The sequence below is a fragment of the Tropicimonas isoalkanivorans genome, assembly GCF_900112335.1.
Taxonomy (GTDB): Bacteria; Pseudomonadota; Alphaproteobacteria; order Rhodobacterales; family Rhodobacteraceae; genus Tropicimonas; species Tropicimonas isoalkanivorans.
On record NZ_FOLG01000011.1, the window covers coordinates 1 to 54,915 of the forward strand.

Below are 54,915 nucleotides of genomic sequence, written 5' to 3' on the forward strand. Positions count from 1 at the left end.
AGTCAGTGACTACATCGGTGCACGGGCGCTTGTCAGCAGCCTGCCAAAGGTAGATTGGCTGCTCGGTGACCGTGGATATGACGCCGATTGGTTCAGAGAAGCGTTGAAAGACAAAGGGATACGCGCATGCATTCCCGGCCGAAAGCAGCGCAAGAAAACCGTCAAGTACGACAAGCGCCGCTACAAACGTCGCAACCGGATCGAGATCATGTTTGGGAGGTTGAAAGACTGGCGGCGGGTGGCAACCCGATACGACAGATGCCCGAAGGTCTTCCTGTCAGCCATCGCCCTGGCCGCTCTCGTCATTTACTGGCTATGAGTCCTGACCCTAAAATTCGCTGAGAAAGACTCGGACGAAAAGCACAGCATTAACTTTGATAGAGTCATTCAAAAGACCGAAACCCACCTTCATTCCTGCGAAAGCAATTTATCTTGGCTAAAAGAAAAATTTCCCGACATTTTGGCAGCGAAGGGTCTCCGGAACTCTGGGGTTAAAATAGAGTTTGATCGCTGGAATTCTCAGGCGGAGGAGCGCCTCAAATTAGCGAGAAGCGAGATTGGGCACGCTAAATTTCCAGACTTCCAGAATGACAACTCGAAAAGGTTCGCAATCGCATACTCAGCATTGTCGAATGCAATAAATTTGGATTTTGATGTAATGAACAAGGTTGAGGATGCTTTGCGCTTAAAAGATCGCTAGCTAGCCTAGGGTGGGTGTTCATACGTACACCTCTCACAACTTCCTGCGGGTCTCACGGAGGGCCGCGCCCGACCCTGGGTGGGCGCTTCTGAACGCCGGATCTACGTGCTTTATGGCGCAACCAACTCCAACGCCCGTACACCTTGCACCGTCGCAATGCGCCCTCCCGGGGGGAGGGTCGGGCGCGGCCCGGGCTGGTCGCCCGGGCCAACCTGTGACCGGCGTCCTGCCAAAAACGTCGAAGCCGGTCCGCGCGTTCGGGGCCGGGAACGGGTCCACAGGGCTTCTTGGCCCCACACCCCTGTGAGCGCGCCACACCCCGCCCGATCTGCGTGCCTAATGGCGCACCCAACTCCAACTCCCGTACACCCTGCACCGTCGCAATGCGCCCTCCCGGGGGGAATGAGGCGGGACCGTCGCGCCAGTGGCGCGGCGCAAGCCCGACGATTGAGCCGCCCCGGAAACGGTCCGGTGGACCGTTTCAGGCGAGAACGGGCGGAGCCCAGGGCGCGGCCCGGCGCTGGTCGCCTCGAGCCACCCTGTGACCGGCGTGCCGCCCCAATCCAACGGGCGGCAGGTTCGGTTGCCGGGCGCCCGTCGCGCCCAGCGCCGGAGCCTCAGAGCTTCGTCATCTCGTAGATCGTCAGGCTCTCGATCTTGTCATCCGTCGCCGCCTGGTGCGCGGCGAGGTGGTCTGTTTTCATGTGGTCGAGCCACAACTCCCGCGATTCCCAGTTTTCGAAGAACAGCAGGTGTGCGGGGTCCTCGTTGTCCTGATGCAGGTCGTATTGCAGGCACCCCGGCTCCGGGAGGACCTGCGGAATCAGGTTGCGGTAGGAGGCGAGCACCGGCTCGACCTCGTCGGGCTTGATCCGGATATCGGCGATGATGGTCAGTACGGTCATGTCTTTGTTGCCCTTTCGAAAGGTGGTGGGTCAGGCTAGCACCCCACCTTTGGCAATGGCATGGGGCGCACCCGCGCAGCCGGCGCCAATCGCCTGCCCGCCCGCCGCCGGCCACGTGGTCGAGGTCCTAACAAATCGTGAATGCGCGCCGCCAAGTCATTGATTTTCCTTGGTCTGTGCCCTGTCCCACGCCTGGGACACCACCGCCCGCCACGTCCGCCTTTGTTCAGCGGCCGAGATGGGATAGGCTCGCAGGATGCGCCCCGCCATGGCCCTCCTCGCCTGCCTCGCCACCCCGGCCCCCGCCGAGGAGCTGTCCGTCGAGCTGGTCCTGCTGGCCGACGCCTCCGGCTCCATCAGCCCCGAAGAAATCCGTTTCCAGCGGCAGGGCTACGCGGAGGCCCTGACCCACCCGCAGGTCCTCTCCGCCATCCAGACCTCCGCCTACGGCCGGATCGCCGTCACCTACGTCGAGTGGGCCTCCGCCGGGGAAGAAGACGTGGTGGTGCCCTGGACGGTGATCCACGACGCCGCGAGCGCCGCCGCCTTCGCCGACGCCCTCCCCCGCCCGCCTCGCCGCGCCTTCGGCCGCAACGCCATCGGCTCGGCACTCCTCGTCGGCAAGGACCTGATCGAGGGCAACGACCACGACGGCTGGCGGAAGGTGATCGACTTTTCCGGAGACAGCCCGAACAATTTCAACGGCCCCTCCATCGAAGACGCCCGCGCCGAGGTGGTGGCCGCGGGCATCACGATCAACGGCCTGCCGATCCTCTGCCGCTTCTGCGACACCCCCGCCCGCTACCCCGACCTCGCCGCGATCTACGCGGAGCGGATCATCGGCGGGCTCGGCGCCTTCGTCGTGACGGCCGAGGACGAGACCGACCTTGCGGACGCAATCCGCCGGAAGCTCGTTCTGGAAATATCAGGAGAGATGCCCGCCCGACGTATGGCCGGACGGTAGCTCAGGTCAGAACTGGAGGATCAGTTCCCGCGTGACACCGATACGGAACCGGACCTGGTCCTCGCTGCCCATGTCGGTGATGGGCGAGTCCGCCGCGTCGTTCAGCAGACGGTCGGCCCGGACGGAGGCCTCGACCCCCCAGAGGTCATTGAGGCGGTACCGGGCGGAAGCCTCGAAACCCGCCCCGAGAAGCCCGCCATCCGCGTCATAGGCGGGCAAACCGCTGGCCGCCGCTTCGTTGCCGCTGACCCCGAAATAGGTGTCCGCGAACCCACTGTCGCCGTACGTGACGCGCGGGCCAAGGCGGAGTTCCCAACGATCCGACGGATACGCGATCGCGTCCATCCCGAGTTCGCCGGCAAAGTCCTGAGTGCCGATCACGCCGTAGCGAACGTCCCCAAACGCCTCGAAGTTCCGCTCGCGGTAGATGACGCCGAGGCCCAGTTCCAGCGTGGGGTCGATGTCGTCCAGGCCGTCGAGTTCGTCGAACTCGCTCGAGTCTCGCTCCCCTATGAAGCGCAAAGAGCCGCGCAGGCCGATTGCCGAGGGACGCGCCGATCCGTCGAGGCTGCCGTACTCCCCGAAGCCGCGAAGTTTGGCGTAATCGAACTTGATGGCGAAATCCGGTCCATAGACGTACTCGTCCGACCCGAAGTAGGCGGGGCGAACCTGCGCGCCGGCGCGGATTTCGTACCGAAGCACCACGTTCTTGTTGGGATCGATCTGCGACAGCGGCAACGGCGCAGCCGTCTTCGCGGACGGGCTGGGCTCAACCGGAGTTTCCTGAGCGGAAAGCGGGCCAGCGGCGACAAGCAGCGCAACAAAGGCAAGGCTGCGGATGAACATGGACGGTCGCTCCCCCGAATCGCAACGGTCGGTGTTTCTGTTATCTGTGAAACTATATTGCAGGCGCGTCATATCAAGGGGGGCGGAGACCTGCTCGCGCGAGTGTCATGCAATTGTCACGGCGAATGGACCCCACGCTTAACGCTGCAGGTTGGAAAGAAAATTCGCGAGTTCGAGGACCGGGCGGCTGGCGGAGACCGGCCCCACTGGTGTGTCCGCTTGCACGATGGGAGCACCGTCGAAGAAGGCGCCGTAGAAGGGCATGGGACTGCCGTGCGCCACCAGGCTTTCACGACCGTCGATCCTGTGAAGGACTCGCTCCATGGGAAACGTCCCACCGTTCAGCGCAGCAAGCTTGGTCAGATCGGGTGGGGCGATGTCCAGCACGGCCGCGGTCGGCCCATCACCTCGCACGTTTCCGCCGTGGCAGGTGGCGCAGTAACGGGCGTAAAGGGCGGGTCCGGGAGAGGAATCGGCCGCTTGCGATGGAACGGGGGCAAGGGCAAGAAGCACGTTCGCCAGGAGAGGCACGAAGCGGTTCACCGTCATGGCTCCTGCACCGAGGCAAGCCAGTCGACAATAGCGAGGATCGGCGCGGTCGTCGTGACGGGGCTGCCGCCGGGGCCGTCGATGACCACGGACGGGCCGGTCAGGAGCCCGCCGAACATCGGCATCGGCCCGCCGTGTGCGGCAAGGCCCTCCCGTCCGTCGATCAGCCGCACGACGCGCGCCCTGTCGAAATCCCCGTCGTTGCGCCGGGCAAAGCTCGTGAGATCCGGCACGGGGACTGAGAGCATCGCCGCATGCGGCCCATTCCCCTTCGCGTTGGCGCCGTGGCAGGACGCACAGGCCTCGGCGAATACCGCCTGCCCCGCATCTTCGCTTCCGGCCAGTCCGGTGGCCGGTTGCAAAGCAGCGCAAAGTACCACGCCCGCCACGGCAAAAGGATGCATGTCAACCTCCTCATAACGGCCCGATCCTCCGCCCTCGTCCGTATACTGTCGTTGATCTGCGTCAGACCGCAACCACCCCGCCCGCCTCCAGCCGAACGATCCGGTCCATCCGGGCGGCGAGGTCCATGTTGTGCGTGGCCACGAGGGCGGCCATGCCGGTTTCCCGGACGAGCCTCATGAGGGCGGCGAAGACGGTGTCCGACGTGGCTGGGTCGAGATTGCCCGTAGGCTCATCCGCCAGAAGAAGCCGCGGTGCATTGGCCAGCGCTCGGCAAAAGGCCACGCGCTGTTGCTCACCACCCGAGAGTTGAGCCGGCCGGTGACCGGCACGCGCGGAAAGACCCACCGAGTCAAGGAGTGTCACGGCGCGCGCACGCGCATCCTTTGCGGAAACCGCGTTCGCCAGTTGCGGCAGGACGATGTTTTCGGCGGCTGAAAACTCGGGAAGCAGGTGGTGGAACTGGTAGACGAAGCCCACCTCGCGTCGACGCGCTCGGGTGCGGGCCGCGTCTCCCCGGCCAGTCATCTCCTGTCCGCCGAGAAGGACCTGCCCGGAATCCGCGGTGTCGAGCAGCCCTGCGATGTGAAGCAGCGTCGATTTTCCCGCGCCGGACGGAGCGACGAGCGCCACGATCTCGCCCGCCGAGACGGTGAGGTCGACGCCATCCAGCACGGTGACGGCACCGGGGGTGCCGGGGTTGTACGTCTTTGCGATCCCCCGCAGTTCCAGTGTTGCATCACTCATAGCGCAATGCCTCCACCGGGTTCATGCGCGCGGCGCGGCGGGCTGGGAAGATGGTGACGATGAACGACAGCCCTAGCGACAGGAGGATCGCCGAAACCACGTCTCCCAGCTCGAGCTTCGCCGGCAAGGCATAGATGCCGCGGATTGCCGGATCCCAGACGCCACCGCCGGCGACGTAATTCACGAAGGAAAAGATCGGGTCGATGTAGATCGCAAAGAGGCAGCCGAGGATCACGCCTGCAATCGTGCCGACGGTCCCCACCGATGCCCCGCAGATGAAGAAGACCCGCATCACGGACCCTTCGGTCAGCCCCATCGTGCGCAGGATGCCGATGTCGCGGCCCTTGTTCTTCACCAGCATGATGAGGCCCGAGATGATGTTCATCGCCGCAATCAGCACGAGGATAGACAGGATCACGAACATAACGTTGTCCTCGACCTCCAGCGCGCGAAGAAATGACCCGGAGGCGTCCCGCCACGTCCAGAGCAGGGTTCGCTCGCCTCCGGCCCTCAGAAGGTCGGTCGACATGTCGTCAACCTTGTCGGGGTCGGCGACCATGACTTCGAGTTCGTCGGCCACGCCCTCGCGGTCGAAATAGCTCTGCGCCTCGGCGAAGGGCATGTAGACGCGGGTCCGGTCGATGTCATACCGGCCGGCCTGGAAGATGTAGACGACCTCGTAGGCGTTCACCCGGGGCGAGGTGCCGAAGGCGGTCTTCACGCCATTAGGCGAGATCAGCTTGATCCTGTCCCCCACGGCCGCGCCAAGTTGCTGCGCGACGCCCCAACCGATGGCGATGCCCTCGTCGAACCGGGAAAGGTCCCCCGTCTTTTGCTCGGGATTGGCGATCCGCGGCACCGCGGCCAGATCCTCGGCGGAAATGCCGAAGACCTCGATGCCCGCGTTGCGGTCGCCGTAGCTCGCCATCACCTGCCCCTTGATCAGCGGGGCAGCACGGGTCACGCCCGGCACCGTGCGGAGGCGTTCGGCCATCTCGGTATAGTCGTCGATGACCCGGGCGACCTGCCCCGTCTCCGTCACCACGACGGACCGGTAAACGGTGACGTGGGCATTCGCGCCCAAAATCGTGTCCACGAACTCCGCCCGGAAGCCCGACCGAACTGCCAGCGTGGCGATCAGGGCGAACACGGCCAGCGTTATGCCGACGAGGCTGATCCAGGTCATGACGGAAACGCCACCCTCGGCACGTCGGGCCCGAAGGTAGCGCCAGGCGATCATCCACTCGTAGGCGGCAAAGGGCGGTGGGCTCTGGGCCAAGGCATGCTCCCGGGTCTGCGGGCTTTCAATGGCGGCGTTCGGCAGGGGCGTCAACTGTGGCCGCACCGTCCGGGACGCACGCCCAAAACGGTATGTACCTAGGTGGCCGCGCGGACGGCGGCAAGCACCCTCAGCCCGCGTGGGCGGCTTCGAATTCCTGTGGCGTGTAGTCCGAGTCGAACAGCGACGAGGCCACCACGAAATCCGCGGTCGCCGCATTGCAGGCCACCACGACCTGCCCCAGCGTCGAGATCCGCAGCAACGCCTTGACATCGACGTCGTGCGGCATCGCGGTCAGCGGGTCGCTGAAGAAGACCAGTATGTCCAACTCGCCCTCGGCGATCATGGCCCCGATCTGCTGGTCGCCGCCGAGAGGGCCGCTCTTGAGCCGTTTCACCTCGAGCCCGGTGCCTTCGGCAACTTTTCCACCCGTGGTGCCGGTTCCCCATAGCTCATGGCGAGCCAACACCTCGCGGTTGCGGGCGGCCCAGGCGACCAGCGCCGGCTTCATGGCGTCGTGCGCGACCAGTGCGATGCGCTTGCGCGCCTTCATCCGAGTTTCCACGTGATCTGTCCCACCCTGCTGTTGACGGGCTGCGTTGCGCCCGTTTGCGGATGATCTCATACCTGCGGGCCGAAAGGGCGTCGAGAGGGCGGTTGCGGGAACTCCCATGGGCAGCAGGTCGCCTCCCACTCCAATCCGTCAAGAGAACGTACGATTGTCGCCGTAAATCGCCGGTTTTGCGGGCCTAAAGTCATTTGCGTGGGGACGTCACCGAAAGGCCCCGGGCCATGTCCGCGACGCTCGAATTGATCTGGCGCGTACGAAAGAACCGCTTCGGCGGCCGGTTCGGTGCCTATCACGAGCACCTCGAATTTGCCGAAGACTGGTTGGTCCGCAAGGTCAACGCCGCGCCTGGCGACCTGATGATGCTCGTTGCCGACTGCCATGCCGATGCCACCCGGATCGATATGTACTGGGCTCCCCCGTCGGCACTGGAGGGCGATCGGAACCTGGCAGTGGCCTATGCGCGGCGGCATCTGGTGGATGCCTTCCCCTTTGGCGATGGCCTCACCAGGTGTTCCTCCCTTCCGGGCATAGTCGGGACAGAGTTGCCAAAGGAAAGCACCGTGGCGCTGCATCGGCAAGGGCGCAGCTACCGCTCTCATGCAAGTCCCACATGCCGACAACGGGGATGTTTGCCGGATACCCCTTCGCTACATTGAGGCTGACGCCGGCAATGGCCGGTCTCAAAGGAGAATGATCATGGCACGCACCAGCTTCCTCGGCGATCTGTTGACGAACCTCTACGGTCGTGGCCGCTGGAGCAGCGGCGGGGACAGGCGCTCCATGGAGGCGCTGTGCACCGCGCTGCTGTCGACGGCCGGGGAGGTTGCGGGGCTGAGGTTGGCCTCCGCCATCTTCGACAAGTACCGCGCCATGTCGCCCGAGGAGAAGCTGGGCTTCTTCACCTTCTTGAACGAACGGCTCGACGTCGACTCATCCGAGGTCGCCAAGCTCGCGCAGGCCTATAGCGAGGAGCGGAGTCCGGGGAACTTCGCGGCCCTGGTTCAGTCGGCCGAGCCCCGCCGCCAGGAACTCTTTCGCCGCCTGCACCAAGCGCCCGGCGCCACCACCGAACTGGTGGCCGCCCGGGTCGATCTGCTGGGGATGTTGAAGGATCATCCGGAACTGAAGCGCACCGACATGGACTTCGTCCACTTGCTTCGGAGCTGGTTCAACCGTGGGTTCCTGCGGATCGAGCAGATCGACTGGAACACGTCCGCAACCCTGCTGGAAAAGATCGTCGCCTACGAGGCGGTACACGAGATCCACGACTGGGACGACCTGCGCCGCCGCCTGCACCCGGCGGACCGGCGCTGTTTTGCGTTCTTCCACCCCACGATGCCCTCGGAACCGCTGATCTTCGTGGAGGTGGCGCTGACCAAGGGCGTGCCGGGCTCGATCCAGGCGCTTTTGGAGGAGGACCGGGACATCATGCGGCCGGAGGCCGCCAACACGGCCGTCTTCTACTCGATCTCCAACTGCCAGAAGGGATTGAAGGGGGTTTCCTTCGGCAACTTCCTGATCAAGCAGGTGGTGAGCCAACTGTCGCAGGAGTTCCCGAAGCTCGACACCTTCGTGACGCTCTCGCCCATGCCGGGATTGAAGCGCTGGCTGGAGACGCTCGACGGGGATGCGAAGGCCGCGAACCTGTTGGCAGGCACCGCCACCGAAACGGAGGCCGAAGCGCTCGCAGCGCGGTATCTGCTGGACGCCAAGAGGTCCGACGGATTTCCGCAAGACCCGGTGGCTCGGTTCCACCTTGGCAACGGGGCCATGGTGCATGACGTTCACGCGGGCGCGGATACCAGCCCAAACGGCATGGCGCAGTCCTGCGGGCTGATGGTGAACTACCTTTACGATCGTTCACAGACCGAAAAGCGCCACGAGACCTTCACGGGCGAAAAGACCATTGCGGCAAGCCGCACGGTTCGCTCCAAGGCACGGTCCGAGAAAGGCGCGGGTCAGGATAAGGGCGCGCCCAAGGGCAAGGCCGCGAAGGCCGAAACGGCGCCGACTGCCACGGAGTGAAAACCGGCGCGCGGTGGCGCGCCGGATGCAACTTGGGACGACCTAGGACAGCTCTTTCGCCACCGCCCGCGCGATCACCCGTTCCTCGTCGGTACGGATGACCATGACTTGCACGGCGCCGGTGCCGATCCGCTCCTCACCGTCCCGGTTCGCGGCCGCATCAATGGAGATGCCGAGGAAGTCCAGGCCGTCGCAGACCCGTTCCCGGATCTGCCAGGCATTCTCCCCGATGCCCCCGGTAAAGACGAGGGCGTCGAGCCCGCCATCGGCCACCGCGAGCGCTCCGACTTCGCGCTTCACCCGCGCGACGTAATAGTCCACGGCCTCCGCCGCTTCCGGTGCGTCGGACTCCAGCAAGGTCCGCATGTCGTGCGAAATGCCGGACATGCCCAACAGTCCGCATTTCTTGAACAGCATGTCCGAAATTTCCTGCTTCGACATGCCCTGCTCCATCAGGTACAGGATCACGCCGGGGTCGAGCTGGCCGCAGCGCGTGCCCATGGGCAACCCGTCCACCGCGGAGAAGCCGAGCGTGGAGGCGATGGACTTGCGCCCCTTCACGCAGCACATGGACGATCCGTTGCCAAGGTGGGCGATGACGATCCGGCCGTCCCGGAGATCGGGGAACGCCTCCTCGATGTAGCCCGTGATGTAGTCGTAGCTCAGCCCATGGAAGCCGTATCGCCGCACACCTTGCGCGTAGTATTCGCGCGGCAGGGCGTAGGTATCGTTGACGAAGGGGTGGCCGCGATGGAACCCGGTGTCGAAGCAGCCGACCTGGACCGCCTGCGGAAATGCCTCCATCGCGGCGCGGATCGCGGCGATGTTGTGGGGTTGGTGCAGGGGCGCGAGCGGGGTAAGCAGGGCAAGCCGTTCGAGGATCGTCTCGTCCAGCACCACCGGCTCGGCGAAGTCCGTCCCGCCGTGCACGATCCGGTGGCCGACGCCGGCCACGTCCTGCCCGCCGAGAACGGGCGTCAGGACGTCCAGCACCGCGTTCAGTCCCGCCTTGTGATCGGCGCGCCCGAGGGATTTCACCGTCTTCTGACCATCATGCTTCAGGATCAGCGTGGCGTCCGGGCCGATTCCATCGATCTGACCGACGGCAATCTCCCGCGGCTCGTCCCCGCCGCCGTCGAGATAAACCGAATACTTGATGGAACTGGACCCGGCGTTCAGGGTCAGGATCGCGGCCATTGGCCCACTCCTTCTCTGGCATCGTTCGGGTGAGGCACCGCGAAATGCTGCAGCGCCGCACGCGAGGGCGTGCTTACTGCGGTGCAGCGTCCTCGACAACCGTCGGGGGCGCAAACCCATCATGCGGTTCACTCAGACAGACCGGCGCGGACGAGAGGCGTTTTGAATCCGGCACCCGGCCTAGCGGCCGTTCCAAGCTATGCTCAAGCGCCGGTGGGATGCGTCAGGGCAAGGTTGAGAGACCTGTTTTCGCCAGTAATCGGACGCGACCAGAGGGCCGCGAAGGTATCCCGCAGGTCGGCGCCCCGATGCAGAATGTCGTGTACCGCCCGGCTGACGGGCATCTCGACGCCGATCCGGTTGGCCAGGTCGATCACGGAAATCGCTGCCACATCGCCCTCAACCACGGTGGGGCTGCCGTGGAACACGTCCTCCCGTGCGATCCCGGCGCCAAGCTGCATCCCGAAGTGCATGTTCCGGGAGGTGGCCGACGAGCAGGTGAGGGTCAGGTCGCCAATGCCGGAAAGCCCGGCGATCGTCTCCCGCCTGCCGCCGAGCGCTTCCGCCAGAGACATCATCTCCGCGATGCCCCAGGTGATCAGCGCGGCGCGGGTGTTCTCGGCGTAGCCCGCGCCGGTCATCATGCCGCAGGCGATGGCGATGACGTTCTTGACCGCACCCGCGACTTCGACGCCCACGAGGTCGTCGCTGATATAGGGGCGGAAAGCCTCCGATCCGAGCGACAGTGCCATGCGGGAGGCAGGCGCGGTGTGCGGCGCGCGGCGGTCGGCCTGGGCGAAGGGAAAGGCCAGGGTCACGGCGGTGGGATAGTTCAGCGCCACTTCGCGGGCAAAGGTCGGCCCGGACAACACGCCAATCGGGCGGTCCGGCAGTTCCTCGCTCGCCACCTCGCTCAATAGCTTGCCGGAGCCCGTCTCGATTCCCTTCGCGCAAAGCACCACCGGCACAGATGGCGCGATATGGGGCGCGGCCTGCCGGCAGATGTCCCTCAGCGTGACCGAGGGCGTTACCAGCAGGACAGCCTCGGCATCTTCGAACGCCTCCGCCATGGCAGACGTGGCGCGGATATCGGGCGGCAGATCGACCCCCGGCATGTAACGCAGGTTGCAACCGGTGTTCCGGATCGTCGCAATGTCCGCCTCGTTCCGGCCCCAGAGGCGCACGGAGCGGCCGGCCTTCGCGGCGATCAGAGCCAATGCGGTGCCCCATGCGCCGGCGCCCACCACGGCAATCCTGCGGTAGGACCCGGTCTCGGGCGGCGTTTCGGCGGGCGATGCGGAACGGGGCGGCGTCATTTCGGGACTCCTGCGGCTTGCTGCCTTTAGCGTCGCATTCCGGGGCGGCCGTGCCCCGGTGGCGCCGCCGGGAAGGCCGGGACCATCGCGCATCCCGGGACGATCCGCAAGCGCCCGCGCAGTCACTTTCGGAACGCGCAGCCGATGCTATGGTGCCGCCAGGACAGCGGAGACGCGTGCCAACGTGCCCTCCACCTGCCTCGACACCACACGGACCCAAAGACCGGAGCCACCGCCATGTTCGCCAGCCTGCGCAAGATCTTCAGCTTTCTCGGCGCCATGGGACAGGGCGTGGGGACCCGTCACCTCGGCCTTATTGCCGCCGGGGTCGCCTTCTACGGCCTGCTGGCGATCTTTCCGGCCCTGACCGCGATTGTCACGCTCTGGGGGTTCTTCGCCGACCCGGTGCTGGTGGAGCAGCAGTTCCAGAGTTATTCGAACGCCATACCGGCGGCCGCGTTCGGGATTCTGGAAACGCAGGTCAACGACCTTGCGACCGGCCCGAAAGAGGTGCTGGGCTGGGCCTCCGTCCTGTCCATCGGGACGGCCCTCTGGGCCTCGCGTGCGGGCGTCGGGGCCTTGATCGGAGGGCTCAACGCTGTGCACAGGACCCCCGCCCGCGGCGGGCTGCGCAGCGTGCTGCGCGCACTTCTCCTCACGCTCGTCCTGGTCGGTGTGGCCCTCGTCGCCCTCGCCACCGTCGTCGTGGCACCGGTCGTGGTCTCGTTCCTGCCGCTCGGCCCATTTGCCGGATTCGCAATTAACGCCCTTCGGTGGCTGATCGGCGCCGGGGTCGTCCTGTTCGGGATCGGCCTGCTGTACCGGCTTGGTCCGAACCGCGAGGAAGAGGATCGCAGCGACATCGTCACGACAGGATCCATTGTTGCGGTGGCATGCTGGGCGCTGGCGTCCTGGGGGTTCTCGACCTATCTCGAAAACTTCGGCCGCTACAACGAGGTTTACGGCTCGCTCGGCGCAGTCGTCGCCATGCTGATGTGGTTCTATTTCAGCGCGTTTATCGTCCTGCTCGGGGCGCTGACAAATGCCATCCTGGAACAGATGCGCGAGGACGCCCCGGAGCCGGTCAAGGACACGGCAGACGACAGCGTCCCCGATGACGTGATGCCCCCGGAGACCGAGGCGGAGAAAGGCGACGATCCGGACGAACACGATGGGCAGGACGCGGACCGCGAGCAGGACGCCAAAATCTCCTGAGCGCTCGCGGCTTGCCGCCCACGGAGCCAGCGCGTAAGTCGCGCCGATACATTCACAGGAGCCCGCATCCGGTGCTGACCTATCGCCTCGTCCTCACCTTCGCGGCACCGCTCTTCGCGCTGTTGCTGGCTGTGCGTTGGCTGCGCGGGCCGGAAAGCTGGGCCGACCTGCGGGAGCGGCTTGGCCTCGGTGGCGAGGGCGCGGCGCCGTGTGGGACGGTCCTTTGGTTGCATGGCGCGTCGAACGGCGAGCTGACCTCGGCGCGCGATCTCATCGAGACATTGCTTCAAACGGACCCGTCGCTCGGGCTCGTCGTGACCTCGAACACCCTGACCGGGCGAGACATGGTGCGAAATTGGCACCATGAGCGGGTGGAAGCGCGCATCGCCCCGCTCGACTATCGCGCCTGCCTCACTGCGTTCCTGTGCCGTCACCGTCCGACCGCGCTGGTCGTTCTGGAAGGGGACCTTTGGCCAAACCGCATGGTGCTGGCGGGCGAATGGGGACTTCCGGTTGCGCTGGTGTCGGCCCGCATCTCCGACAAGAGCGCCCAGAAGTGGCGCCGCCGGTCTGGCATCGCGAAGGCCATGTTTTCCGCCGTCCGTTTGTTCTCTGCGCAGGATGCGGCGTCGGAACAGAAGTATCGGGACCTCGGCCTGCCTCCCGAGGTGATCGTTCCACCGCTGACGCTCAAGGCATCCGTCCGGCTCGCGGAGCCTGATCCGACCCTGATGGCGCACTACGGGCAGGTCTTTTCGCGCGGCGAAACGTTGCTCGCGGCCTCAACCCACGACGGCGAAGAGGCGCAGGTCATCGCGGCCTTCCAGCAGGCCATGCGAGAGCGACCCGATCTCAAGATGATCCTGGCTCCCCGCCACCCTGCCCGCGGTGCGGAGGTCGCAGCACTTCTGCGCCAGTCGGGCCTCAGCTTCCGCACTCGATCCGCCGGAGACGCCCCAGATCGAAGCGCGGAGGTCTACCTTGCCGACACACTGGGGGAGATGCCGCTCTGGTACGCACTCGCCGGACAATGCTTCGTCGGTGGATCGCTCGTTCCCAAGGGCGGGCATACGCCCTTCGAGCCGGCGCAATTCGACTGTGCCATCCTGCATGGCCCGGACCTGCGAAACTTCGCCGAGCCCTATGCGGCGCTGGATGCGGCGGGCGGGGCCATTTCCGTGAACGATGCCGAAGAACTCGGAAGGGCGGTGGCCGCGTTGACGGATGGCACCCGCGCAGCGATGACCGTTGCAGCGCGCCACGCGCTCTCCGCGCAAGGCGGCAGTTCCCTTGAACACCTCGTCGAGCAAATCCTCAGGCTAGCTACCCCAGCCCAACGCGACCGGAATGGCCGCCCTCCCGAAATCTGAAGACGGCCGAACGGGATCGTCCGGCACGGAACCGGCGGCCGACCTGAGGGTCAGATCATAGCCAGCGGCGTAGGCCCTTGCGGCGGTGGAAAAATGGCGTCGAGCCGGCTCCGGATTTCGTCGCTTATACGGATCTCCGCCGCCGCTGCGTTCTGTTCCACGTGCTCCACCCGCCCGGCCTTGGGAATGGCGATCACACCGCCCCCGTCGACGACCCAGGCGAGCGCGAGTTGCGCCGGCGTCACGTCGACTTCCTGCGCCAGCGCGGCAAGCTCCGGGTCCCGCAGGAGACGCGCCTGATCTATCGGCGAATAGGCCATGAGAGGACACCCGGCGGCACGGGCTTCCGGCAGCAGGTCCCACTCGACGCCGCGGCAGGAGAGATTGTACAGCACCTGGTTCGTCGCGACCGCATCCCCGCCGGGCACGTCCAACAGCGCGCGCATGTCCTGCGGGTCGAAGTTGGAAACACCCCACTGCCGGATCATTCCCGCCTCCACCAGCCTCTCGAACCCCTTCACCGTCTCGGACAATGGCACCTGGCCCGGCCAGTGCAGCAGGTAGAGTTCAAGTCGATCCGTGCCGAGCCGCCTCAAGGAGCGCTCGCATGCCGCCCGAACCCCATCGAAAGACGCGTTGTGCGGATAGACTTTGGAGACGAGAAAGACGTCATCCCGCCGCCCCCGGATCGCCTCCCCCACCAGATCCTCCGCTGCGCCGTCGCCATACATCTCCGCAGTATCGATGAGTGACATGCCAAGATCGATACCGCGTTGCAGGGAGCGGACTTCCTCTGCGCGGTCAGTTCGGGAGCCACCCATGTACCATGTCCCGAGTCCGAAGACCGGAACATCCGTCCCATCTGAGAACGTCGTCTGTCGCACTGCCCTACCCGATCTATACCGTCCGCCCCGTCGTTTGGCAGCCGACTCGATGCCCTCTCGGCCAACCGCCACCCGTTTGCCCAAGATGGAGCCATCGACGTTTGCGACAAGCCCTCCGAGAGCAAACAGCCGTTCTCAGCGGGGCCCGCGGTGCCAATTCTCCAAAACCAACGCCAAATCCATCATTGAGCCTTGTCTACCATCGAACGGACCTGCTAGACGCGTCGGCGGAGACGTGGCCGAGTGGTCGAAGGCGCTCCCCTGCTAAGGGAGTATACCGGGAACGGTATCGAGGGTTCGAATCCCTTCGTCTCCGCCACTTGCCCTTGAGAAAGCGCTCTCCCCATCCGGCTACGGCCGGATTTTTCCGTTGTTTTCAAGGGTTATGCGGGAGGGCTGAGCACTGGCTCGGGCACCAGGTGGGCCGGAAGCGGTCTCTCCAGGGCGATATTCTCCGGACCTGATGACTGCGCCCGTTTGGTGAATTTCTTATAAGCTCCTGTAAGAACGAAAGAAAATCCAGCGTCCGAAATTGCTTGGATTAGAGTCGCGTTTGCGTCTGCCGCGACCGGGTTCGGAAGTTCTCAGGCCATGGCCCTTTCCAACCTCTGCTTCCGACGCTCCCAATCGGGCATCACTTTGTCGAGTAGCTCGAAGAATGCGGGGCCGTGATGTGGCTCGGCCACATGGCAAAGCTCGTGGGTGATGACATAGTCGATGGCGTCGACCGGCGCCTGCACGAGGCGGCGGTTCAGCAGCAGGCGTCCTGCCGGAGACATGGATCCCCACCTCTGCCGGGTCTGACGCACGATGAGCCCCATCGGCCGGAATGCCTCGGGATCGGGGAAGAGACCGAGACAGAGTTCGATCCGCTCCGGGAACTTGATGTGAGCCCGATCCCGGTACCAGGCATCGACCAGTTCGCGCGTTACTTCCGGCCTGGTCGGCCGATGAGTCTGCACGACGATGAAGCCGCGGATCAGCTTCACGCCTTCCTGCACATGCGGCACGACCTTCAGCCGGTACTGGCGCCCGAGGTAGAGATGCGTCTCTCCGGCGACGAACCTGCGCTCCGGTGTTCTTGGAAGGAACTGGGCGAAGTACCGCTGCTGCCGCGTCACCCATGCCGCGCGCTTCCGCAGCTTAGCTTCTATTGCGTCGAGCGTCGCGTCCTCTGGGGCCGCGATCACCACCGAAGCATCCGGCTCGACAGCGATCTCTAGCGTCTTCCTCGGACGGCGGACGATCTCGTACCGGATCTCCTGCTCGCCGTACTGCAGGCAGTGCAGTTCCCGCGTCATGCCGCGAACCGGGCCCGAGCAAGATCCATGATCTTGAGTTCGAGATCGTCGAGCACCTCCACGGGCAGGTCGACGCCCCTCTCGTCACGCAGAACGTCGAAGAAGTAGTCATCAATGGCATTGCGCAGTTTGTTCTGGGCCACTTCGTTCGACCAGATGTCGACGATCAGGTGGGACTTGATGATGTCGATGATCTCCAGGGCGATGGATGCTGCTTCGTCGCCGGCCACCGGCTCATCGTCCTTGATCTTGAGCTGACCTTCCAGGACGCCGAAGAACGCCTGTGCATCCTCATCGCCCCGGATGCTTTCGGGAACATCCCGGCCCCGATCCTTGCGTGCCACCTTGCTCGCGAGGTCCACGACGCTGTTCAGGTACTCGCGCTCAGAGAGCCGCTTCTCGCGATAGGCGCGAATGGTCTCTTCGAGCAGCTCGGAGAACTGTTTGTAGAACGTCGGGTCCTCATCCATCTTCTCGGTGATTGCCCTCCGGGTGGCGCTGGCGATGCGGTCCGCCCTCGAGGCTTCGGAGACGCCCGTCTCCTCGACGACCGCCTTCAGCGCGTCAGGATCGTTGATGTTCACCACCTCGATGATGGTCTCGGCAGGCATCGCCACGACATGGTCATCGAGCAGCTTCTGGATCTTCGGCTCGAACTCGCGGACATCGACCGTCTCCTGGTAGCGGAGCTGGACCGACCGCTTGAGCTCGGAGAACTGCTTCCAGTCCCGCTTCAGGGCGTCGACCTTGGCCTCGTCGAAGACATCGAACAGCTTGTCCGATGAGAGCGATATGTGCAGGCACCGGCTGAAAGCCTTGAGGCGCGCGTAGAACTCGTGGCGCAGCGCTTCGTCAGCGAGGTGCTGCTCGAACTGCTCCATGTCCTTCTTGTTCCGGACCGGCTTGAAGAGGTCCCAGAGCTGGTCGTGTAGCTGGGGCAGCTTGCGGATCTCCTCCCGGACATCGTGCACCGTCCCTGCGAGGTCCGCGGCCTCGTAACCTTCGAACGCACTATAGGTCGTCAGGGCGCTATCCAGCTCGCCGAGTAGCCCCTCGTAGTCGACGATGAAGCCGAACTGCTTCTCCGTTCCGCCGTCCTCGTAGAGCCGGTTCACCCGCGCAATCGCCTGCAGGAGATTGTGTTCCTTCAGGGACTTGCAGACGTAAAGCACCGTGTTCCGGGGCGCGTCGAAGCCAGTGAGCAGCTTGGAGACGACGATCAGGATCTCCGGATCGCCGGAGCCCTTGAAGGCATCGATGATCTGGCGGTTGTACTCCTCCTCGGTCTTGTAGCGCGTCATCATCTGCGACCAGAAGCGGCGTACGAGGTCCTTGGACTCCTGGTCGACCTCCTCGTTGCCCTCGTTTTCGTCAGGCGGGGAGATGACGATCGCGTTCGAGACGTGGCCGATCTCGTCGAGAACCTCCTTGAAGCGGACCGCCGCCGCCTTCGAAGGAGCAACGAGCTGTGCCTTGAAGCCAGTCCCCTGCCAGTGCTGGCGATAGTGCTCGGAGATGTCGAACGCCTTGGCTCGGATGGCCTGGTCGGTCTTCGACAGCGCGTCCATCCGGGAGAACTTGCGCTTGAGGTCAGCCTTCTGGCTGTCAGTCAGCCCCTCGCTGATCTTCTCGAACCAGCGGTCGATCACGGTTCCCGAGACCTGCTGCTCGACAAGCCGACCCTCGTAGAGCAGCGGCACGACGGCGCCGTCGGCGACCGCCTCGTCGATCGCGTAGCGGTGGATCAGCCGCCCGAAGGTCGACAGCGTGTTCTTCTCCTTCTTCAGCAGGGGCGTTCCGGTGAAGCCGAGGTAGCAGGCCTTGGGCAGAAGGCGCCGCATCTTGGCGGCGAACTGGCTGTGGCCGCCATAGCGACCCGTCTGCGTCCTGTGGCTCTCGTCCACCAGCACGAAGATGTTCGGATCCTCATCCACCAGCTTGCTGTTCCTCAGCGCCGTGTCGAACTTGTTGATGATCGTGGTGACCAGCGGAGCCTTGTTGTGTACGAGCTCCAGAAGGTGAGACCCACTCGTCGCCCGAACCGGCTCCAGGTCACAGGACTTGAAGGTATCCTTGATCTGCTTGTCGAGATCGTCGCGGTCCGTGACAATAATGATCCGTGGGTTTTCGATGCTGCGCTCGAGAGCGAGCGAGCGCCCCAGCATCACCATCGTCAGCGATTTGCCCGAGCCCTGCGTGTGCCAGATCACGCCGCCCTTGCGGGCGCCGCTCACGTCGTGCTGCTTGACGGTCTCGACGGCGCGCCGGATTCCGAAGAACTGCTGGTGGCGCGCAACCTTGCGGACGCCGCCGTCGAACACGGTGAAGCGGCGGATGAGGTCGAGCAGCCGCTCGGGGCGACACAGCGCGTACACCGTCCGGTCCTGAACCGTGACCGCGCGCGCGCCCTCAGCGGCCATCGCGTCGAAATAGGCGCGCGCGCCCGCGAAATCACCGGAGAAGATGGCGTCCTTCTCCGCCGCAGTGAGCACGCGGTTGGCAAAGGGCGCGATGGCCTCGTCGGTGTCTTCCTCGTCCCGCCAAGTCTGCCAGAACTTCCGCGGCGTCCCAACCGTCGCATAGCGCGCCTCGTTCCGATTCATGCCGATCAGCAGCTGGGCGAAGTGGAAGAGCTGCGGGATGTTGTCCTCGTTCTGGTAGCCGATCAGCTGGCTATCCGCCTTTTTGAGGCTCTCGGTCGGCCGCTTGTTCTCGATCACGAGGATCGGGATCCCGTTCACGAACGCGACGATGTCGCAACGCTTGGTCTGGCTTGACCCGGTCCTCTCGACCGAGAACTCGGCCGTGACGTGGAAGACGTTGTTCTCCGGCCGCTCCCAATCGATGTAGCGGAACGAGTAGCTCTTCGAGTCGCCGTCGATGGACTTGGTGATGGTCGTGCCGAGCACGAGCGTGTCGTAGATGTCCTGGTTCGTCCCGCGTAGCCCCTTCAGCCGATCTGGAGTGGGCTTGAGTCGCCGCATCGCCTCGTGCGCATCCTCGAGGTCGAACCCATACTCGCGGCCGCGATGCGTGAAGCGGTTGATGCGCATGAGCTGCTCAGCGAGCACATCGTCCAGCACCACGTTCCGCAGGCGCCCGCTACGCAGGCGAAGCGCCTCCTCCTGCGAGAGTGGGGTGAACCCGAGCGCCACCAAGAGCTGCAGCGCTGGCACCTGGGATTGGTGTTTCTCGGCGGCGTTGAAGGTCATGGGGCGCGCTCCCGGGCCCGGATTAACTTGCGGTTAAGGGGCTCTGTGGCTATATACGGATCAAAGGATTGGGCATTTCCCGGTCGACAAAGGGGTCCTGGAGCTTCCGGGGCCCCTTTGTTTTTCCCGACCTGACAAGCGCTTAGGGGAAGCATTTGAGCCCTCCCAGCTTGGGCCGGGTGATCTCGAACGCGCGGTTCGGTTGGCCGGGGCGCAGCTGCGACAGCGCGATGGGTCGGGCCGTCAGGTCGGCCAGTTGAAGACCGGACGCGTTCGCGGCCTTCGGGATGAACACCGGCTGGAAGTCGAAGCGGCTGAAGTCGTGCCGTCGGTAGCCCCAATGGCTGTCGTTCCCGGCGATACGGCGGAACTCCAGCTCGAGCTCTGCATCCTCCCTGGCGCCCCGGCTCTCGAAGACGACATGCACGGTCTTCCCGTGCTGCTTTTCCGCCGTCAGCATCATGTGCAGCCGCTCCATGCAGAAATGCAGGGCGATCTCGTAGGGGTTCCAGGGGTTGGCGTATTTCGCCCGGTGCTTCTCCTTATGGATGACCGAGGCGAAGATCGTCATCGGCGCGGTCTCGATGAGCGCGTTCAACTCGTCCATGAAGCGTGTCCGCAAGGCACGGTCGGTGCGCAATACGCCGAAGGGGCCGAGGCTCTTGCGGATTTCATGCTCGTGCAGCACGACCGTATCGTGACCCCAGATGCCGAATTTCAGGCCCTGCATCGCGGGAACGATCTCTGCCGTGTAGGCATCCTTGCGCATGACGCAAAACGTCAGGGCGAACATCGGGTATTGCGGGTCGATATTGACCATCCCGTGATCGCCGCTCTCGTCGGCATAGACGATGAAGTCTGAAAAGTCAGGCAACCGGCGCCTCCAGCTTGACCCGCCACTCGCCCGTCAGCAGCTTCTGCATCAGGCCGCGCTTCTGGCGGGTCAGGGCTCCGATTTCAGCGTCGAGGAGGGCGAGCTCCGTGCGACCGGTGGAGAGCGCACCCGCGATCTTGTCTTGGGTCGTTCTGTCCGGCCGCCTCACGGGCGAGGCCAGCCAATCTTCGGGGGACACTCGACGTGCCTTTCGTTGACCACGGGCAAGATGAATTTGGCGCGTGTAGTAAGCCGGGCGCGTCAGGTATTCGATGAGCCAGATCGGATTGACCGCATCGGAACAGTCGAAAGCTGGCAAGTCGAGCGTGGACTCGCAGCCGTCGAGTTCCGGCCCGAGCAGGGCAAAAGCTCCGTTGAGGAAGTCGAGCTTGCTCCAGATCAGTTGCCCAGCGCTGCGCCGGTAGTAGCGGGTATTGGCGCTGCCCCCGCGCACATCGACTTTTTCGACTGCGCCCTTGCCATAGAGACGGACGGAAATCTTGCGCGCTGTTGCACCATCGGTTCCCGGCTCTCGGCTTTCGGTCAGGAAGTCGCCGAACAGCGCGGGATGACCGGTGCGGCTTGCTGCTGCAATGAGCTTGTCGCGTAACCCTTCGAACCGTCGTGCCTTCGCCGCGCGGAGGTTAGTGAGCTTTTCGAGCGCCTCGTCCCAGGTCCGCAGGATCTCGGCGATCTTGCGCTGTTCGGGGAGCGGGGGGAGCGCCACCATGAAGTCCCGGACCGCGTGGATCGAAAACTCGAGGCGCGTCGAGCCCACTACGAGGTTGTCTATACGTCTCTGGGTCTGTGGTGCTTGGATTTGCAGTGAGAGGAACTGCGCGTCGCAGCAAGGCTTTGGGCGAATCCGCGCGATCTCGCGTGCGATGTTCCCTTTGAAGCCGTCAGGTACGACGCCAACTTCGCCGATCGTGCCCTTGACCGACAGCAGGACATCGCCGCCTTGGACGCGGCTGCCCATGTATTGGCCTTCGATCTTTGGCGACGCACGATGGAGTACGACGTCTCCGATGCGCCGAATGTGCTTGATCGGCACGATGGGGACTCCACCCGGCGTGACTGGCCCGATCTGCACGACACCGTAGCGAATTGGCGCGCTGGGCTCGGTGATCTCCTCCAAGCTCACGACGTCCCAGCCCGTCGGGAGGAGGCCGATCTTGGTTTCTTTGTATCCCCCTCGCTCGGGCGAGCATTCTTCTGCCGCCTTAAGCATCGACGCCCAGCTCCTTCAGATACCCGGCCATCTTCGCCCGAACCTCGGCCAGCTCGGCCTCGATCCGCAGGATGTCCGTTTGCACGGCGGCGACGTCGATCTCTTCCTCGGGCTCGAAGGTGTCGACATAGCGGGGGATGTTCAGGTTGTAGCCGTTCTCGGCGATCTCGTCGGGGCTGGCCCGGTGCGAATACCGCTCGACCTCGGCGCGGGCGCTGTAGGTCTCCAGCACCTTCGCCAAATTCGCGTCGTCCATCACGTTCTGGGTCTTGCCCGGTGTGAATTCCTTGCTGGCGTCAATGAACAGCACGTCGCGCCGGTCCGCGTTCGCGCCGCCTTCCTCGCGCGAGCGGTCGAAGATCAGGATGACGACCGGAATACCCGTGGTGGTGAACAGGTTGGCGGGCAGGCCGACGACGGCGTCGAGCAGGTTCTCCTCGATCAGCTGCTGGCGGATGCGCCCCTCGGCGCCGCCCCGGAACAAGACGCCATGCGGCACGATCACCGCAACACGGCCTGACTGGCGCTTGGCGATCTCGATCATGTGGGTGATGAAGGCGTAGTCGCCCTTGGACTTGGGCGGCACGCCACGCCAGAAGCGCTTATACTGGTCGCTGTCGGCATCCTCCGCGCCCCATTTGTCAAGTGAGAACGGCGGATTGGCGAGTACCACGTCGAAGCGCATCAGATGGTCGCCCTCGACCAGCGCCGGGCTGTTGAGCGTGTCGCACCATTCGATGCGGGCGGCGTCCTTTGCGTGCAGGAACATGTTCATCCGGGCCAGCGCCCAGGTTGCTCCGTTCACCTCCTGCCCATAGAGGGCGAAGTTCTCCGACCCGACCTCTTGCGAGGCCTGGATAAGCAGCGAGCCAGAGCCGCAGGCGGGATCGCAGATCGTATTGCCGGGCTGCGGTGCCGCCAGCTTGGCCAGCAGACGCGACACGGCCGTCGGCGTGTAAAACTCGCCCGCCTTCTTTCCGGCGTCCGAGGCGAAGCGCGAGATCAGGTAGATGTAGCACTCGCCGATGATGTCCTCGGTCACCCGCGACGGGCGCAGGTCGAGCGCGGGCTTGGCGAAGTCCTCGAGGAGGTTCTTGAGGCGGCGGTTGCGATCCTTCGGGCGGCCGAGATTGGCCTCGGAGTTGAAGTCGATGTTGCGGAAGACGCCCTCGAGCTTGGCGCGGTTCGCATCCTCGATCTTCTCGAGCGCGATGTTGATCAGCTCGCCGATGTTGGCCTCGTTCCGCTGGGCGTAGAGGTCGTAGAAGCTGGCGCTCTCGGGCAGGATGAACCGTTCGCGTTCGAGGCGGCGGCGAATGCGGGCCTCGTCGTCACCGTACTGCTTGCGGTAGGTCTCGAGGTGGTCGTTCCAGAGGTCCGAAATGTACTTCAGGAACAACATCACGAGGATGTAGTCCTTGTACTGACCGGCATCGACGGCGCCCCGGAAGGTGTCGCAGGCCGCCCAAGCGGTCTGATTGATCTGCTGTTGGGTAATCTGATCGGTCATCAGGCAATTTCCTTCTGATCGGCGGCCTTCGCGGCATCGCCGAGAATGGCGCTTACGAGTTCTTCGCGGCGAGCGGCGAGTTGCCGGAGCAGCTGCCCCTCCTGCCGGGCGAGGGCATCGAGTTCGACGATACGTTTCTGCGTGGAGAGGTCAGGCACGGCGATCTCGAGGTTCTCGAGGACCGCCATCGGGATCATCCTGAGGCTTGTGCCTTGCGCTTCCGCGCCGAGCCTCCGCTGCGCATCGGGCTGGTTGATGGCCCATGCCACGTATTCGGGGAGAACGCGGTCCCTGTCCGGGCGAACGATCACCAACGGGACGATGACCACGACGGGCTCCGGCAGCGGATCGCGAATGGCCGCTGCAGCGTTCGGCTCGCCACGCGAGCGAAAGACGACCTCGCCGCCGCGGACGAAGTATCGGTCGGACAGCTTGCTCAGGTCATACCTCTGGAAGTCAGGGCCTGGCGCTTCGCCGTTCGTTCCAACGTCACGCAGCTGAAGCGCCGGCACGCCGCCCTCCGGCAGCGGATCGAGCCTGCCGCGCGCCGTGTAGCCGGAGTGAATGTCAGAGAGCTCCGCGAGCCGCATGGAAGAATACTCTGTAAGGCAATTTACAGAGATTTAGGCGAGCCCGTCTGCCGAGTCAATCCTGTAAAACGCAGTTTTTTTCCTACAGAGAAAAATGCAATGCTTGATGCTGCCATGTGAGCGGAAACGGCTCAAGCACCTCGGCCAGCCTCACCTCCGGCCCCTGCTTTCCGTCCAAGATGCCCTCGATGATGTCAGGCGCGAGCAGCGTGAGCCGCAGAACGCGAGTCATGTAGGAGGGCGCGATGCCCTCCCGTTCGGCCAGTTCGGCGATCGTGGCGTATTCGCCCGACTCGAGCATCCGCTTCCATCGGAACGCACGGGCCAGCGCCTTGCCGAGAGCGCTGTCCGTCCGCCGCGGCTGCGCGACGCCCTCCGGGAGCCGCATCTCCTTCCGCCCGCCGCGCTTCACGATACGGAACGGAACGTGGAGCGTCACCATCTCGGGGACCGGGGCCCCGCGGGTCATGCCGCTGCTCCGATGCTGCCAGACAGCATCTCGCGCGCGAGCCCTCCGAGGCCGTCCATCCGGAGCCGGACGTTCAATCCGCCTGTGCCGACGTCGACGCGCTCGACCAACAGCGCCGCGATGCGTGCCTGTTCGGCGGGGAAGAGTTCGTCCCACAGCGGATCAAGCTGTTGCAGGGCCGCACGGGCGTCGGCTTCGGAGATATCGTCGACGTGGGCGCGTGCCGCCTTCCACGTCCCCGCCACGATCTCGGGCTGGCGGAACACGGCGCGAAGCTGGTCGATGACCGCAGCCTCGATCTCGCCAGCCGGCACACGGCCGACCGGGCAAGATCCTGCGCCGTGCTTCAGCACGGTCTGGCTGACGTAGTAGCGGTAGAGGCGGTCTCCCTTGCGGGTGTGCGTCGGCGAAAACGCGGCGCCATCGGGACCGAACAGCAGCCCCTTCAGCAGCGCCGGCGTCTCGGCGCGGGTGCGCGCGGCGCGCTTGCGCGGGCTTTCCTGAAGGATGGCGTGGACGCGGTCCCACGTCGCGCGGTCGATGATGGCGTCGTGCTCTCCGGGGTAGCTCTCGCCCTTGTGGACCGCCTCCCCGATGTAGGCGCGGTTGTTCAGCATCCGGTAGAGGTACTTCTTGTCGATCCGGTTGCCCCGCGGCGTGCGGATGCCGCGTTTGGCGACCTCGCGGGCGAGCTCCGTGCCCGAGCCGATCTCGAGGAAGCGGGCGAAGATCCAGCGGACATGCGCGGCGGCTTCTTCGTCGATGACGAGCTTCCGGTTCTCGACCCGGTAGCCGTAGGGTGGGACGCCGCCCATCCACATGCCCTTCTTTCGGCTGGCGGCGACCTTGTCGCGGATTCGTTCGGCCGTCACCTCCCGCTCGAACTGGGCGAAGCTGAGCAGGATGTTCAATGTCAGTCGACCCATGGACGTGGTGGTGTTGAACGACTGCGTGACCGAGACGAAGGTCACGCCGTTTCGGTCGAAGACGTCGACGAGCTTTGCGAAATCCATCAGCGAGCGCGACAATCGATCGATCTTGTAGACCACGACCACGTCGACGAGCCCGTCCTCAACGTCGGCGAGCAGCCGCTTCAGCGAGGGACGGTCAAGCGTTCCCCCTGAGATGCCGCCGTCGTCATACTGATCGCGGACCAGCACCCAACCCTCGGAGCGCTGGCTGGCGATGTAGGATTCGCAAGCCTCACGCTGGGCGTGAAGCGAGTTGAACTCCTGCTCCAGTCCCTCCTCGGAGGACTTGCGGGTGTAGACGGCACAGCGGAGCTTCCGCACAACGGGCTTCGTCATGCGCTCCTCCGATGGTTCTTGAGGCCGAAGAAGGTCCAGCCGTTCCAGCGGGTCCCAGTGATCTGGCGGGCGACGGCGGAGAGCGACTGATACGGCCGCCCCTGCCATTCAAAGCCGCCGGCGGTGACCGTGACCACGTGTTGCACGCCCTGCCACTCGCGAATGAGCCTCGTGCCGACGATGGGCCGGTCGCGGTCGGCGCGGATGCGGCGCAAGGTGATGTTGCCGCCGTCGAGTTGCTCGCCGAGCGCTTCCAGCCGCTTGACCGTCTCGGGCTTCAGCCCGCCGTAGGCCAGCTCCTGGATGCGGTACGCGAGCCGGCTCTCCAGGTAGCGGCGATTGAAGGACGGCGGCTCGGTTTCGAAAAGTTCGCGCCACTGCTTCTTCAGTTCGGGCGTGGGCGTCGTCTTCAGCGCGGCCAGGCGCGCGGGGATCGGATCAGGTTTCGTCATGCGTCTCTCCGCTGAGTTGCGGTTGCATGACCGCTCCGGTCGGGCGGGAAGTGTAGCGAACTATCTCCGGGCTCGCCGGAAAGATCGGTTGACTGTCGCCGCGTCAGGCGAACGAGCCCGAGGCCGAGGATCGCACAGAGTTCAGCGCGGCGCTCGGCGGGGCTCATGTTCTCGGGCGGCAGCGGGTTCGGTCGTTTCATGCGGGCCTCGAGCAGGTCGTCTCCTCCGACCCCTACTCACCGAGTTCGCGACCCGTCCCACTCGCCCGGCAGTTGTTGACCGAGAGGCGTGCGAACGTATGATGAACATCATCCCCCTCTCGAACAATGGATTCGCCATGGCTGGCAACCTGAAGAAATTCATCAACCCGCGTTTCATCAACACGATCGATCTGGCGCTGATGAAGGAACTTCTGGCCCGGCATGAGGCGGAATTGACGGACTTCTCGCTGGACCTGCTGGACCAGGAAGAGGAGGAGGCGCGGACAGCCCTGCACGATCTTCTGACCGGCTCCGAGGACACCTATCCCGAAGGTCTCCGCGCCGATCTGCACCGCATTGCCGAGCTGGGCGACGCCCGCGGCCTCGAGATCATCCAGGCGCAGGCCGAGCGTCAGAGGATCGATCTCTTCCCGGAAATGAGGAGGGGCGACGAGGATGCCCCGAACAAGGCGCATGACCCCAAGCACATCGCGGTCCGGGTCTTCCTGGAGCACCTCGACCTGTTCGACGCGGCCGCCGACCACATGGCCCTGCTGACGGCCGATCGCTTGCACGAGTATGCCGGCCGCGAACGGGGCGTCACCGTGGACCTCACCGAGGAGAAGGTCGAGGCGTTCCGCGCCGCCGTCGCCGCGCTGTTCCGCGATGCGTTCCTCGGCGACTACTGCCGGGTCGGCGATTATGTCGACGACGAGGAGATCAACCTCGTCGTCGGGCACGGCTCACTGGTCTCGACCATGCCGGTGGTTGAGGGCCTGAAGGAGCGGGTAATCAGCGTCCGGCAGATTTCCCACGCGGTGCTGCGATATTCCGAGAGCACCGGCATGCTGCGGCTCGCCCGGATCCGGAAGGCGCATCAGCCGGAGGTTGCCGAGCTCTTCGCGTCGATCATCCTGGAGAGGCCCGGCTTCTTCGACGGCGACGATGCGCAGGACCTCTACACGCTTCGTCCGATCGAACGAGCGGGGTCCGGCTTCGAATTCGACGCCCGCTACGATCCGCTGATCGATCGCATCCTGATCGTCGAGGCGGCGGCCGACCTGATGGTGCCTGGCAAGAATGGCTATCCGCGAGTGGCGCGCACCCTGCGATCGCGGGATCTGACCGGGGACGCGCTCCGGCACTTAACCAACACGCCAGTCTCGTTCGGCGACTCGTGGCGGCTGGGGGAGCTCGTGTTCCGGATCCTGTTCAAGAGCGAGGGCAAGCGCCAGCCGCAGGTGACGGTCAAGCTGCGGCCCCCGGGCGTCGTGCAGTTCCGCCGCACCCAGCATGAGGCGCGGGTGATGACCCTCATCGAACGGAACGGGCTGATGAATGACCGAGATGATTTTGAGGTTATTGACGCGGCTGAGTGAGGCCGGCGACGACGCGATCCTGCCCGGCGAGCTTGCCGCGCCCTTCTTCGGTCCGGCCTTCGATCGGCTGCTGGCGAAACGTGTCCTCGTCGAACAGGCGCCGCTCACGGACTGGGAGGTCTGCGATGCCTGCGAGTGCGGGCTGCCCTGCCGGCCGATCCTGAAAGCAGGCGATGCCTTTCGGGCCGAGTGTCCGCTCGATGATCGACAGGACATCCATCTCACCGCGGACGATCTGCGCGTGTTCCGCATCGGCAGTGAGGCGCTGGCGTCCGTGATCGGCGCGGCAGCGGGGTTCGGCACAGCTCCGAGATCCGTGGCGGAAAAAGTCTGGCGGCTCGGGGATACACCATCAGGGCGGGCCGTGTTCCTCGCCCTGGAAGCTGCAGCCCTTGCCGGTAAGGGCATCGCGGCAACGTTGCGCCAGGCTGCGCGGGGTCCGGAGATCACGATCCTCGCACCGGAGTTGCCAGCCGAGGCTGCGAGGCGCCTCAACGACGCCAGCTTCCATTTGATCGAAACTCTCGCGGTGCTGACGCCTGCCTCGAACGGTCTGGGAATCGCCATCGACGTCGCGGCGCTGGCGCCGGTCCCGCTGGCGCCTGAGCTTCACGTGCGGAGGGCGACGGCCGAGGTTCAATGGGATGGTCGCTCTGCTATCCTGTCGCGTCAGATTTTTCCCGTGTTCGAGCGCCTGCTGGAGAAGGCGCAGTCGCGCGACCAGGTCGCCTCCGGATCCCATGTCGAAGGCACGACGGCGCGCGAGGCCAAGGATCTGATCCGTGAACTGCGCGACGCGTTCAAGGCTGCGGGGTTCACCGATGCCGAGAGCAAGGCCCTGATCATGACCGTCCGAGGAAGGGGCTACCGTCTAGGCGTCGTCGCTGCGGACATCGTTGTTGAAGACTGAACCGGTACCCTTCATCTACTTCAGATAGGCTCTGAGAGCATTGACATCGGAAACATCCGGCATTCTGTGGATCATTCGATGGCAATTTGCGCAAAGGACTGCCAGATCGGATATCTTTAATTGCCGCGTCTCAAAGTTTTCCGCGTATGGTACCTTGTGATGAACTTCAAAAATAGACGCGCGAACGTTGTCGGTGTGCGTTATCTTGCAGCATTCACATCTAAGGCCGTATTTATGAAGCGCCATTGCTCGAGCCTTGGAGCTGCGCTCAACACTATTTGTCCATTTCCTTCGTTTTTTCTCACTGCGGAATGTTTGCTGGATTCCTGCGACCAAACCTTCAAACCAGCCGACCCACGCAGAATCTTCGTTCCCGTAGAGAACTGGAAACTGGCCGGGTGGTCTAGGCTGTAGCTCGTCGTGTCTCTTGCCCGCTGGGATCAGAAATGCATTTTCGGGCTGCACCTTCACTCTACAATAGATCGGCGAACTGCCGGCTTCAAGGTTATCAGGGTGCTTAATCGGATGCGATAAGACTGTCGCATTCCTGTAATATCCGCACAACACACCGCTACTGATAAATATTACTGTGACGTTGGAGGCTTCCGCGTCGCCTCTATTGCCTCCCAGCCTGCTTAAGTCACCTCCACCTTCTTTCGGAAGGTAGCCATAAATGAACCCATCTGATGCGACCGAGAAGTTATGGATTTCATGGGGGACCTTGCCGCTTCGGCCATACCCCATGACTGGATCTGCAGATAGGTTCTCCCCGTCAAAGCGGGAAAAATTTTCTACGCGCGCCAGCAAGTATGTCATTTTCACCGCTCAGTAGAATTTCAAATATTGATTGTGGTTCATTTTTTCAGGGACAGCGGATTTTTCTTTTGTGGTTGGCGATTCTGTCGCCGATACTCAGCATAGCCTCGAAATCGAACAGTAACAAAGGGATGAGACGGGTCGATTGCGCTTGCAGTATCCGAGTGACCAGCAACCACGGCAACAGCCTTGGAGCCGACCAAGGCATGAACAGGCGTAGCTGGTCTTCTGCCCGACTGGCTCTCTAACGCGGCCGGACCCACCAAACCCCCACCTTATTCCCACCCCGTTCCCACCTGCGCGCCGACCGCATCCGGCACCTTGGGCTCATCAGAAACGATGACCGAGGCGCGCAGCGATGCAGATCGAGCTTTCCCCCGACGACATTGAAACCATCATTCGCGAGGCCGATGCGGCGGCACAGCGGCTCCGGCGCAAGCTCACCCTGCCGATCTGCGAACGCGAGGATCTGGGTCAGGATATCCTGGTCGATCTGCTGCGCCGTTTGCCCGCCTACGATCCCTCGCGCGGCAGCGTCGGCGCCTTCGCCAACATCGTCTTGCGCAACCAGTCCTCGCGGATCGCGATGCGTCACCACCGCCAGCGCCGGGCGCAGGGCGGGTCGCTGCTCTCGCTTGAGGTTCCGCTGGCCGGAACCCGTGAGCCGGTCGGCGACACGCTGACCGAGGACGACGGGCTTGCCGCCTGGCACGGCCAGACCTGCTGCGCCGCCGCCGTCACCGAACTTCACCACGCCCTGCAGGCCGCCCTCGCGCGCCTGCCTGCCGAGGATCGCCGGTTCTGCGCGGCGCTGGCGCATCGCCCCATGACCGCGCTCGCGGCCGAGGGTTTCGGCAGCCGGTCCGCGCTCTACCGCCGCCTCTCCGATCTCCGCCACGTCCTCACCGCCCACGGTCTCGGTCCCGCCTGGGACGATCTCGCGGCGGCCTGAGTAGAGGCGAAAGGAGGAGATCATGTTCGTGGGCACCACCCCCTTTATCACGGTCCGCGCCCGCCGACCGCTCACCGAGATCGAGTTCTGCGCCTGGGTGGCGCAGGCCGTGCCGGGCGACCGGCTCGAGTACCATCGCGGCTTTCTGGTTCTCGACATCTTCCCGATGTTCGCGCGGCTCCCGGATCAGCAGCGCGCGGAATTGGCACGGCTCGGGTCGCGCGCCTTCTGGGCCGCCGAACAGGGCCTCGTGCACCTGGTGCAAGAGCGCTTGGGCCCCGACCAGTTCGCCTACATCGCCGTCGCCCGCCCCAAGCCGAAGGCCGCAGCCGTGTCGCTGTCCGCGCTCCTGCTCGCCGAGCAGGGGCAGCCCGACCACGCCACCGGTTCGAGTGGTCGGGCTGCCGCGTGATGATCGCCTTCCAATCCCTCTTTGCCGATCATGGAGACCCTTACATGCCGTTCCCCGCGAACACCCCCACCGTCGACGATCTGCCAGGCCTAGGCCTGCAGGATATCGCCCAGCTGCCCGTCGAACTGCTGGCCATCCTGCAGCGCGATGTCGACGAGCGCATCAAGCGGGACAAGGCCGCGAAGGCCCGCCTCGATGGCGCACTGACGGTCCGTTACGCCACCCGCGCCGCCGAGGAGCGGCAGGCCGCGAACAAGGATACCGGCACGATCCGGTTCGACGACGGCGATTTCACCGTGGTTGCGGACCTGCCGAAACGGGTCGATTGGGATCAGGATCGTCTCGCCGCCATGGTCGAGCGCATCCGCGCCGCCGGGGACGATCCCGCGCAGTATGTCGACATCGCGTTCAAGGTGCCCGAGCGCAAATACGCCGCTTGGCCCGAGGCGATCCGTGCTGGTTTCGAACCCGCGCGCACCGTCCGGCCCGGGACGCTGAAGATCGAGATCGTCCCGCAGGGGGGCGATCAATGAGCCTGCGCATCATTTCGGCCGACGACCGGCTGCGCGAGGCGCAGGGCAAGACAACGATGGCGCTGTTCGGACCGAGCGGCGCGGGCAAGACCACGCTGCTGAAGACCCTGCCGCCCGCAGAGACGCTCTGCATCGATCTGGAGGCGGGCCTCAAGTCCGTCCAGGACTGGCCTGGCGACAGCATCCCGATCCGGCGCTTTTCCGACGCGGTCGACATCGCCTGCCTGATCGGGGGCGCGAACCCGGCCGCCCAACCCGAGGAGCATTTCTCTGAAGCGCACCACGCGCATCTGCGCGCACAGCATCCCGAGCTGGCCGAGAAGATCGATACCAAGCGCATTATCTTCGTCGACAGCATCACTGACCTGACGCGTCAGGCCATGGCATGGGCCAAGACCCGGCCCGAGGCGCTGTCGGAACGGACCGGCAAGCCCGACACGCGCGGCGCCTACGGGCTTCTGGCGCGCGAAGTCATCGGGCTCCTCAAGCACCTCCAGCATGCGCCCGGCCGCACCGTCATCTTCGTCGGCATCCTCGAGAAGGTCGTCGACGACATGAACCGGGTGACCTGGCAGCCGCAGATGGACGGCGGAAAAGTCGCCCGCGAGCTCCCCGGCATCGTCGATCAGGTGCTGACCATGAGCCTGTTCACGCAGGATCCCGGTGCGGACCCCGATGCGCCCCCGACCTGGCGGCACGATCCCGACAAGGGCAACGCGCGCCGCCTCGTCTGCCAATCCGGCAATCCGTTCGGCCTGCCGGCCAAGGACCGCAGCGGCAGGCTCGACCTGACCGAGCCGCCCGATCTCGGCGCGCTCCTCACCAAAATCAACCAACCCCGGAAAGGATGACGACATGACCTTCGACATGAACGACGTGGAGCCGCAGCAGTCCGGCGACCTGATCCCCGACGGCACCTTCGCCAAGCTGGTGATGACGCTGCGCAAGGGCGGCACCGACGGATCGAGCGACGCGGATCGCGGGCTGCTCAAGGCCTCCAACCAGCCCGGCAGCGACGTGCTGATGCTCGACGCCGAGTTCACCGTCGCCGAGGGCCCGCATGCCCGGCGCAAGTTCTGGCAGAACTTCACCGTGCAGGGCGGCAAGCTCGACGAGCAGGGCCAGTCGATCGGCTGGAAGATCTCGAAATCGACCTTCCGCGCCATGATCGACAGCGCGCTCGGGCTGAACCCCGAGGACATGAGCGATGCCGCGAAAGCCAAGCGGGTGCTGCGCGGGCTCGCCGATCTCGACGGGATCAGCTTCGTGGCCAAGATCCAGATCGAGCCGAGCCGCAACCCCGCCTACAAGGACGCCAACAAGCTCGAGCATGTCGTGCTTCCCACCGCGCCCGAATGGCAGAAGGTGATGGCGGGCGAGCCGGTGCCAGCGCAGCCGTCGAACAAGCCCCGGCCCGCCGCAGCACCCGCGCAGCCCGCGACCCCGGCATGGGGCCAGCCGCAGTCGGCCTCCGCGCCGGCGGCGCCTGCTTGGGGCGCGCCGTCGGCTCCCGCCCAGCCCGCCACCCAGACCCCGCCCGCCGCCAAACCCGGCAACGGCCCGGCCTGGCTGAACCCGTGAGCCCGGACGAATGGCAGGCGCATGTCACCACGGAGGCGGCACTGGCGATGGGACGCTGGCTCGAGGCGCGCGGGCATCTCGACCGCCCCATCGCCAGCCTGACCCGGCGCGATCTGGAATGCATGGCTTCGAACGCCATCAGCCGGTTCATCGTGCTGTCCTTCGAGCGCCGGACCGCCGCCCCGGACAAGGAGGAGCGAAGCGCGCTCGACCTCCTGCTCATGGGCTGACCCGGGCCGAACTCGGCCGCCGCGTGCCCTGCGCGCTCTGCGGCCGGGAGGCCCGAGGCTTCGGCTACTGCCATGGCCAGCGCTGGGACCGCCATCCCCATCACCGCTTCTGCTCGATGGCCTGCCTCACGGCGGGCTCGGCCAACGCCCAAAGGAACCACGGCATGATCGACAAGACCGACATGGAAACCCGCGCGATCCGCGAGGCGCGCCGCGAGCTGGCCGAGGCGCTGACGGAGATGGGGCTGATGGCGCCATTCTTCGACCGGCCCGCCGAGGACATCGACCGCCTGATCGAGGCCTGCGTCGACGGATTTCAGGCGTCGATGCAGCGCCAGTCCGACGCCGGCGACGTGCCGTTCTGAGGGGGCGCGGATGCTGGTCGATCTCAACCACCGCTCAGGCTTCGTCTATCGCCGCGCTGCGGACGCGCCCCCGCCGCTCGGCGCCCGGATCAACACGCTGCTCGATGACGCCCTCGTGGCCGAGCGCGCTGGCCAGAGGCCCCGCGACTACCTCGGCGCCAGCCGGATCGGCGAGCCCTGCGCGCGCCGCCTCGTCTACGAGGTGACCCACACGCCGCCCGATCCCGGCAAGGAGCTCGAGGGGCGAAGCCTGCGCATCTTCGCCGCCGGCCATGTCTTCGAGGATCTCGCCATCCGCTGGCTGCGGCTGGCCGGGTTCGACCTGCGGACCCAGACCCGCGAGGGTGGCCAGTTCGGCTTCGAGACCGCGGGCGGCCGGATCCGCGGCCATGTCGACGGCGTCATCGTCGCCGGCCCGGAAGTGGGCCTCGCCTGGCCCGTTCTCTGGGAGCACAAGGCGCTGAAGGCGTCCTCCTGGTCGGACACCGCGAAGAAGGGCGTCCGGCTCTCCAAGCCTGTCTATTTCGGGCAGATGCAGATCTACATGGCCTATTTGGGCCTCGGTTCGGCGCTCTTCACCGCGCTGAACAAGGACAGCTGCGAACTCTACCACGAGCACGTTCCCTTCGATCCGGCGACCGCGCAGGAGCTCTCCGACAAGGCGGTCGCCGTGCTGCGCGCCGCGGATGCGGGCGAGCTGCTGCCGCGGATCGCCACGAGCCCCGATTTCTACCTCTGCCGGTTCTGCCCGTTCTCGGCACGCTGCTGGGGTGAGCCGCGTCCCGGAAACGCTCCGGTGGGGCGTTTCAGCGGCGAACGGCCGGAGGCCAAAGCATGACCGTCACGCTTTCCGAGATGCAGAGCCGCGCGATCGCGGCGATCCGCGACTGGTACCAGACCCGCCGCCACGAGCAGCAGGTGTTCCGGGTGTTCGGCTATGCCGGGACCGGCAAGACCACGACCACCGCGCAGGCGATCGAGGCGCTGGGGCTGGCGCCGATGACCCCCGGCGCCCCTGGCGGCGTGCTCTTCGGCGCGTTCACCGGCAAGGCCGCGCTCGTCATGACGCGCAAGGGCACGCCGGCCCAGACGATCCACAGCCTGATTTACCGCGTCTCGGAGGCGACCCCGGAGGAGATCGAGCGGGTGACCGAGGATCTGGCGACGCTCCGGCGCGATCTGCCGCGCATGGGGCCGGCCGAGCGCGACTTCGCCATGACCCGGATCGCCCAGCTCGAGATGCGGCTCGAGGACATCCACCAGCCGAAGTTCCTGATCAACGAGCAGTCGATCCTGCGCGACGCCGACCTCCTCGTCCTCGACGAGGTGTCGATGGTGGGCGAGGACCTCGGGCGCGACCTTCTCGCCTTCGGCAAGCCCATCCTCGTGCTGGGCGATCCGGGCCAGCTACCGCCGGTGAAGGGCGCCGGCTTCTTCACCGAAGCCGAGCCCGACGTGATGCTGACCGAGGTGCATCGGCAGGCCGAGGACAGCGCCATCCTGCGGCTCGCCACGCTGGCGCGGCAGGGCGCGCCGATCCCCATGGGCGCGCATGACGACCACGTCTGGAAGATGTCCCGCCATGAGGTCGGACCGGCGCAGATGCTGCGCGGCGGACAAGTGCTCTGCGGCACCAACGCGACGCGGCGCTGGCTGAACACGGCGATGAAGCGCGCGGCCGGGTTCGAGGCCGACTATCCGACAGGCCACGGCGAGAAGATCATCTGCCTGAAGAACCGCCACGATCTCGGGCTGATCAACGGCATGTTCCTGACGCTCAGCGACGTGCGCCAAGACCCCGACGATGCGTTCGCCTTCAGCGCCATCGTGGAGACCGAGGACGGCGATACCATCGCCGGGCGGCACAGCTTCTGGCGCGGCGAGTACGCCGACCACCTCGCCTACGACCCCGAGCGCGGGCGCCGCGAATGGCAGATCAAGCGCGGCCTGATCGAGAGCAGCTGGGGCTACGCCATCACCTGCCACAAGGCGCAGGGTTCGCAATGGGAGAACGTGGTCGTCTTCGACGATGGCTTCGGTCGCTCGGCGGCCGACAGGAACCGCTGGCTCTACACCGCGATCACGCGGGCCGAGCGGGGGCTGGTGATCCTTGCTTGACCTCAACGACGCCCTTCCGCTCGCAACCGAAGCGCCGCGCTACGATCTCGACCTGATCGTCGAGCGTTTGCGTGAGACCGCCCCGCACTGGGTGCCCGACCTCTTTCCGCGCGGCCGCCGCGCCGGCGACGAGTGGCGCCTCGCCAACATCCAGGGCGACGCGCCGCGAAACACCGGCTCGTGTGTCATCACGCTGCGCGGACCGCATGCCGGCGACTGGATCGACTTCGATGGCAACCATGGCGGCGGGCCTATCAGCGCGATCGAGGAGGCGACCGGGCTCGATGGCCGCGCCCTGATCGCGCGCGCAGCCGAGATCGCCGGCGTCACGCCCGGCGCGCCCGAGCGGCGAGCGCCGGCGACGCTGTCGACGCCGAAGCGCGACGCCACCCACGAGATCGCGCATATCCTGTCGTCGGCGCAGCCGATCGCGGGCACGCCCGCCGCGGATTACCTCGCTGGCCGCGGCCTGGATGTCCCTGCCGAGGCCGATCTGCTCTTCCATCCCGATCTGGCGCATTTCGAGACGAAGACCGGCTATCCGGCGCTCGTGGGCCAAGTGCGCGACCGGAACGGCGACGTCATCGGGCTGCATCGCACGTGGCTTGCGGCGGAGCCTGACGGCGGCATCCGCAAGGCGCCGCTCGACAAGGCCAAGAAGATGCTCGGCCGCGTTGCCGGCGGCGCCGTGCGGCTCGCGCCCCTCGGCGACGGCGACAGGCTGGCGCTCTCCGAGGGCATCGAGACCGGCCTCGCGGCCATGACCGCCTGTCCCGATCTCCCGGTCTGGGCCACGCTCTCGACCTCGGGCCTCGAACAGGTCGAGCTGCCGCCGGCCGCCACGCGCATCGTAATTCTCGCCGACAACGACTCCTCGGGCGCCGGCCTGCGTGCCGCCGATGCCGCCGCACGCCGGCTGCGCGCGCAGGGCCGCGACGTCGCCATCGCCGTGCCGCCCGAAGAAGGCCAGGACTTCAACGACCTGCTGTTGAGCGACCGCGCACAGGCCGTGGCGCGGGTGATCGCCGCCGCGGAGTCGGTCGTCGAGGCCGAGACGGTGATGCAGATCGGGCAGCACCGCCCGCTCAACTATCAGGGCTCAGGCGAGACGGTCCCGACGCTGCGCGCAGACGAGGGCGATCTGGCGCGGGCGAACGAGCAGGTCTGGAGCCTGCTCATGGCCTCGAACCGCTGCCCCTGGCTCTTCCGCCTCGCTGGCCAGCCCACATGGGTCGTGCCAGACGACGAGGGTCGGCCCGTCGCCACCGCGCTCAACGAGGAGAAGCTCCGCCACATGCTGGCGCGGCTCGCCCGCTGGGTACGCGTGAACGCGAAGGGCGAGCCCATCCCCGCGCCGCCGCCCTTGCCGGTGGTCAAGTCGGTCCTCGCCACCCCCGATCCCGCGCTGCCCGTGCTGACCGGCATCGTGAACACGCCCGTCTTCGGGCGGAACGGAACGCTGCTCACCACGCCCGGCTATCATCCCGACGCGCGGCTCCTCTACGTCCCGGCGCCGGGCTTCGCCGTGCCGGACATTCCCGCCAGGCCCACATCGGCCGAGATCGCCGCGGCGCGCACGCTGATCTGCGACGACCTGCTCGGGGACTTCCCCTTCACCGGCGACGCCGAGCGCTCCCATGTCGTGTCGCTCCTGCTGCTGGGCTTCCTACGCGGCATGATCGACGGGCCGACGCCGCTGCACCTGATCGAGAAGCCCGCGCCCGGCACCGGCGCCACGCTGATGGTCGACGCCATCACGGGCATCCTGACCGGCGCGGGCGCCAGCGTCATGACCGAGGGGCGCGACGACGAGGAATGGCGCAAGCGCGTGACCGCGAAGCTCCGCCAGATCCCCTCCATCGTGCTGATCGACAACCTCCGCGCCACGCTCGACAGCTCGGCCCTCGCCGCCGCGCTCACGGCGCCCTTCTGGGAGGACCGCATTCTCGGCCATTCCGAGATGGCGCGGCTGCCGATCCGCTGCCTCTGGATCGCGACGGGCAACAACCCGGAGTTCTCGAACGAGATGGCCCGGCGTCTCGTGCGCATCCGGCTCGATCCGCACACCGACCGCCCCTGGCAGCGCTCCGACTTCCGCCACCCCGACCTGATGAGCTGGGTGCGCGCCAACCGGGCGCGGCTGGTCGCGGCCTGTCTGACGCTCTGCCAGGCGTGGATCGCCGCGGGCCGGCCGCGCGGCGGGCGCAGCATCGGCTCCTTCGAGAACTGGGCCCATGTGCTCGGCGGCGTGCTCGAGGTGGCGGGCATACCCGGCTTCCTCGGCAATCTCGAAGAGATGATGGAGTCCTCCGACAGCGAGGGCGCCGCCTGGAACGCCTTCATCGGCGCCTGGTGGGACCGGTTCGGCACCGCCGAGGTGACGGCCGCCGAGGTCTACGACATCGCGCTCTTCTGCGATCCGCCGCCGCCGATGAGCGGCGCCAACGAGCAGGCGCGCAAGACGAGCTTCGGGATGTCGATCGGGCGCATGCGAGACCGGGTGTTCCGGCTGGGCGATCTCCGCGTCCGGCTGGTGAAGGCCGGCACGTACCGGCGCGCCACGAAGTGGCAACTGAAGGTGACCGAGGAGGAAAGATCCTCGGGAGCGGCCTGCCGCAGCGCCGATCCGTGTGAGCCTCGGGCCGATGGTGTGAGCCTCGAAAACCAAGGCTCACACGCGCAAGGCACTGATACCAAACCAAAATGTGAACCTTGTGAGCCTTGTGAACCTTTTTCCACCCTTACGCGTGCGTGCACGCGCGTGCACACGAGGGGAGACGCCGGAAAAGGTTCACAACCCTCACAAGGTTCACAAAGCGACGTCGTTTCAACGGGTTGCGGGTGTGAGCCTCCATGTGAGCCTTCCTCGGCAGGCTCACAGGCCTCACCACGCCCCGATTGGCTGCGGGAGCTCGACCCATGAGCCCCGCGCGCTGCCCCCATCCCTCCATCGAGCAGCAGACAGGAAAGGAGCCCCCGATGGCCCATGCATCCCTCACCTCGTCGCCCGCGATCGCCCCTGCGGGCGGCACGCCGGTCCTTCTCGCCCTCGACCTCGGCACCACCACGGGCTGGGCGCTCCGCGCCGCAGATGGGCTAATCACAAGCGGCACGGTCTCGTTCCGGCCGAGCCGCTACGATGGCGGCGGCATGCGCTATGTCCGCTTCCGCGCCTGGCTGGAGCGGCTGGCCGCGGATGCCGGACCCATCGGCGCGATCCATTTCGAGGAGGTGCGCCGGCATGTGGGGACCGACGCGGCGCATGTCTTCGGCGGCCTGCTCGCGACGTTGACGGCATTCGCCGAGACGGCGGGCGTGCCTTATCAGGGCGTGCCGGTTGGGACGATCAAGCGCCACGCTACCGGAAAGGGCAACGCGCCGAAGGAGGCGATGATCGCGGCGGCCCGCGCCCGCGGCTTCAGCCCGGCCGACGACAACGAGGCCGACGCCATCGCCATCCTATTCTGGGCGATCGAGACGGCAGGAGGCGTGGCATGAGCAGGATGCGCTACACGCCCAAGGGTTATGGCGGGCGACGCCGCGACCCCGAGCAGGTCAAACGCGAGGGCTGGCACGAGCAGCGGATGCTGGCGGTCTCGCTGGACGACCAGCGGCTCACATGGCCGGAGCGGGAGTTGATCCATCAACTCGGGGACAAGCTCTACGGCAAGCCGCCCGCGGTCCGGGAGGTGCGCCATGACTGATTGGACCACCGCGCAGGTGCAGGACCGCCTGGAACTCGCCGCCGATGTCTTCGCGCAGCTGCCTGCGGTGAAGCCGCAGGGCTATTTCAACGCCTGGCCCGAGTACTTCCACAGCTTCGCCGATCAGGTCGGCCAGGAGCCGCAGATGCGCCGGCCGCGCCCGAGCCCTCGCCAGATCACCGAGGCCGAGGAGGCGATGCTGTGGCTGCGCTGGCTCGAGAAGGACGACGCTCGCCTCGTCTGGCTGCGCGCCAACCGGACGCCGTGGAAGCCCATCTGCTGGGAGTTGGGCATCAGCCGCGCCACGGCGAACCGGCGCTGGCAATACGGCATCGCGGTCATCGTATGGCGGTTGAGCGGGAGGCGGGTACCAGGCAAGCGGTCGATGGAGTTCGTGGTCCGCCGAGCCGCTCAATAGTTGGTAATCTGCGGGGCCTCGATCTTCGCAATCGTCAATTGTGCTATAGACGGCGGAATGGTGCCTTTCTTCGCCTTGTCATTGATGTATTTTCGGAATTTGCCGCCGCCGATGTAGTGATCCTGCAGCCACTCCCGATACGCACCCAATGCTTCGAGCGGATAGCACCAGGCCTCCTGAGGGTTGGACTTCGCCTGCGGGTGGCTATCGGGGTACCGGTGAGGGAACTTGTTGCGATCGCCAAACCGCTCATTGAAGCCGTTCTCGTCCCAGAACTTCGACCAATGCAGGCCGATCGAAATGTCGACGACGTTCTTCTCGTCGACTGGTGCGCCTGCCACGATCATCTCGTAGATCAGGGTCTCAGCTTCGTTGAATACGCTGAAGAACCCCTTGGGCGCGGACTGATAGTTCAAGGCAATGCGCTCATGCCACTTGTCGAAACGCGCGCGTCCGGTCGGGTCGTAACCAACCTGCGAGTAGATCATCTCGCGGAGTTTCGTCCCAGCGAGGATACGGAAATTGTCGCGGGCCTCTGGCTGGCAGTTCGTCCCGGCGTCGAACGCGTAATACTCAAGGATCGCCAGACACACCTCGGCCGGATAGCAATAGTGCACGACACCGTTGTGCGGCACTTCTATATGGGCGACCGAAGCCTCAAGGCCGAGCTTGGACAGGATACCCTTGATGGCCTTGATCCTCGGCTTCGGATCTGCGTCGTCCCACTGAGCACTGATCGTGCCGATATGTGCGTTCTGAACGCCGCACAGCGCAGCGAGTCCCCGCTGATTCAAGTATGGCGTGCCGTCCGAGAGCACGCCCATGCCGATTCCATTGATCTCGGTGTCCTTTTCAATACCCAGATCGAGGACACCTTGGGTGATTTCCTCTCCGTCGTTTTTGACTGGTAACGCCTTGATAGTACGGGGTTTCATGCCGATTTCCTCGCCGTCTGAACTGTTGCGGGCACCGCGATGAACTGCGAGGCCAACAGGCACCCCCGCGCACGGGAACAGAGTGGAAACATATCAGACTTTGGTCGCGACGCCAACCAGATGATGTGTGCTGCGATGCGGTGCGGTCGATATGCGGTAGGTGGTGTCAAGCTGCTTCCGACGACCGAGACAATTTCCTGCGAGACACCGGGCGGCGAGACGGATCGCCCTGCCGACGCTATCAATGGAGATATACTCGGGGTCGTGCGCTCGGGCCAACCGACGCTGATCTCGAGGTGGCCACCGAGGCTGGCTTCCGGGGTCCAGCCGGGGTCCAAGCCGCCAACCCATTGAAACCAATGGTTCCTTCCTGGCGAATATGTATGCTGGCGGGCTTGGCGCGATATTTCGCCAGCGGCAGGGCCGGATTTTTGGGAAGCCACCGGAGTCCAGCGTCCAACCACGACGCCTGAAACCCTCATGAATTCAAACGCCTGACCGACTGCGCGGGGTGGATGTCTCGCGGATTCCGGAGTCCAGCCGGATGCCGGCGGACCTCGCCGCGCCGGAGTCCACCCGGCCAATGCCGATCGATCATCGACAGGAACCTGCATGACCCTAGCCTTCGCCCCCGAGCGGATCGAGACCTGGCCGCTTGAGCGCCTGCAGCCTTACGCGAAGAACGCGAAGGTGCACGGGCCCGACCAGGTCGCGAAGATCGCCGCCAGCATGGCCGAGTTCGGCTGGACCGTGCCGTGCCTCGTCGGCGAGGACGGAGAACTGATTGCCGGCCACGGGCGCGTCCTGGCCGCCACGCAGCTCGGGCTGACCGAGGCGCCGGTGATCGTGCTCGGGCATCTGACCGAGGCGCAGAGGCGCGCCTACCGGATCGCGGACAACAAGCTCACGGAACTCGGCAGCTGGGACGAGGCGCTGCTCTCTTCCGAGCTGCAGGATCTGCTCGCGGACGACTACGACCTGTCGCTGGTCGGTTTCTCGGACGGCGAACTCGACAAGCTCCTGGCCTTCGATCCGGACGGGGGCGGTGAAGAAGAAGGTGGCGCCGGGGGCTCTGTGCCTCCGGTGACCATCCCCGAGCCGCCGCGCAATCCGGCCTCGCGGTCGGGCGATCTGTGGGTCCTCGGCGACCACCGGCTGCTCTGCGGGGACAGCACGAACCACGAAGATGTCCGCCGCCTGATGAACGGTGAGCGCGCCGTGCTGTTCGCGACCGATCCGCCGTACCTCGTGGATTACGACGGATCGAACCACCCGACCCGCAACAAGGACTGGTCGCCGTCCTACGGCGTGACCTGGGACGACAGTTCACAGGGCGCGGAGCTCTACGACGGCTTCATCGCCGCGGCTGTCGCCGAGGCGATCACCGAGGACGCGGCCTGGTACTGCTGGCACGCCTCGCGCCGGCAGGCGATGCTGGAAGTCTGCTGGGAAAAGGCCGGCGCCTTCGTCCATCAGCAGATCATCTGGGTAAAGGACCGCGGAGTCCTGACCCGGTCGCATTACCTCTGGAAGCACGAGCCCTGTTTCATGGGCTGGCGCCGCCCGAACCGCCCGCCGAAGGTGGCGGAGCAGACGCTGCCCTCGACCTGGGAGATGCCGTCCTTCGCGAAGGACGAGCGGCCCGACCACCCGACGCCTAAGCCGCTCGACGCGTTCGGCATCCCGATGCGCCAGCACGTCGCCCGCGGCGGCCTCTGCTACGAGCCCTTCTCCGGCTCCGGCTCGCAGATCATGGCGGGCGAGGCTAACGGCCGTCGCGTCTTCGCGATGGAGATCAGCCCGGCCTATGTCGACGTCGCCGTCGAGCGCTGGCAGGCCGAGACCGGCCGTGACGCGATCCTGGACGGCGACGGACGGACCTTCGGCGAGGTGAAGGCCGAGCGGCTGGACCAGTCTGCGAAGGACGAGGATGCAGCCGCATGAAGCAGAGCCGGGCCATGTCGCTGGTCGAGGCCATCGCCAACGTGGTGGTCGGCTACGGCGTCGCCGTCTTGGCGTAGATACTGATCTTCCCGGTCTTCGGGCTGCACACGACACTGGCGCAGAACCTGAAGATGGGCGCGGTATTCACGGTCGTGAGCATCGCGCGGTCTTTCGTCCTGCGGCGGCTATTCGAGGCAATTCGAGTTAGGAACTAGGGATCGACGACCTGCGAAGTCGGCACACCGCGCCGGATTGCTGCCTGCCTGAGGCGGGGCCACGTCGCGTCTGAGATCGGCGTGACCATGTAGCCGTGATCAACGTCTCCTAGCATTGCCGAGTGGGCAGTGGGGCCCGCTCGCCAGAAGAGACCAATCAGCGCACAGAGGGCAGCATCAAGCTTGTCCTGATCGGACTTCCGAGGTTGAGCGGCGTTCCGCATCTGATGGGCCCATTCGGCAAGCCCCGGCACATTGAACCGCTCGGCTGAACGCTCGACCACGCGCGCCACTGCCTGCCAGTCTTCCAAGCGGAATTTTTTCCGGTTCTGCGGATTGTACTTCGGAGCGCCGAGCCGCTGAGCGAAGCCGTCGTCGAGCGCGGGCAAAGCCAGCGCGGGGAATACTTCGATGAGGAAGTGGCCAGCAGACGCTGTACGCGCCTGAAGGGGATCCTCCGTCGCACAGAGACCGGAAACAAAAGACCAAATCGGCGAGTCGTCGCAGAACATACCGATCTTGCTGCGGTTGGCCGGCTGAACGCCACCGCCGACAAAAGAAACGAGGGACGCAGCGACTTTGTCCACCGGGCGGCTGCCCGTGGCATTGGGCACTACCGTTGGCTGATCAAGCGCAACGAGGCTGACGGCGAAATCTTCGCGGAGCTCGTCGATCAACCTTCGAGCCTGCGTGAACGAGACCAGTTGCGGTTCGTGGAACTGGACTTGGCCGTGGTCATCAAACGCCACGGCGCAGATCGCGCCCGGCGCCTTCGGGGCATCGGTCCACGCCGAATCAAAACCGAAAATGACTGTGCTGCTTTGCGGGTTCACGGAATCCATGTGGTCCTCCGCAAAGCAGCTTAGTCAAAGGATGCAAGGAATGCATTCGCTTACTTGCTCAGCTTGTACACCCTTCCGCGGCCCTCGACCTTCTCTGAGGTGACTTCGAGCCCGAGCTTTTTCTTGAGCGCGCCGGCGAAGGCGCCTCGGACCGTGTGCGGCTGCCATCCCGTTTCGGCGACGATCTCGTCGATGGTCGCGCCGCCGTCGGCGCGGAGCATCTCGATCAGCTTCGCCTGCTTCGTGCCCGTGCGCGGCGTGCGCGCCTTGGGTGCAGCGTCGGCCTCGGTGGGAGCGTCTTGCGGAGCCTCCGCACTCGGCGCCTCATTGGCGCCCGTGGGCGCGCTGTCGCCGCTCTCCGGCTCGACGCCGATGAGGGCGAGACCCGCGTCCGTGATGTGCAGGAGGATGGCGTTGCCGTCTTCGTCGTTTCGCCAGATGCGGTTGAGGGCGGCGTCGGCCTTGGTCTGGTTGTCGGTCGCGGTCTCGGCTATCAGCCCGCGCTTCAGCAGCGCGCCGACCACCTTTGCGGCGGCGCCGCCGCGAAGGGAGCCGGGGAGCGGCAGGACGTTGCGGTCCTCGCGTTGCGCAGCTGCGCTGAGGATCACGAGCTGGGTGTCGGAAAGCTTGGTCATGGGGTCGTCTCCGTTTTCGGGGCCGCGACCGTCGCGACCCTCCTACGACCCCGAGCCGCGCCTTGGCGCGGCAGGAGTTCCGGCGGTGCCGGAGATCAGCGGGCGTGCTCGCCCTCGCCGAAGGCGCTGTCGGTGATGCGCTTCAGCAGGCTGGCGTAGTGTTCGAGGGTGCCGACCATGGCCCAGCCCGCCTCGTCGGGGTGGACGTTGAAGTGGTCGTCGCTGAGCGCCTGCAGGCGGGCGAGCATCTCGTCGATCTCGGCCTTCTTGCCGATGAAGGCGTTCAGCGCGGCTTCCTTGTTCCGGCGCGCCTTCTCGGCGCGGAGTTCGTGGCGCGGGGTGGTGATCGGGTTCAGGCGGGTGGTCATCGTGGTGGCTCCGGGTGGGTTGCATCGTCCTTGTGGGATGGACGTTCGCTCCACACGCCCGGCTTATCAACTCGATAAGCACCTGACTTTGAATGATAATTGGAGCCGTCGATGAAGGGCATGAGCGAGCGCCAGTACGCCGCCCATGTCGGGCTCTCGCGCGGCGCGATCCAGAAGGCGAAGGCGGCCGACCGGCTCGTCCTGCACGAGGATGGCAGCATCGACGCCGCGGCCTCGGACCGGCTGCGAGCGGAAGCGACGGACCCGTCGAAGACGAGGAAGGCGCCGGCACCGAAGCTGAAACCCGTGCCCGAGGCCGCCGTCGCCGCCGTCGGCGACACGCTACGGGAACAGGGGCTGTCCGCCCCGGCCGTCGGCGGCGGTACGACCTTCCTGCAGGCGAAGACCGCGAACGAGGTGCTGAAGGCGCAGGAGCGGCGCATCCGGCTCTCGAGGCTGAAGGGGGAACTGGTCGACCGCGCCCGGGCGGAGACGCTGATGTTCCGGCTCGCGCGCGACGAGCGCGACGCCTGGGTGACGTGGCCGGCGCGCGTCGCGGCGTTGATGGCCTCCGAACTCACCGCGGCGCTGGTGGACGCGTACGAGGTGGAGGCAGCGCTGATGCAGAAGGTTCTGGAGGCCCATGTCCGCGCCCAGCTCGACAGCCTCGCGGAGATCCGACCCGGGCTTGGATGACGATCTTGTCGGGTTCGACGGGTCCGCCGCGCTGATCCGTGCCTGGTTGCGGGGCCTGCGTCCCGACCCGGACCTGACCGTCTCGAGCTGGGCCGACCGCCACCGGAAGCTCGCCTCGCGCGCCTCGGCTGAGCCGGGGCAGTACAGGACCGCGCGCACGCCCTACATGCGCGAGATCATGGATCGGCTCTCGCCCGGCGATCCGACACAGCGGATCGTGTTCATGAAGGCCGCACAGGTCGGCGCGACCGAAGCCGGCAATAACTGGATCGGCTTCGTCATCCACCAGGCGCCGGGCCCGATGCTCGCGGTCCAGCCGACGGTGGAACTGGCCAAGCGCAACTCGCGGCAGCGGATCGACCCGCTGATCGACGAGAGCCCCGAGCTGCGGGAGCGGGTGAAGCCCGCGCGCTCGCGCGACGCGGGCAACACGATGCTGTCGAAGGAGTTCGCAGGCGGCATCCTGATCATGACCGGCGCGAACTCGGCGGTCGGGCTGCGCTCCACCCCGGCGCGCTACATCTTCCTCGACGAGGTCGACGCCTATCCCGCCTCGGCCGACGAGGAGGGTGACCCGGTGACGCTGGCCGAGGCGCGGTCGCTGACCTTCGCCCATCGGCGCAAGGTGTTCCTGGTCTCGACCCCGACCATCCGGGGGCTGAGCCGGATCGAGCGCGAGTTCGAGGCCAGCGACCAGCGCCGGTTCTTCGTACCGTGCCCGCATTGCGACGCGATGCAGTGGCTGAAGTTCGACCGGCTGCGCTGGGAGAAGGGGCGGCCGGAGACGGCCGAGTATCACTGCGAGGGCTGCGACATGCCCATCGCGGAGCACCACAAGACGAGGATGCTCGAGCGCGGCGAGTGGCGTGCGACCGCCACGGCTACCGATCCCACGACGGTCGGCTACCACCTGTCGGCGCTCTACTCGCCGGTGGGTTGGCTCAGCTGGCAGCGGATCGCGCGGGCGCATGAGGCGGCACGGGGTAGCGACGAGGCGATGCGGGCGTTCCGGAACACCATCCTCGGAGAGACGTGGATGGAGACCGGCGAGGCGCCCGACTGGCAACGGCTGGCGGACCGGCGCGAGTCGTGGGTGTCGGGCACGGTGCCGGAACGCAGTCTGTTCCTGACCGCAGGCGCCGACGTTCAGAAGGACCGGATCGAGGTCGATGTATGGGCCTGGGGCCGAGGCCTGGAAAGCTGGCTCGTCGATCATCTCGTGCTCGAAGGCGGGCCCGGCGATCCGGCCTGCTGGCAGCAGCTGACCGACCTGCTCGGGCGAACATGGGCGCATGGGTCTGGCCAGCGGATGACGCTTGCCCGGCTCGCCATCGACACGGGGTATGAGACCAGCGCGGTCTATGCCTGGTCGCGCCAGGTGGGCTTCGCGCAGGTGGCGCCGGTGAAGGGCGTCGAGGGGTTCGCGCGAACGAGTCCGGTGACCGGGCCGACCTATGTCGACGCGACCGTCGCGGGCAAGCGGCTCCGGCGCGGCGCCCGGCTCTGGACCGTGGCCACATCGACCTTCAAGGCCGAGACCTATCGCTTCCTGCGGCAGGACCGGCCGACGAGGGAAGAACAGGCGGCGGGCGCGCTGTGCCCGCCCGGCACGATCCACCTGCCGGACTGGGCGGACGGCGAATGGCTGAAGCAGCTGACCGCCGAGCAGCTGGTGACCGTGCGCACGAAACGCGGCTTCGCGCGGCTCGAATGGCAGAAGCTGCGCGAGCGCAACGAGGCGCTGGACACACGGGTCTATGCCCGTGCGGCGGCGTGGATCGCGGGCGCGGACCGCTGGCCCGAGGCGCGCTGGGCTGATCTGGAGGCCCAGCTCGGGGTGGCGAAGCAGGACGGACCCGAGGCCGGACCGGGAACGCCGGTGCACGTTGAGAGACGAACCTCGCCGCGCCGGCGCACGGTGCGCTCAAGCTACATGAGGTGATCCATGGCCACGGCCGCAGAGCTCCGCGCCCGCCGCGACGCGCTGACCGCGCAGCGATCCTCGGGCGTGGCGCGGGTCAGCTATGACGGCAAGACCGTGGACTATCGCAGCGTGGCCGAGATCGACCGGGCCATCGAGGCGCTGGATCGCGAGATCGCCGTGGCCGAGGGGCGTCGGATTGTCCGGCAGCTGCGCGTGACGACAGCAAAGGGGCTCTGAGCCATGGGCCTCTTCGACCGTTTCCGCCGCCGCGCCGCCGGCGGGCCTGCTGCCGTGCGCGCCCGACTCGAGGGCGCCATGGCGAAGCGGCGGCTGCGCGGCTGGAACCCGCCGCTCGAGAACATCAATGCGCTGGTCGCCTCCGGTGGCCCGCGTCTGCTGGCGCGGTCCCGCGAACTCGTGGTGACCAACGGCTATGCCGCCAACGCCTGCGAGGCCTTCGCCGCAAACCTCGTCGGCGACGGGATCAAGCCCTCGTCGCTGATCGGGGACGCGGATCTCCGCGATCGGGTTCAGCGGCTCTGGCTCGCCTGGACCGACGAGGCCGACGCCGACGGTCTGACCGACTTCTACGGCCTGCAGGCCATGGTCGCGCGCGAGATGTTCGTCGCGGGCGAATGCTTCGTCCGGCTCCGACCCCGTCGCGCGGAGGACGGACTTCTGGTGCCGCTGCAGCTGCAACTGCTCCAGTCCGAGATGCTGCCCTTCGAGAAGACCGAGACGGCAGCCAACGGCAATCGCATCCGATGCGGGATCGAGTTCGACGCCATCGGCCGACGGGTGGCTTACCACTTCCGCCGCCGGCATCCGGGCGACAGCACCGACCAGGGGGCGGTGATCCCGGAGACGGTGCGCGTGCCTGCGGCGGACGTGCTGCACATCTACCGCCCCATCGACGCGGGCCAGATCCGGGGGCTGCCGCATATCGCGCCGGCGATGGTGCGGCTGTTTCTGCTCGACCAATACGACGACGCCGAACTCGACAGGAAGAAGACCGCGGCGATGTTCGCGGGCTTCATCACCAAGACCGCGCCAGAAGAGCCGATGATGGGCGAGGCCGAGGCGGATCTCGACGGCGCGGCCATTGCGAGCCTCGAGCCCGGCACGATGCAGGTGCTGCTGCCGGGCGAGGACGTGAAGTTCTCTTCGCCGGCCGATGTCGGCGGCGGCTACGAGGCCTTCCAGTACCGCACGCTGCTGGCGGTCTCGGCCTCGCTGGGGCTGCCGTATCACCTCGTCACCGGGGATGTGCGGCAGGCGAACTACTCATCCCTGCGCGCCGAACTCGTCGAGTTCCGCCGCCGCATCGGCCAGCTGCAGCACGGCGTGATCGTGCACCAGCTCTGTCGCGCGGTGTGGCAGCGTTGGCTGGAGACGGCGGTGCTCGCTGGCGCGCTCGATGCCGATCCCGCGACGGTGCGACCGGTGCAATGGATCCCGCCGCGCTGGGACTGGGTCGATCCGCTGAAGGACATCCAGGCGCAGGTGCTGGCGATGGAGGCCGGCATCACCTCGCGGCGCAAGGTGGTCGAGGCCACCGGCTACGACATCGAGGAAGTCGACCGCGAGAACGCGGCCGACGCCGCGCGCGCGACTGGCCTCGGCCTGCGCTACCGCACGAGCCCCGGAGAGACGCAGGGCGCTCGCGCGACGCCCGCGACGCGGCCGGACCCGGCCGCTGGCGCCGGCAACGACACGGACGACGGCGCGGCGGCGACCGATCCGGCCACCGAACAGGAGTGACGACATGGCAAGCTGGTATGCGATCCGCGCCCGGGGGACCGGTGCGGAAGTGGCGATCTATGACGAGATCGGCGCCTACGGGGTCTCGGCGAAGGGGTTCCTGGCCGAACTGGGCGCGCTGCCTGAGGGCACGCCCGTCGACCTGCGGCTGAACAGCCCCGGCGGATCGGTCTTCGACGCTGTCGCGATCCACAACGCGATCAAGCGCCACGAGGGCCCAGTCACGGTCTGGATCGACGGCATCGCCGCCTCGGCCGCCTCCTATATCGCCATGGCCGGCGACGAGATCGTCATGCCCGAGAACGCCTTCCTGATGATCCACGATCCCTCGGGGCTGGTCATGGGCACGGCGGAGGAAATGCGCGCCATGGCCGAGGCGCTCGACAAGGTGAAAGGCAGCCTCGTCTCGGGCTACGCCGGGAAATCTGGCCGGACACCGGAAGAGGTCTCCGCGCTGATGGCAGCCGAGACCTGGTTCGACGCGTCGGACGCGGTGGCGCAGGGCTTCGCCGACCGGCTGATCGAGCCCGTCCGCATCGCAGCAGCCTTCGACATCGGGCGTTTCCGCAACGCGCCGCCGGTGCTGGTGGAGCAGGTCGAAGCCGAACCGGAGCCCGGCGACGATTCCGACGGCACAAACACCGAGGCTACCGACGACGTCGCCGACGGCGATCATGTCGAGGACCAGCCGGCCGCCGCTTCCGATACCCCGGAGCCGCCGGCCGAGACGCCACCGCCCAGCGGCGCGCCGCCAGATCCCGCTGTGATCCGGGCCGAGGCCATTGGCCACGCCCGCGCCGTCGTCGATCTCTGCCGCCTTGCGGGCAAGCCGCAGATGGCCGGCCGCTTCCTCGAACAGGACGCGAGCCTCGACGAGGTTCGCACCGCACTCCTCGCCGCCAAGGCCGAGGCCGAGCCCGAGATCGCACCCCATCACCCGCAGCCCGGCCGCTCGTCGGCCGCGCGCCCCTGGGGCGAGATCGTCGCCAACACCTTCAAATTGAAAGGATGACACCATGACCACGCTGGTCGAAGGGAAACACCCCGGCGGCTTCCTCGTCTGGGAAGCCTTCCGCGACTACACCCGCGAGACGATCACCGTCACCGCGGGCACGCTCGAACCCGGCACCGTGCTCGGCAAGATCACCGCCAGTGGCAAATACACCGCGCACGATCCGGCCGCTGTCGACGGGACCGAGACCGCCGTCGCGGTGCTTTGGGGCAAGGCGGATGCGTCCGGTGGCGATGCGCCCGCGGTCGCCATCGTCCGCGGTCCCGCCATCGTCAACCGCCACGACCTCGTCTTTGCCGGAACGCCCAGCGAGGGAGAGATCGCGTCCGCCCACACGGCGCTCCTCGCCGCGGGCATCCTCGTCCGCTGATCCAATTCCGACAGGAGGCATCCTCATGGCCACCATGGACATCTTCGAAGGCGATGCCTTCACCATCATCGAGCTCACCCGCGCGCTCGAGAACATCCCGTACAAGCCCGCGCTGCTCTCGGGCTCGGCCCTCTTCAGCCCGCGCGGCGTGCGCGCCCGCACCGTCGTGATCGAGAGCCGCGACGGCACGCTGTCGCTGATCCCGTTCTCGGAGCGCGGCTCGGCCTATGAGCAGCAGGTTCCCGACCGGCGCGAGATGCGCGCCTTCGTCTGCCGGCAGTTCAAGAAGCAGGACGTGCTCTGGGCCTCCGAGATCCAGTCGGTCCGCGACTTCGGCTCGGAAAGCGCCACCCAGCAGGTGCAGGCCGAGGTAGCCTACCGGCTCAGGAAGCTCCGCCAGGACGCCGAGACCACCTTCGAATACCACCTCCTGAACGGCATCCAGGGGCTGGTGAAGGACCCGAAGGACCACGCGACGGTGGTGAACTACTTCACCGAGTTCGGCATCACGCCGGCGGCCGAAATCGACTTCGACCTCGATAATGCGAGCCCGGCCTCCGGGGCGCTGCGCAAGCGCTGCCAGGCGCTGATTGAGAGCGTCGAGGACTCGATGGGCGGGCTCTCGGCCGGGGCCGTGCAGGTCCGCGCCGAATGCGGCTCGGCCTTCTTCGCCGATCTGGTGGCCCATAAGGAGGTGCGGGAAACCTACCTCAACACTGCCGCAGCGGCTGATCTGCGCGGTCGCGTGGCCGACGAGGTCAGCTTCGGCGGCATCACATTCCGGCGCTACCGGGGCGGCGTCGGCTTTACCGTCCCGACCGACAAGGCCTTCTTCTATCCCGAGGGCATTGAAGGGCTATTCGAGATCTACTATGCGCCGGCCGACACCTTCGAGACGGTGAACACCCTCGGCCAGCCGCTCTATGCCCGCACCATCCCCGACCGGGATCGCGACGAGTGGGTCCGGCTCGAGATCGAGAGCAACCCGCTCCCGATCTGCACCCGGCCGCAGGTGCTGCGCTCGGCACGGCGGACCTGATGACCGCCTTCGCCGCCGCCCTCGACGCGCTCTTCGCCGACGCGCATCTCGCGCGCGACGTGGTCTACACCGCCGAGGGCGGTGCGTCGGCACTTGTCCGCGCCATCCTGCGCCGGCCGGACGACGTCACGAACTTCGGCGAGGCGCGCATCTGGTCGGAGACCACCCGTCTTGATCTGCGCCTCGCCGAGGTGGTGAGCCCGCGCCCCGGCGACCGTATCGAGATCGACGGCGAGGCCTTCCTCATCCAGGGCGAGCCCGTCCGCGACCGCGAACGGCTCGTCTGGACCGTGGATCTGCGCCCAGTCTGATCTCGATGAAGCTGAAACTCGACATCACGCCCGACCTCGTCGCCGCCATGGCCGCGGAGGTGAAAGCGGGCGAAAAGGCTGTCACAGCCACCATGCGCGAGGCCGGGACCGGGCTCAAGACCGCCTGGCGCAGTCAAATCACCGGGGCGGGGCTGGGAAGGCGGTTGGCGAATTCTATCCGCAGCCAGACATATCCGAAGGCCGGCGAGAGCCTGAACGCCGCGGCGCTCGTCTGGTCCAAGGCTCCTGTCATCGTCGGCGCCCACGACACCGGCCCGCTGATCCGCTCGAAGGACGGGTTCTGGCTGGCGATCCCGACCGAGGCAGCCGGGCGAGGCCTGCGCGGCGGAAAGATCACGCCCGGGGAATGGGAGCGACGGCGCGGCCTGCGCCTGCGGTTCGTCTATCGCCGCCGCGGCCCGAGCTTGCTGGTCGCCGACCGGGCTCGCATCAACACCCGCGGCCAGGCGGTTGCGTCGCGCGCGAAGACCGGCCGCAGCCAGGTCACCGCGCCGATCTTCCTGCTGGTGCCACAGGTGAAGCTGCCGAAGCGGCTCGACCTCGACCGCGACGCCGAGCGGGCGCTCGACAGCGTGCCGGGGCTGATCGTGGCGAACTGGGTGGAGGGGAGCTTCGGATAATCAACCAACGTGGACCGTGACGTCATAGCCCAACGACTTTAGAGATTTCGATGTTCTGCCGTTTCGTGGCGGGAAGCGATCCGGCAACGCCCAACCGACGAGTTCGCCCAGTGCGCTCACTCCAAGACCTTCGATTTTCCACTTCGGGTCATGAACGGCGGTCCAGAGCCGCTCCGGCAACTGCGCCTCCGGGCCACCGTAGAGTATGAAACTCAGAAGCTGCTTCACATCGTTGCCGCCTGCGGATTTGTCATCCCATATCCGCTTCGAAAGCGCATCGACCTTTTCGGGGATCGTGTACTTTGTCCCGTCTTCACGAAGACCGACAGCCTTGTTTGCGACGCGGCGCGCGTAGTCCTTGATGGAATGTATGCCCATGCAGATCGCGCGGAATTCCTCATAGTCCATTTCGTCGATGGCCTCGGCAGTGAGTGCCTCCCGCAGCATGGGCGCGGTGTCGTTCAGCATGTTGTCTTCTTCCGAAGGAGCATTCTTCAAGTTGCGCCACCAGACTACGGCATCGCGGAGCGCGGCGTCGGGATCGCGTCTGTTACGCTCGAAGAAGTCCGCGTAGAGGGCTCGCCGTCCGTCAAAGGTGCGCTGGTAATAGTGTGCGTGCAGGAACTGATCTGCCTGCGCGCCCGCCGGAGCATCAGCATCAATCCAAGAGGGCCTATTCTCCGGCCGACTAACCACGTCGCCTATGTCGCGCAGCTGTTGCAGGGTCGAGTGCCACTCTTCGAGGAAAGACTGCCGCTGGCGGTCGGTCGCCTTCTTCTTCGCGGTTTGAACGAGGCCTGACCACTTGGTGAAACTCGGGCTGCCCCAAAATTCGTCCGCCGGCGGTTTCGATGCCGATAGCTGTTTGGCGCGCTTCTGCATTACGGCCAGCAACTCATCTGTCAGGGGAGTGGAGTTCCGATCCAATACGGAGAAGAGGTCAAGGATATCTGCTGCCATATCGTCGGTAATCTCGGCCTCCGGAAAGAAGCAGCCTGCCTCCACGTTATTGTACCACGCGCTCTGCGTAAGATTGGCGGAGCCGATGTAGAGGCCGTATTCCCGCCACCATATCACTTTTGCATGGTGGTGCTGAACCAGTCGGCATTGGAACCGAGCCGACTTGCGGTTGAGGAAGGTGGCAAGAATCGATGTGCTGACGGCAACGCCTTCATCGAGGCGTCCATAGAACTTGAGCGGAATCGAGTGACTCCAGCACCAATCGAATAGCAGGGCAGCATCTGTCGCATAGGCAACCGCGGCCAAGACTTCCTGAGTATCGACGGCCGCATTCTCGGTGATATTCCTGAGATAGTTTCCGTTTATGCCGCCCATCATCAATTGCATAGCGATCTCATGAACTTGGGGAGATTTTTCTCACCATAACCGAAACGGTAGCCATGCCCACCCCCCGCGAAACCATCCTCACCGCGCTGCACGCGCGGCTCTCTGCGCTGCCCGCCACCGCCCTCCGCGGCGAGGTGTTGACCGAACGCGTGCCCGCCGCCGGCCTCTTGATCCTGCGCGACGGCGAACCCGGAGAACCGGAGGTTACGCTGTCGCCGCTGGCCTACCACTACCAGCACCGCGCGGAGATCGAGGCCGTCGTGCAGGGTGCCGACCGCGACGCGGCCTTCGACACGCTCTGCGCCAGCATTGGCGCGGCGCTCGCCGCCGACCGAACGCTGGGCGGGCTCTGCGATTGGATCGAGGCCGAAGCGCCACGGCCGGTCGATCTGCCGGTCGAAGGCGCGGCGAGCCTGAAGGCGGCCGTCATCCCGGTGGTGCTGCACTATTCCACGGCCGACCCGCTGACCTGACCCAACCGACCACAGGAGTTGAGACATGGCACGAGCCCAAGGGGCGCTGGCGCTGATGGCGCTTGCGTTCGAAACGACCTATGGAACGCCGCCCGTGGGCGGCTTCACCCGCGTGCCCTTCGCCAGCACGTCGCTGGGGGCGGAGCAGCCGCTGCTGAACTCGGAGCTTCTGGGCTACGGCCGCGATCCGCTGGCGCCAATCAAGGACGCGGTCACGGCGGACGGCGACGTTGTCGTGCCGCTCGATGCCGAGGCCTTCGGCTTCTGGCTGAAGGCCGCGTTCGGCGCGCCCACGACCACGGGTGCGGAAGCCCCGTACAGCCACGAGTTCCAGTCGGGGTCCTGGACACTGCCTAGCATGTCGATCGAGACCGGCATGCCAGAGGTGCCGCGCTACGCGATGTATTCGGGCTGCGTGCTCGACCAGATCACCTGGCAGATGCAGCGCTCGGGGCTTTTGACGGCGACGGCGCGGCTGGTGGCGCAGGGCGAGACGGTGGGCACGACGACCAGCGCCGGAACACCGGCGGCGCTGGAGCTGAAGCGCTTCGGGCACTTCAACGGTGCGATCACGCGCAACGGCACCGCTCTCGGCAACGTGGTCTCGGCCGAGATCACCTATGCCAATAACCTCGACCGCATCGAGACGATCCGCAGCGACGGCCGGATCGATGGAGCCGATCCGTCCATCGCGGCGCTCACCGGCCGGATCGAGGTGCGCTTCGCCGACCAGGCTCTGGTGACGCAGGCGATCAATGGCGAGGCCTGCGAGATGGAGTTCGCCTACGTCCTGCCCTCGGGCGAGAGCTTCACCTTCACCGTGCACGCCGTCTACCTGCCGCGCCCACGCATCGAGATTTCCGGACCG

General features: G+C 66.1%; 58 protein-coding genes, 1 tRNA gene and 1 pseudogene (1 of these 60 only partly in view). 35 read left to right on the forward strand and 25 right to left on the reverse strand.

The features are described 5' to 3' along the window. A partial coding sequence (locus BM075_RS16210; RefSeq protein WP_143089892.1) for a transposase occupies positions 1 to 319 on the forward strand: 319 nt, incomplete at its 5' end. A gap of 998 nt (positions 320 to 1,317) precedes the next feature. Here the strand turns inward: BM075_RS16210 and BM075_RS16215 are convergent. Next, positions 1,318 to 1,605 (reverse strand): putative quinol monooxygenase, encoded by a 288-nt coding sequence (locus tag BM075_RS16215; RefSeq protein ID WP_093361750.1) that lies wholly within the window; start codon positions 1,603 to 1,605, stop codon positions 1,318 to 1,320. Positions 1,606 to 1,873: 268 nt separating this feature from the next. On the opposite strand from BM075_RS16215, the gene BM075_RS16220 reads away from it, so the two are divergent. Next, on the forward strand, positions 1,874 to 2,569 hold the full coding sequence (locus BM075_RS16220) for a DUF1194 domain-containing protein (protein WP_245758877.1): 696 nt from the start codon (positions 1,874 to 1,876) through the stop codon (positions 2,567 to 2,569). A gap of 6 nt (positions 2,570 to 2,575) precedes the next feature. Here the strand turns inward: BM075_RS16220 and BM075_RS16225 are convergent, their stop codons facing one another. The 6 genes from BM075_RS16225 to BM075_RS16250 form a co-directional block, all read right to left on the reverse strand. Then, positions 2,576 to 3,415, reverse strand: a complete 840-nt coding sequence (locus BM075_RS16225; RefSeq protein WP_177208387.1) for a MipA/OmpV family protein — start codon at positions 3,413 to 3,415, stop codon at positions 2,576 to 2,578. Positions 3,416 to 3,553: 138 nt separating this feature from the next. Next, positions 3,554 to 3,958, reverse strand: coding sequence for a c-type cytochrome (locus BM075_RS16230; protein ID WP_245758878.1), 405 nt, complete (start codon positions 3,956 to 3,958; stop codon positions 3,554 to 3,556). 2 nt (positions 3,959 to 3,960) lie between these two features. Continuing rightward, a complete protein-coding gene (locus tag BM075_RS16235) occupies positions 3,961 to 4,368 on the reverse strand; it encodes a c-type cytochrome (RefSeq protein WP_093361753.1) in 408 nt (135 codons plus the stop codon). 61 nt (positions 4,369 to 4,429) lie between these two features. Beyond that, positions 4,430 to 5,113, reverse strand: coding sequence for an ABC transporter ATP-binding protein (locus BM075_RS16240; protein ID WP_093361754.1), 684 nt, complete (start codon positions 5,111 to 5,113; stop codon positions 4,430 to 4,432). Beyond that, positions 5,106 to 6,392 (reverse strand): lipoprotein-releasing ABC transporter permease subunit, encoded by a 1,287-nt coding sequence (locus tag BM075_RS16245; RefSeq protein WP_093361911.1) that lies wholly within the window; start codon positions 6,390 to 6,392, stop codon positions 5,106 to 5,108. Before BM075_RS16245 ends, BM075_RS16240 begins: the two co-directional genes overlap by 8 nt. A 130-nt stretch (positions 6,393 to 6,522) precedes the next feature. Further along, positions 6,523 to 6,945 carry a methylglyoxal synthase gene (locus tag BM075_RS16250; RefSeq protein ID WP_093361755.1) on the reverse strand — a complete coding sequence of 141 codons (423 nt, stop codon included), beginning with the start codon at positions 6,943 to 6,945 and terminating at the stop codon, positions 6,523 to 6,525. Between the two features lie 239 nt (positions 6,946 to 7,184). Between BM075_RS16250 and BM075_RS16255 the strand changes: the two genes are divergently transcribed. Together BM075_RS16255 and BM075_RS16260 are read left to right on the forward strand one after the other, a co-directional pair. Beyond that, the gene (locus tag BM075_RS16255; RefSeq protein WP_093361756.1) at positions 7,185 to 7,619 is read left to right on the forward strand and encodes a hypothetical protein; all 435 of its coding nucleotides are present in this window, start codon (positions 7,185 to 7,187) and stop codon (positions 7,617 to 7,619) included. 40 nt (positions 7,620 to 7,659) lie between these two features. Then, the gene (locus BM075_RS16260; protein ID WP_093361757.1) at positions 7,660 to 8,988 is read left to right on the forward strand and encodes a malonyl-CoA decarboxylase; all 1,329 of its coding nucleotides are present in this window, start codon (positions 7,660 to 7,662) and stop codon (positions 8,986 to 8,988) included. 42 nt (positions 8,989 to 9,030) lie between these two features. Here the strand turns inward: BM075_RS16260 and BM075_RS16265 are convergent, their stop codons facing one another. Together BM075_RS16265 and BM075_RS16270 are read right to left on the reverse strand one after the other, a co-directional pair. Then, a complete protein-coding gene (locus BM075_RS16265; protein WP_093361758.1) occupies positions 9,031 to 10,185 on the reverse strand; it encodes an acetate/propionate family kinase in 1,155 nt (384 codons plus the stop codon). A 203-nt stretch (positions 10,186 to 10,388) separates the two neighbouring features. Beyond that, the gene (locus tag BM075_RS16270) at positions 10,389 to 11,501 is read right to left on the reverse strand and encodes an NAD(P)H-dependent glycerol-3-phosphate dehydrogenase (protein WP_093361759.1); all 1,113 of its coding nucleotides are present in this window, start codon (positions 11,499 to 11,501) and stop codon (positions 10,389 to 10,391) included. A gap of 237 nt (positions 11,502 to 11,738) precedes the next feature. Here BM075_RS16270 and BM075_RS16275 point away from each other — a divergent pair, with 237 nt between their 5' ends. Together BM075_RS16275 and BM075_RS16280 are read left to right on the forward strand one after the other, a co-directional pair. Further along, positions 11,739 to 12,716, forward strand: coding sequence for a YihY/virulence factor BrkB family protein (locus tag BM075_RS16275; protein ID WP_093361760.1), 978 nt, complete (start codon positions 11,739 to 11,741; stop codon positions 12,714 to 12,716). Positions 12,717 to 12,787: 71 nt separating this feature from the next. Then, positions 12,788 to 14,086 carry a 3-deoxy-D-manno-octulosonic acid transferase gene (locus tag BM075_RS16280; RefSeq protein ID WP_177208388.1) on the forward strand — a complete coding sequence of 433 codons (1,299 nt, stop codon included), beginning with the start codon at positions 12,788 to 12,790 and terminating at the stop codon, positions 14,084 to 14,086. A 50-nt stretch (positions 14,087 to 14,136) separates the two neighbouring features. Here BM075_RS16280 and BM075_RS16285 read toward each other — a convergent pair whose 3' ends face one another. Next, complete coding sequence (locus BM075_RS16285) at positions 14,137 to 15,042, reverse strand: aldo/keto reductase (protein WP_342741258.1); 906 nt, start codon at positions 15,040 to 15,042, stop codon at positions 14,137 to 14,139. A gap of 157 nt (positions 15,043 to 15,199) precedes the next feature. Here BM075_RS16285 and BM075_RS16290 point away from each other — a divergent pair. Next, positions 15,200 to 15,289, forward strand: a tRNA-Ser gene (locus BM075_RS16290). A 265-nt stretch (positions 15,290 to 15,554) separates the two neighbouring features. On the opposite strand, the gene BM075_RS16295 is transcribed toward BM075_RS16290, so the two are convergent. From BM075_RS16295 to BM075_RS16335, 9 genes are all read right to left on the reverse strand, one after another. Next, the gene (locus tag BM075_RS16295) at positions 15,555 to 16,271 is read right to left on the reverse strand and encodes a M48 family metallopeptidase (protein ID WP_093361763.1); all 717 of its coding nucleotides are present in this window, start codon (positions 16,269 to 16,271) and stop codon (positions 15,555 to 15,557) included. Continuing rightward, positions 16,268 to 19,483 (reverse strand): type I restriction endonuclease subunit R, encoded by a 3,216-nt coding sequence (locus BM075_RS16300; protein ID WP_093361764.1) that lies wholly within the window; start codon positions 19,481 to 19,483, stop codon positions 16,268 to 16,270. The genes BM075_RS16295 and BM075_RS16300 overlap by 4 nt, the downstream gene beginning before the upstream one ends. A gap of 142 nt (positions 19,484 to 19,625) precedes the next feature. Continuing rightward, the gene (locus BM075_RS16305; protein ID WP_093361765.1) at positions 19,626 to 20,357 is read right to left on the reverse strand and encodes a DUF3800 domain-containing protein; all 732 of its coding nucleotides are present in this window, start codon (positions 20,355 to 20,357) and stop codon (positions 19,626 to 19,628) included. Then, positions 20,350 to 21,588, reverse strand: a complete 1,239-nt coding sequence (locus tag BM075_RS16310; protein ID WP_093361766.1) for a restriction endonuclease subunit S — start codon at positions 21,586 to 21,588, stop codon at positions 20,350 to 20,352. The genes BM075_RS16305 and BM075_RS16310 overlap by 8 nt, the downstream gene beginning before the upstream one ends. Further along, on the reverse strand, positions 21,581 to 23,098 hold the full coding sequence (locus BM075_RS16315; RefSeq protein WP_093361767.1) for a type I restriction-modification system subunit M: 1,518 nt from the start codon (positions 23,096 to 23,098) through the stop codon (positions 21,581 to 21,583). Before BM075_RS16315 ends, BM075_RS16310 begins: the two co-directional genes overlap by 8 nt. Further along, on the reverse strand, positions 23,098 to 23,688 hold the full coding sequence (locus tag BM075_RS16320) for a restriction endonuclease subunit S domain-containing protein (RefSeq protein WP_093361768.1): 591 nt from the start codon (positions 23,686 to 23,688) through the stop codon (positions 23,098 to 23,100). The genes BM075_RS16315 and BM075_RS16320 overlap by 1 nt, the downstream gene beginning before the upstream one ends. Positions 23,689 to 23,770: 82 nt before the next feature. Further along, positions 23,771 to 24,157, reverse strand: coding sequence for a hypothetical protein (locus tag BM075_RS16325; protein WP_093361769.1), 387 nt, complete (start codon positions 24,155 to 24,157; stop codon positions 23,771 to 23,773). Then, positions 24,154 to 25,464, reverse strand: coding sequence for a recombinase family protein (locus BM075_RS16330; RefSeq protein ID WP_093361770.1), 1,311 nt, complete (start codon positions 25,462 to 25,464; stop codon positions 24,154 to 24,156). Before BM075_RS16330 ends, BM075_RS16325 begins: the two co-directional genes overlap by 4 nt. Then, entirely contained in the window at positions 25,461 to 25,916 is a 456-nt protein-coding gene (locus tag BM075_RS16335) for a DUF2924 domain-containing protein (protein WP_093361771.1), read from the reverse strand. The genes BM075_RS16330 and BM075_RS16335 overlap by 4 nt, the downstream gene beginning before the upstream one ends. Positions 25,917 to 26,214: 298 nt before the next feature. Here BM075_RS16335 and BM075_RS16345 point away from each other — a divergent pair, with 298 nt between their 5' ends. Together BM075_RS16345 and BM075_RS16350 are read left to right on the forward strand one after the other, a co-directional pair. Beyond that, entirely contained in the window at positions 26,215 to 27,495 is a 1,281-nt protein-coding gene (locus tag BM075_RS16345; protein WP_093361773.1) for a hypothetical protein, read from the forward strand. After that, positions 27,455 to 28,405: a helix-turn-helix domain-containing protein gene (locus BM075_RS16350; protein WP_143089894.1), complete on the forward strand. Its 951-nt coding sequence runs from the start codon at positions 27,455 to 27,457 to the stop codon at positions 28,403 to 28,405. The genes BM075_RS16345 and BM075_RS16350 overlap by 41 nt, the downstream gene beginning before the upstream one ends. Before the next feature lie 15 nt (positions 28,406 to 28,420). Here BM075_RS16350 and BM075_RS16355 read toward each other — a convergent pair whose 3' ends face one another. Next, positions 28,421 to 29,221 carry an HNH endonuclease gene (locus BM075_RS16355; protein WP_093361775.1) on the reverse strand — a complete coding sequence of 267 codons (801 nt, stop codon included), beginning with the start codon at positions 29,219 to 29,221 and terminating at the stop codon, positions 28,421 to 28,423. 358 nt (positions 29,222 to 29,579) lie between these two features. On the opposite strand from BM075_RS16355, the gene BM075_RS16360 reads away from it, so the two are divergent. The 13 genes from BM075_RS16360 to BM075_RS16420 all read left to right on the forward strand — a co-directional run bounded on the left by BM075_RS16360 (position 29,580) and on the right by BM075_RS16420 (position 39,534). After that, positions 29,580 to 30,173 (forward strand): sigma factor, encoded by a 594-nt coding sequence (locus tag BM075_RS16360; protein WP_093361776.1) that lies wholly within the window; start codon positions 29,580 to 29,582, stop codon positions 30,171 to 30,173. A gap of 22 nt (positions 30,174 to 30,195) precedes the next feature. Then, entirely contained in the window at positions 30,196 to 30,585 is a 390-nt protein-coding gene (locus BM075_RS16365; RefSeq protein WP_093361777.1) for a hypothetical protein, read from the forward strand. Between the two features lie 44 nt (positions 30,586 to 30,629). After that, complete coding sequence (locus BM075_RS16370; RefSeq protein ID WP_093361912.1) at positions 30,630 to 31,118, forward strand: hypothetical protein; 489 nt, start codon at positions 30,630 to 30,632, stop codon at positions 31,116 to 31,118. Then, on the forward strand, positions 31,115 to 31,969 hold the full coding sequence (locus BM075_RS16375; protein ID WP_093361778.1) for an ATP-binding protein: 855 nt from the start codon (positions 31,115 to 31,117) through the stop codon (positions 31,967 to 31,969). Before BM075_RS16370 ends, BM075_RS16375 begins: the two co-directional genes overlap by 4 nt. A gap of 4 nt (positions 31,970 to 31,973) precedes the next feature. Beyond that, positions 31,974 to 32,699: a hypothetical protein gene (locus BM075_RS16380; protein ID WP_093361779.1), complete on the forward strand. Its 726-nt coding sequence runs from the start codon at positions 31,974 to 31,976 to the stop codon at positions 32,697 to 32,699. Next, complete coding sequence (locus BM075_RS16385) at positions 32,696 to 32,929, forward strand: hypothetical protein (RefSeq protein ID WP_093361780.1); 234 nt, start codon at positions 32,696 to 32,698, stop codon at positions 32,927 to 32,929. The genes BM075_RS16380 and BM075_RS16385 overlap by 4 nt, the downstream gene beginning before the upstream one ends. 164 nt (positions 32,930 to 33,093) lie before the next feature. Then, a complete protein-coding gene (locus tag BM075_RS16390; protein ID WP_245758879.1) occupies positions 33,094 to 33,294 on the forward strand; it encodes a DUF6511 domain-containing protein in 201 nt (66 codons plus the stop codon). 10 nt (positions 33,295 to 33,304) lie between these two features. After that, a complete protein-coding gene (locus BM075_RS16395; protein WP_093361782.1) occupies positions 33,305 to 34,132 on the forward strand; it encodes a PD-(D/E)XK nuclease family protein in 828 nt (275 codons plus the stop codon). After that, complete coding sequence (locus tag BM075_RS16400; RefSeq protein ID WP_093361783.1) at positions 34,129 to 35,412, forward strand: ATP-dependent DNA helicase; 1,284 nt, start codon at positions 34,129 to 34,131, stop codon at positions 35,410 to 35,412. The genes BM075_RS16395 and BM075_RS16400 overlap by 4 nt, the downstream gene beginning before the upstream one ends. Next, complete coding sequence (locus tag BM075_RS16405; protein WP_093361784.1) at positions 35,405 to 38,335, forward strand: DUF7146 domain-containing protein; 2,931 nt, start codon at positions 35,405 to 35,407, stop codon at positions 38,333 to 38,335. Before BM075_RS16400 ends, BM075_RS16405 begins: the two co-directional genes overlap by 8 nt. Positions 38,336 to 38,391: 56 nt before the next feature. Beyond that, positions 38,392 to 38,910: a crossover junction endodeoxyribonuclease RuvC gene (locus BM075_RS16410; protein ID WP_093361785.1), complete on the forward strand. Its 519-nt coding sequence runs from the start codon at positions 38,392 to 38,394 to the stop codon at positions 38,908 to 38,910. Beyond that, complete coding sequence (locus tag BM075_RS16415) at positions 38,907 to 39,116, forward strand: hypothetical protein (protein ID WP_425445199.1); 210 nt, start codon at positions 38,907 to 38,909, stop codon at positions 39,114 to 39,116. The genes BM075_RS16410 and BM075_RS16415 overlap by 4 nt, the downstream gene beginning before the upstream one ends. Beyond that, positions 39,109 to 39,534, forward strand: coding sequence for a DUF6362 family protein (locus tag BM075_RS16420; protein ID WP_093361786.1), 426 nt, complete (start codon positions 39,109 to 39,111; stop codon positions 39,532 to 39,534). The genes BM075_RS16415 and BM075_RS16420 overlap by 8 nt, the downstream gene beginning before the upstream one ends. On the opposite strand, the gene BM075_RS16425 is transcribed toward BM075_RS16420, so the two are convergent. After that, complete coding sequence (locus BM075_RS16425; RefSeq protein ID WP_093361787.1) at positions 39,528 to 40,469, reverse strand: BstA C-terminal domain-containing protein; 942 nt, start codon at positions 40,467 to 40,469, stop codon at positions 39,528 to 39,530. The two genes, BM075_RS16420 and BM075_RS16425, sit on opposite strands and share 7 nt — an antisense overlap. 612 nt (positions 40,470 to 41,081) lie before the next feature. On the opposite strand from BM075_RS16425, the gene BM075_RS16430 reads away from it, so the two are divergent. Both BM075_RS16430 and BM075_RS24865 read left to right on the forward strand, forming a co-directional pair. After that, a complete protein-coding gene (locus BM075_RS16430) occupies positions 41,082 to 42,413 on the forward strand; it encodes a site-specific DNA-methyltransferase (protein ID WP_093361788.1) in 1,332 nt (443 codons plus the stop codon). Beyond that, a pseudogene (locus tag BM075_RS24865) lies at positions 42,410 to 42,628 on the forward strand (DUF7220 family protein). The gene BM075_RS16430 and the pseudogene BM075_RS24865 overlap by 4 nt, the downstream one beginning before the upstream one ends. On the opposite strand, the gene BM075_RS16440 reads toward BM075_RS24865, so the two are convergent. The 3 genes from BM075_RS16440 to BM075_RS16450 form a co-directional block, all read right to left on the reverse strand. Further along, positions 42,625 to 43,470, reverse strand: a complete 846-nt coding sequence (locus BM075_RS16440; protein ID WP_093361789.1) for a DUF429 domain-containing protein — start codon at positions 43,468 to 43,470, stop codon at positions 42,625 to 42,627. The pseudogene BM075_RS24865 and the gene BM075_RS16440 sit on opposite strands and share 4 nt — an antisense overlap. A 50-nt stretch (positions 43,471 to 43,520) precedes the next feature. Further along, positions 43,521 to 44,105 carry a DUF3489 domain-containing protein gene (locus tag BM075_RS16445; RefSeq protein WP_093361790.1) on the reverse strand — a complete coding sequence of 195 codons (585 nt, stop codon included), beginning with the start codon at positions 44,103 to 44,105 and terminating at the stop codon, positions 43,521 to 43,523. Positions 44,106 to 44,200: 95 nt separating this feature from the next. After that, positions 44,201 to 44,473 (reverse strand): hypothetical protein, encoded by a 273-nt coding sequence (locus tag BM075_RS16450; protein WP_093361791.1) that lies wholly within the window; start codon positions 44,471 to 44,473, stop codon positions 44,201 to 44,203. Between the two features lie 111 nt (positions 44,474 to 44,584). On the opposite strand from BM075_RS16450, the gene BM075_RS16455 reads away from it, so the two are divergent. Genes BM075_RS16455 through BM075_RS16495 form a run of 9 tightly spaced genes read left to right on the forward strand, consistent with a single transcriptional unit; the run spans position 44,585 to position 52,227 of the window. Then, a complete protein-coding gene (locus BM075_RS16455) occupies positions 44,585 to 45,169 on the forward strand; it encodes a hypothetical protein (protein ID WP_093361792.1) in 585 nt (194 codons plus the stop codon). Continuing rightward, positions 45,117 to 47,111 carry a phage terminase large subunit family protein gene (locus tag BM075_RS16460; protein WP_093361793.1) on the forward strand — a complete coding sequence of 665 codons (1,995 nt, stop codon included), beginning with the start codon at positions 45,117 to 45,119 and terminating at the stop codon, positions 47,109 to 47,111. The genes BM075_RS16455 and BM075_RS16460 overlap by 53 nt, the downstream gene beginning before the upstream one ends. 3 nt (positions 47,112 to 47,114) lie before the next feature. Beyond that, positions 47,115 to 47,330: a phage head-tail joining protein gene (locus BM075_RS16465; protein ID WP_093361794.1), complete on the forward strand. Its 216-nt coding sequence runs from the start codon at positions 47,115 to 47,117 to the stop codon at positions 47,328 to 47,330. Between the two features lie 3 nt (positions 47,331 to 47,333). Then, a complete protein-coding gene (locus tag BM075_RS16470; protein ID WP_245758880.1) occupies positions 47,334 to 48,854 on the forward strand; it encodes a phage portal protein in 1,521 nt (506 codons plus the stop codon). 4 nt (positions 48,855 to 48,858) lie between these two features. After that, positions 48,859 to 49,866: a head maturation protease, ClpP-related gene (locus tag BM075_RS16475; RefSeq protein WP_093361795.1), complete on the forward strand. Its 1,008-nt coding sequence runs from the start codon at positions 48,859 to 48,861 to the stop codon at positions 49,864 to 49,866. Between the two features lie 4 nt (positions 49,867 to 49,870). Continuing rightward, entirely contained in the window at positions 49,871 to 50,236 is a 366-nt protein-coding gene (locus BM075_RS16480; protein ID WP_093361796.1) for a head decoration protein, read from the forward strand. Between the two features lie 25 nt (positions 50,237 to 50,261). Further along, entirely contained in the window at positions 50,262 to 51,275 is a 1,014-nt protein-coding gene (locus tag BM075_RS16485; protein ID WP_093361797.1) for a major capsid protein, read from the forward strand. Continuing rightward, entirely contained in the window at positions 51,275 to 51,586 is a 312-nt protein-coding gene (locus BM075_RS16490; protein WP_093361798.1) for a head-tail joining protein, read from the forward strand. The genes BM075_RS16485 and BM075_RS16490 overlap by 1 nt, the downstream gene beginning before the upstream one ends. A gap of 5 nt (positions 51,587 to 51,591) precedes the next feature. After that, positions 51,592 to 52,227, forward strand: coding sequence for a DUF6441 family protein (locus BM075_RS16495; RefSeq protein WP_093361799.1), 636 nt, complete (start codon positions 51,592 to 51,594; stop codon positions 52,225 to 52,227). Here BM075_RS16495 and BM075_RS16500 read toward each other — a convergent pair whose 3' ends face one another. Then, positions 52,228 to 53,574 (reverse strand): phospholipase D-like domain-containing protein, encoded by a 1,347-nt coding sequence (locus BM075_RS16500; protein WP_093361800.1) that lies wholly within the window; start codon positions 53,572 to 53,574, stop codon positions 52,228 to 52,230. A 53-nt stretch (positions 53,575 to 53,627) separates the two neighbouring features. Between BM075_RS16500 and BM075_RS16505 the strand changes: the two genes are divergently transcribed. Continuing rightward, positions 53,628 to 54,047 carry an acyl-CoA transferase gene (locus tag BM075_RS16505; RefSeq protein WP_093361801.1) on the forward strand — a complete coding sequence of 140 codons (420 nt, stop codon included), beginning with the start codon at positions 53,628 to 53,630 and terminating at the stop codon, positions 54,045 to 54,047. Positions 54,048 to 54,072: 25 nt separating this feature from the next. After that, on the forward strand, positions 54,073 to 54,915 hold the 5' portion of the coding sequence (locus tag BM075_RS16510) for a phage tail tube protein (protein ID WP_093361802.1). It continues 99 nt past the right edge of the window; only the first 843 of its 942 coding nucleotides appear in the window; its start codon is at positions 54,073 to 54,075; its stop codon lies beyond the right edge, outside the window.

Bases quoted from the DNA above. Each gene is read 5' to 3' on its own strand.
- BM075_RS16460 (WP_093361793.1), top strand. From the start codon at position 45,117: ATGTCCGCGCCCAGCTCGACAGCCTCGCGGAGATCCGACCCGGGCTTG.
- BM075_RS16445 (WP_093361790.1), bottom strand. From the start codon at position 44,105: ATGACCAAGCTTTCCGACACCCAGCTCGTGATCCTCAGCGCAGCTGCG.
- BM075_RS16500 (WP_093361800.1), bottom strand. From the start codon at position 53,574: ATGCAATTGATGATGGGCGGCATAAACGGAAACTATCTCAGGAATATC.
- BM075_RS16315 (WP_093361767.1), bottom strand. From the start codon at position 23,098: ATGACCGATCAGATTACCCAACAGCAGATCAATCAGACCGCTTGGGCG.
- BM075_RS16475 (WP_093361795.1), top strand. From the start codon at position 48,859: ATGGCAAGCTGGTATGCGATCCGCGCCCGGGGGACCGGTGCGGAAGTG.
- BM075_RS16355 (WP_093361775.1), bottom strand. From the start codon at position 29,221: ATGACATACTTGCTGGCGCGCGTAGAAAATTTTTCCCGCTTTGACGGG.
- BM075_RS16330 (WP_093361770.1), bottom strand. From the start codon at position 25,464: ATGACGAAGCCCGTTGTGCGGAAGCTCCGCTGTGCCGTCTACACCCGC.
- BM075_RS16350 (WP_143089894.1), top strand. From the start codon at position 27,455: ATGACCGAGATGATTTTGAGGTTATTGACGCGGCTGAGTGAGGCCGGC.
- BM075_RS16345 (WP_093361773.1), top strand. From the start codon at position 26,215: ATGATGAACATCATCCCCCTCTCGAACAATGGATTCGCCATGGCTGGC.
- BM075_RS16265 (WP_093361758.1), bottom strand. From the start codon at position 10,185: ATGGCCGCGATCCTGACCCTGAACGCCGGGTCCAGTTCCATCAAGTAT.
- BM075_RS16215 (WP_093361750.1), bottom strand. From the start codon at position 1,605: ATGACCGTACTGACCATCATCGCCGATATCCGGATCAAGCCCGACGAG.
- BM075_RS16455 (WP_093361792.1), top strand. From the start codon at position 44,585: ATGAAGGGCATGAGCGAGCGCCAGTACGCCGCCCATGTCGGGCTCTCG.
- BM075_RS16450 (WP_093361791.1), bottom strand. From the start codon at position 44,473: ATGACCACCCGCCTGAACCCGATCACCACCCCGCGCCACGAACTCCGC.
- BM075_RS16270 (WP_093361759.1), bottom strand. From the start codon at position 11,501: ATGACGCCGCCCCGTTCCGCATCGCCCGCCGAAACGCCGCCCGAGACC.
- BM075_RS16505 (WP_093361801.1), top strand. From the start codon at position 53,628: ATGCCCACCCCCCGCGAAACCATCCTCACCGCGCTGCACGCGCGGCTC.
- BM075_RS16320 (WP_093361768.1), bottom strand. From the start codon at position 23,688: ATGCGGCTCGCGGAGCTCTCTGACATTCACTCCGGCTACACGGCGCGC.
- BM075_RS16390 (WP_245758879.1), top strand. From the start codon at position 33,094: ATGATCGACAAGACCGACATGGAAACCCGCGCGATCCGCGAGGCGCGC.
- BM075_RS16470 (WP_245758880.1), top strand. From the start codon at position 47,334: ATGGGCCTCTTCGACCGTTTCCGCCGCCGCGCCGCCGGCGGGCCTGCT.
- BM075_RS16485 (WP_093361797.1), top strand. From the start codon at position 50,262: ATGGCCACCATGGACATCTTCGAAGGCGATGCCTTCACCATCATCGAG.
- BM075_RS16250 (WP_093361755.1), bottom strand. From the start codon at position 6,945: ATGAAGGCGCGCAAGCGCATCGCACTGGTCGCGCACGACGCCATGAAG.
- BM075_RS16395 (WP_093361782.1), top strand. From the start codon at position 33,305: ATGCTGGTCGATCTCAACCACCGCTCAGGCTTCGTCTATCGCCGCGCT.
- BM075_RS16300 (WP_093361764.1), bottom strand. From the start codon at position 19,483: ATGACCTTCAACGCCGCCGAGAAACACCAATCCCAGGTGCCAGCGCTG.
- BM075_RS16480 (WP_093361796.1), top strand. From the start codon at position 49,871: ATGACCACGCTGGTCGAAGGGAAACACCCCGGCGGCTTCCTCGTCTGG.
- BM075_RS16260 (WP_093361757.1), top strand. From the start codon at position 7,660: ATGGCACGCACCAGCTTCCTCGGCGATCTGTTGACGAACCTCTACGGT.
- BM075_RS16360 (WP_093361776.1), top strand. From the start codon at position 29,580: ATGCAGATCGAGCTTTCCCCCGACGACATTGAAACCATCATTCGCGAG.
- BM075_RS16465 (WP_093361794.1), top strand. From the start codon at position 47,115: ATGGCCACGGCCGCAGAGCTCCGCGCCCGCCGCGACGCGCTGACCGCG.
- BM075_RS16235 (WP_093361753.1), bottom strand. From the start codon at position 4,368: ATGCATCCTTTTGCCGTGGCGGGCGTGGTACTTTGCGCTGCTTTGCAA.
- BM075_RS16310 (WP_093361766.1), bottom strand. From the start codon at position 21,588: ATGCTTAAGGCGGCAGAAGAATGCTCGCCCGAGCGAGGGGGATACAAA.
- BM075_RS16225 (WP_177208387.1), bottom strand. From the start codon at position 3,415: ATGTTCATCCGCAGCCTTGCCTTTGTTGCGCTGCTTGTCGCCGCTGGC.
- BM075_RS16295 (WP_093361763.1), bottom strand. From the start codon at position 16,271: ATGACGCGGGAACTGCACTGCCTGCAGTACGGCGAGCAGGAGATCCGG.
- BM075_RS16380 (WP_093361779.1), top strand. From the start codon at position 31,974: ATGACCTTCGACATGAACGACGTGGAGCCGCAGCAGTCCGGCGACCTG.
- BM075_RS16440 (WP_093361789.1), bottom strand. From the start codon at position 43,470: ATGGATTCCGTGAACCCGCAAAGCAGCACAGTCATTTTCGGTTTTGAT.
- BM075_RS16410 (WP_093361785.1), top strand. From the start codon at position 38,392: ATGGCCCATGCATCCCTCACCTCGTCGCCCGCGATCGCCCCTGCGGGC.
- BM075_RS16375 (WP_093361778.1), top strand. From the start codon at position 31,115: ATGAGCCTGCGCATCATTTCGGCCGACGACCGGCTGCGCGAGGCGCAG.
- BM075_RS16430 (WP_093361788.1), top strand. From the start codon at position 41,082: ATGACCCTAGCCTTCGCCCCCGAGCGGATCGAGACCTGGCCGCTTGAG.
- BM075_RS16495 (WP_093361799.1), top strand. From the start codon at position 51,592: ATGAAGCTGAAACTCGACATCACGCCCGACCTCGTCGCCGCCATGGCC.
- BM075_RS16370 (WP_093361912.1), top strand. From the start codon at position 30,630: ATGCCGTTCCCCGCGAACACCCCCACCGTCGACGATCTGCCAGGCCTA.
- BM075_RS16220 (WP_245758877.1), top strand. From the start codon at position 1,874: ATGGCCCTCCTCGCCTGCCTCGCCACCCCGGCCCCCGCCGAGGAGCTG.
- BM075_RS16275 (WP_093361760.1), top strand. From the start codon at position 11,739: ATGTTCGCCAGCCTGCGCAAGATCTTCAGCTTTCTCGGCGCCATGGGA.
- BM075_RS16420 (WP_093361786.1), top strand. From the start codon at position 39,109: ATGACTGATTGGACCACCGCGCAGGTGCAGGACCGCCTGGAACTCGCC.
- BM075_RS16400 (WP_093361783.1), top strand. From the start codon at position 34,129: ATGACCGTCACGCTTTCCGAGATGCAGAGCCGCGCGATCGCGGCGATC.
- BM075_RS16325 (WP_093361769.1), bottom strand. From the start codon at position 24,157: ATGACCCGCGGGGCCCCGGTCCCCGAGATGGTGACGCTCCACGTTCCG.
- BM075_RS16240 (WP_093361754.1), bottom strand. From the start codon at position 5,113: ATGAGTGATGCAACACTGGAACTGCGGGGGATCGCAAAGACGTACAAC.
- BM075_RS16490 (WP_093361798.1), top strand. From the start codon at position 51,275: ATGACCGCCTTCGCCGCCGCCCTCGACGCGCTCTTCGCCGACGCGCAT.
- BM075_RS16255 (WP_093361756.1), top strand. From the start codon at position 7,185: ATGTCCGCGACGCTCGAATTGATCTGGCGCGTACGAAAGAACCGCTTC.
- BM075_RS16365 (WP_093361777.1), top strand. From the start codon at position 30,196: ATGTTCGTGGGCACCACCCCCTTTATCACGGTCCGCGCCCGCCGACCG.
- BM075_RS16335 (WP_093361771.1), bottom strand. From the start codon at position 25,916: ATGACGAAACCTGATCCGATCCCCGCGCGCCTGGCCGCGCTGAAGACG.
- BM075_RS16425 (WP_093361787.1), bottom strand. From the start codon at position 40,469: ATGAAACCCCGTACTATCAAGGCGTTACCAGTCAAAAACGACGGAGAG.
- BM075_RS16415 (WP_425445199.1), top strand. From the start codon at position 38,907: ATGAGCAGGATGCGCTACACGCCCAAGGGTTATGGCGGGCGACGCCGC.